This is a genomic window from Candidatus Zixiibacteriota bacterium, from assembly GCA_036480375.1.
Lineage (GTDB): Bacteria > Zixibacteria > MSB-5A5 > GN15 > JAAZOE01 > JAZGGI01.
The window spans coordinates 173,015-221,884 of sequence record JAZGGI010000003.1 but is presented as its reverse complement, the minus strand read 5'-3'; the positions used below and the strand labels follow the sequence as shown (position 1 = coordinate 221,884).

The following is a 48,870-nucleotide window of genomic DNA, read 5'->3' as shown; positions in this document are numbered from 1 at the left end:
TAAAAAGTCAATTGGCGTCAAGGATGCGAGAGTTTTTTCCGTGGTTGTCAAAAGTCTATTGGAATGAAAACATTGTTTGGTCACCGGGCTATTTCGTAAGCAGTGTAGGTTTGGACGAGAAGACAATTCGGAACTATGTAGAACTACAAGGACAACAGGATTCAGGACAACTCCGTCAGGAGTTGTAACAACCGCGAAGCGTTTGGTGTAAGCCAAATAGAACCCCGGCTTTAGGGCTTGTTGAAAAACCACCGCCAAGAGTTGCGGTGGGTCTTGGTTTTGTGAAAACAAAATTGTGATCTGCTGTGTATCAAGAACTTACGATTCGAAATGTTTCCCCATTCTTTAGGCTGAAGATCATTTCAAGACTTTTTCAACATGCCCTTTAGCCGGGGGAATCTATGCATCACATTAATTTATCTAATTTGACCAGGCCGGATTGGAATGCTTCCCAGCGCCGGAAAGCGGTGTCAGATTTTCGCCATTGATATCAATAATATAGATAGTACCATCGGCGGTGGCAAAAGTTATCCATTTTGAATTTGGAGCCCATCCAACCGGATGCGGCATTAACTGTTGTGAAATGGTAGGTGAAAAGACGAGTCTGTTTTCGTTAAGATCGGATTTAAATATATAAATCCCGGGATTGCGCATGTCATTGCTTAAATAGGCCAGCCATTGACCGTCCGGCGACCACTGCGCAGCAAGAGCGTTTTTTAATCCGGGGCTGGGTTTACGGATTTCGTTTTCCGAGAGCATAATATCTTTTGTGTCAATTATCCTGATACCGAAATTTTGAAAATTGTATTTATCCGGATTGAGGCTGTAATTGACAAGGAAGGCTACTTTTTTGCCGTCCCGGGTAAAGGTCGGCTGCATAAAATTGGTGGATAAAGATTGCCAGTCTTTTCGTAAGTAATCGGCGTGGCCGTCGTTGATACTCACTTCGGTCAGTTGTATTGAGGGAACGATATAATCGACGAAACCGGCGTTAATATCATTAACGTAATAAATCATGGTGTCATTGTCAGACCATTGCGGATTAGAACCTCCCAGGCCGAAAGTGGCTCTCGTCCACCAGCCGATATTGGTGGCGGCGGAATCAATATGGGCCAGGAATATATCGTACAGAACGTGAGTGCCGCCTTCGTCTGATGGCAATTTGTTGGCATCCTGACCCTTGCGGGCAAAAGCGATGATTTTGTTATCGGGCGAAAACGACAGGCGTCCGGCGGCGTTGGTTACTTCACAGATAATACGGCGATTTTTACCGTCGCTATCCATGATCCAGATTCCGCCATCTTTGATAAATGCTATTTTCCCTAGGGGACGGGGGCCGGCATCTATTTTCCCGGTGTTGAGTGAGGGAGATTGGGGCGCGGATTTATCGCTATCCGCGGAGATATAAGCGCCGGTTCCGAGCATAAGCACAAGAGCAATAACAAAAGCAAAATAAATTCGTGTCATCTAAATGTCCTTGCCAAAATTCAAAGAAGCTCCAATATATGGACCCGGTCGGGAGGAAACAAGTCCTACCAGCAGAAATATCTTTTCAGTCCAAATTGAGCTCTGGGCCCGGAAAGATTGAGATCTACTCGGTCGCCGCTGAGGTTATAGGTGGCCACGGTTTCTTCGTTATTGCCATTATACCATTTCATTTTGGCAAAGTTCAAATATAGATATTTTAAAGAGCCCTCAAGTATTAGGCCGCCCATTTTAATGGGGTATTCGGCCGATACATGAGCCGAAAATCCGGGGGCCATGCCTGTCAGGTTACCTTCGATTGTCGTTGCCGTTTGTGTGTTAAGGTTAAATCCTGAATAGCCGTCCCACAAATCCCATTTTGCGAAGTATATACCGCTGCCTCCGCCGACTTTTATCGCGGCTTTTTCAAGAATCCCAAACTTGTCCGGTCTGTTAAAAAGATAATAATCGAATGATCCTGACAAACCATATACCTGAATTTGCGAGCTAAGATCAAAGTCTGTCCGAACGTCGGTATCTTCCAGATTCAGGCTTGTCAGATCGTAATTGCCAACTTCCTTGCTTCCCATTTTTAGCCAATAAGTCAGGCCAACCTGGGCCGAGGATTTGGGAGAGGTTAAGATTCCGAATCCGAGATAGAATTCCTTGGACCTATAGATTCCGTCGATACTGACCGGGCCCCCGGTAGCGGTTGCCATCAACGGGGAAACGCGCCCAGTAAAATAATTGTAATCATTATCGCTGTTAAGGCGGCCGTAAGAGCCCTGGATAATTAAATAGCCGACCTTTTTAATTTGGTTTTTTTCTGCCTTTTTAAGAAATTTATTGACCAGTTCCTCTTCAGTTTGCGCAAATGAAGGGATAGCAAGGAGCAGTGAAACGGCAAGAATTGCCAAAAAGAGTAAACGAGAGCGCATTTTATCCTCCAATTAAAAAAAATGACAGTTTTGACTTATTATCGGAAGTAAATGGCGTAATCTTAAGCGAGAAAGTTAGTTTTAAGAGAAATAGCCTGAGATAAAAAACGCCGGCGTCAACCGGCGTTTATGTATTGTGCAATAAAAATCGAGGCTATTCTTTGGGCTCGTCACCAAAACTGAGTTTGGCGAGTTGTTCATAGACGTGGAAGCGGAGAGAGGCGTCTTTCTGGGCCAACACTGCCAATCGCTCCGCTCTCTCAGGGTCGATACCCTTAAGGGCTCTCCAGCGGTTTTCGCCCATCGCGTATTCCGAAAAGGGAATAGAAGGAGTTTTGGAATCCATGGTTAATGGATTCTTACCTTCTTCGATATTTGCCGGATTAAATCTCATCAGAGGCCAGTGGCCGCATTTAACCGCCTTGTTCTGTTCTTCAAATCCATGAGCCATATCAATACCGTGAGCGATACAATGGCTGTAAGCGATTATAATCGATGGGCCGTCATAAGCTTCCGCCTCCAGGAAGGCTTTTACCGTTTGATTCTGGCTGGCACCCATCGCTACGCGGGCGACATAGACATTACCGTAAGCCATGATCATCATACCCAGGTCTTTCTTGGGCAGTGGTTTGCCAGCCGCGGCAAATTGCGCCGTAGCGCCTCGCGGAGTGGCCTTCGACATCTGACCGCCGGTGTTGGAATAGACCTCAGTGTCAAGAACGAGCAAATTGACGTTTTTGCCCGAAGCCAGAACATGGTCAAGACCGCCGTAGCCAATGTCGTAAGCCCAGCCGTCTCCGCCGATGCCCCAAACGGATTTATTGACCAAATAATCGGCAATTTCTAAAAGCCGTATAGCGTCGTCGCTATCGATTGCTTTGATTTTTTCTTTCAGTTTCCTGACGCGGTCGCGTTGTTTCTCGATTGCTATCGGATCGGATTGATCGGCGTTTTTAATTTCATCATAATCGTCGGGACTGATTTTTTGAACTAATTCCAGCGCGTATTCCTGGAGTTTATCGACCGTCAGTCTCATACCATAGGCAAACTCGGCACAATCCTCAAATAAAGAATTGGACCAGGATGGTCCGCGACCATCAGCTCGTTTGGCAAATGGGGTAGTGGGGAGGTTGCCGCCGTAAATCGAGGAGCAACCGGTTGCGTTTCCGATAAGAGCCCGGTCACCGAATAACTGCGTCACCAGTTTGACATAAGGAGTTTCACCACATCCGGAACAGGCGCCTGAGAATTCAAAGAGCGGCCTGATGAATTGACTACCCTTGACCGAGTTGATTTTATACAGGGACGGGTCGGTTTCGGGAATTGTCAGGAAGAAATCAAAATTCTCGGTTTCCTGTTTGCGCAGCGGAGCCTGCAAAGACATGTTAATCGCTTTGCGACCGGTCTTCTGCTTGTTTTCATCTTTCTCGAATGCCGGACAAACATTGACGCAAACCGTACATCCGGTGCAATCTTCGGGGGCAACCTGGAGGGTGTATTTCATGCCCTTGAAAGTCGGACCTTTAGCGTCGTCGGTTTTAAAAGCATCCGGGGCCTTGTCCAATATCGCCGGATCGAATGCCTTTTGCAGAATTGCCGCATGGGGGCAGACCATTACGCATTGACCGCATTGAATGCAAAGCTCTTCGTCCCAAACCGGAATATCAACCGCGATATTACGTTTCTCATATTGCGTCGTCGCAGTCATGTACGTTCCGTCTTCGGGGAATGCGGAAACCGGCAGGTCGTCGCCGCGACCGGCTATGATTTTTGCCGTGACATTTTTAACAAAATCGGGAGCGTTGGCGGGTACTATCGGCGGCATAACAATATCGCTCGTGACTTCATTGGGATAATTCACCTTGAAGATGGCGTCTATGGCGCCGTCAACGGCGGCGTAGTTCATGTTAACGACTTTTTCACCTTTGCGGCCATATGTCTTTTGGATCGCCTTCTTGATTTCCTTGACGCTTTGATCTTTGGGGAGAATTTCGGAGATGATAAAGAAGGCCGTCTGCATAATCATGTTGATTCGGGATCCGAGCCCGAGTTTTTTACCCAGAGCCAATGCGTCGATGACATAGAAATTAAGTTTCTTCTCGACTATTTGCTTTTGGACTTCCCGGGGAATTTTATCCCAGACTTCATCGGCTGAATAAGCGCTGTTGAGGAGGAAGGTTCCTCCGTCAATAACACCGGAAAGCATATCATATTTTTCGAGGAATGAAAAATTATGACAGGCGGCGAGATTTGCCCGCGATATGAGATAGGGGCTAAGAATCGGATTTTTGCTAAAGCGGACATGAGATACGGTAACGGCTCCGGCCTTTTTAGAATCATAAACAAAATAACCCTGAGCGTAGTTATCAGTGTTTTCGCCAATGATCTTAATAGTATTTTTATTGGCTCCGACAGTACCATCAGCTCCGAGCCCGTAGAATAATGCCCGATAGACGTCGTCGGCTTCGGTGCTGAAATTCCTGTCATAATCGAGGCTGGTATTAGTAACATCATCAACGATTGAGACGGTGAAGTGATTTTTCGGATCGCTGGCGCTCAGATTATCGAAAGTTCCCTTAGCGTCGGCGGGAGTGAAGTCTTTTGAACCCAGACCAAATCGTCCGCCGACAACGATTGGTGATGAATCAAGAGGTAAGGCGTTTTTTTGTTCAGTCTCTCTCAAAGCGCCCTGCACATCGATGTAAAGAGGTTCACCTATCGAGCCAGGTTCTTTGGTCCGGTCTAAGACAGCGATAGTCCTGACGGTTTTCGGCAGGGCATTGATGAACGCCTGAGAAGCAAAGGGGCGATAGAGACGGACTTTAATGAGACCGACTTTTTCACCCTGGTTATTCAGATAATTAACGGTTTCATGAACGCATTCGGCGCCGGAGCCCATGATGACAATTACCCGTTCGGCTTCAGGGTGACCGACATAATCGAATAGATTATACTGGCGGCCGGTTAGCTGCGCGAATTGATTCATTTTACTTTGGATGATTTCAGGCGCGGCCAGGTAATATTTATTGACCGTTTCACGCGACTGGAAGAACACATCGGGATTCTGTGAGGTGCCCTTGATAGTCGGCTTATCCGGATTTAAGGCACGATGGCGGTGCGCGAATACCATTTCATCGGTAATCATTTGTTTCATTACTTCCTGATTGACTTCGCATACCTTCTGGACTTCGTGCGAAGTACGGAAGCCGTCGAAAGCATGAACAAACGGTATGCGGCTGTCCAACGACGCGGCCTGTGAGATAAGAGCCATGTCCATAGCTTCCTGTACCGAGCCGGACAGGATGAGGCCAAATCCGGTGGAACGGACAGCCATAATATCGGAATGGTCGCCAAAAATCGATAAGGCGTGAGTCGCGACAGCGCGAGCCGAAACATGGAACATGGCCGGCGTTAATTCCCCGGCAATCTTGAACATGTTGGGTATCATTAAAAGCAGGCCCTGCGAAGCTGTAAAAGTAGTCGCTAATGATCCACTGGTCACGGCTCCATGAACCGCGCCGGCGGCCCCGGCTTCCGATTGCATTTCGGTTACTATCGGAATCGTGTCCCAGATGTTCGTTTTGCCGGCTGCCGAATAGGCATCGGCAACTTCACCCATGACCGATGACGGCGTAATCGGATAAATTGCGATTACCTCATTGATGGCATGAGCGACATCGGCCACGGCGGTATTACCGTCAATCGTGATCATATTGGCAGGAATGGCTCCGACCGGTTTCTTAGTGTCGGTTTTATCTTTTGAAGCGGTTTCGCTTTGCATAATCTCTCCTCTGTTACTCTAAACTTCCCTTCCAGACTATTATATCCTCGTCCGAGGAAGAATTGTAAAAATTTCTCCCACATTCAGACGGACAATATATGAAAAAATCCCCAAAAAGATATAGTGAAAATCCGAATCTTATCTCCTAATTAGGTATCGACGTAAATTTCCCTTTCCTTATATTTTCGCCAGCGTGATTCGTTTCTGAGCCTGATATTTTCCTTTTTTATCGGCGTAAGAAACCTGGCATATTTCATCGGCTTCGAAAAACAAAAGCTGGCCAATCCCTTCATTGGCATAAATCTTAACGGGCAGAGGGGCAGTATTGCAGATTGCCAGGGTTGCGAATCCTTCCCACTCAGGTTCAAAAGGCGTAACATTTATAACTACTCCGCAACGGGCGTAGGTCGATTTTCCCTGGCAGACGGTCAAGATATTCCGGGGAATTTTGAAGTATTCTACTGTTCGCCCCAGAGCAAAAGTATGGGGGGGCAGAAGCAATGTTTTGCTTTTAATCGTGGTAAACGATGAGGCGTCAAACTTCTTGGGATCAATAATTTCGGCGCCGATAGGGTTAAATACTTTAAACTCATTGGCAACCCTGAAATCATACCCGTACGAAGCCAACCCGTAGGATATTCCTTTTCGTATTTGCCGGGGTGAAAATGGCCGTATCATATCATGTTGTCTGGCCATTTTTTTGATCCAGGCATCACATTTTATCGCCATTCGATGCGCTCCGAAATAAAATTATTATACCTCGCATACTTTTAGCAGGGTATGGTAAAAATTACTTCGGCGTTTGTCAAACTTTTTGAGACTCTTCTGCCTGTTTTTGTAATGCTAATAGATCAGACACGGTGTGATTGTCAAAGACATCAACCAACGCGGACTGAGCTTTTTCAAGCAACACTTTCAGCGGGCAATCAACGCGATCACAAATATCAGCGTTATATAAGCATTTCGCTATATAATAAGGGCCATGGACACTTTCGACAATTTGCCTGATAGATATTTCATCGGGTGACCCGGCCAAAGAGAATCCACCTTTGACTCCTCGATGCGAAATGACAACTCCCGATTTGGATAATGACTGAAAAATTTTTGCCAGAAATTTCTCGGGTACGGCTTGAGCTTCAGAAATCTCAGAAAGAGGGACGACTTTGCCCGATGGCAAATTGGCCAAATGGAGCACACCAAATATTCCATATGACTCAGCCTTAGTAAATTGCATTAATCCTCTCCCAGTTAAGGCATCCCGTCAATATATATTTATCCCACGCTTTATTATACAATTCCTGGATAGGATTGTCAATAAAATTTGTGCATTTTTTCACAAAATCGACAAATATATTTTAGGATTAAATTTGTCGTTTAATATATGTAACGACTTCTAACTTATTGAATATCAATGAGGATTATTGTGGAATATATAATCCACATAATCAGAATAACGATTTCATGTTTGCCATAAACTTGACTTTGAGTTTGGTATTGAGATATATTGGCGTATGAGTGTCAGGAAAAGGAAAGATGGGGGATATTTCGGCGGATCGAAAGTTGATTCGAATATATCGCGAGAAGCTTATGGCTCCGACGCGTCAATTTATAGACTGTTACCTCAGGAAGTATATTGTCCTTCTACTTCAACTGAACTGTTAGAGATAGTCTGGAAAACACTAAAAAATAATACTCCAATTACTCCGCGAGGAGGGGGAACGGGATTATCCGGCGGGGCCCTGGGAAATGGCGTGATTATTGATTGTTCGAGATTGACCAAAATAAAGGCGGTTGAAAGAGATGCCAAAACAGTTACCTGCCAAACCGGAGTTATCTATCGTGATTTGAATCTAAGTCTGAAAAAAGATAATCTGTTTTTTCCTCCCGATCCCTCATCCGGTGATAGCTGCCAGATAGGCGGCATGCTGGCCAACAATTCATCCGGCCCCAGCTCAGTGAAATACGGATTGACATCTCATTACGTTGAAGAGCTGAGAATAATTAACTCTCAGGGAGAAGAGGTTGAATTAAAAAAGTTAGCTCTTGACAGCGCTGAGCTCAATGAATTTGTAAAGCGCTTTCCTGAATATGAACAAGTCTTAAAAATATTGTCCGAAAATAAAAATCTGATTCAAGACCGTTGGCCAAAAGTCAAAAAGAATTCGGCCGGATATAATTTAAAACAGATTGTTGATGATTTTGAAAACGGGATTTTTAATTTACCGGCCTTATATATCGGTTCTGAAGGCACCCTGGGTTTATTTGTTTCGGTAAAACTCTGTTTGCGGAATCTGCCGGATGAAAATCTGTCGTATCGATTATTTTTCGGGTCGCTTGAAGACGCAGGGCAGGCGATAGCGCCGCTTCTTTCAACTAAACCATCGGCGCTGGAAATCGTCGATGGCTCGACTCTTGATTTGATAGGTCGGGATGAATTTATGATTCCCGTTGAAGCCGAGGCGATGCTTCTTCTTGAATATAACGCCGATATTGAAGCGTCTAAATCAAAACTTGAAAGTATTATCCCTCAATTGAAACTTTTACACCCACCCGAAGAGGCAGATGATCCTGAAAAAAAATCAAAGCTATGGGCGGCTCGGCGGGCAATCGTTCCGATTTTATATCGTCACGATGCCATAAAACGACCGCTTCCATTTATTGAAGACGCGTCTTTACCGATTGAATGTCTCACCGAATTTATTGCATGGGTCAAGGGCCGTTTGGCAAAGCATGGGCTGGTTTTTGGGCTTTTTGGTCATATAGGTGATGGTAATTTACATATCAGACCATTATTAAACTTGGCTGGTAATAATGATCGCCTGATTTTGAGGGAATTGTATGACGAGGTTTATGCGAAGATAGTATCGTTGGGTGGTTCGAGTACCGCCGAGCACGCCGACGGGCGTCTCCGGGCTCCGGTCGTCAAAGATGTTTATGGCGAAGAGATTTATGAGATATTTCAAAAAGTAAAATCTATCCTCGATCCGGATAACCTGATGAATCCGGGAGTGATTTTATCACAAGTTGAATTTACCGAAAACATAGATCTTAAAAAGCTTGAGCTGGCCTGCGCCGCCTGCGGGAAATGCAATGGTTATTGTCCGGCGTTCGAAGCTTTTCGTCGGGAAGATATGTCTCCGCGGGGATGGCTGCGCATGCTTCATTTTAGTGAAAACGATCATCAGGTTTTGTCGGAGTCATTAAAATTCTGTTTGAACTGCAAAAATTGTACGACGGTATGTCCGGCCGGTATCGATATCGCCGAAGAGATTTTGAAATATAAAGACAATCATCCGAGTTCCAAAGCCGGCCGGATAATATCGGTCTTCGATAATAAGTCAGCGTTTGAAAAGATTATGAATATTTCTTCATTGGCAAATCCATTTATAAGTTCCGTTGTAGGTAAAAACTTAATGTCGATTGTTGGACGGGTGCCCTTTGGGTTTGACGATGAAGTTGAACTGCCATTGCCGGCCCGCAGGAATTTCCGCCAGAGATATAGCCGCTTAATCGATTCCAAATCAAAGGTGGCAATATTTCATGGATGTGCGGATAATTATTTAGAATCGCGAACCGGTGATGCGTTGGTTAATGTTCTGGAGCATCTGGATATACATCCGGTGATTCCCGAACAGGATTGCTGCGGATTGCCAATGGAAGTCTATGGTCATCGCGATAATATGATTTCCAGGGCAAAGAAGAATCTGGATGCATTAGAGGGGTATGATTCGATTGTATTCACCTGCGCTTCATGTCTGCATCGGATTCAGGATTATAAAGCATTATTTGAGGAAAACTCTGAATATTGGCATAAAGCCAAATCGGTTGAAAGTAGATTATATGATATTTGCGGATATTTATTGTACAATCGGGATATGTTGCCGAGATTGAAAACACAAAGACCGATTCGATTAACATATCATCATCCGTGTCATTTGCGGGCGGCGAAAAGAGAAAATGAGCCCCTGAAACTTCTCGGTATGATTGAAGGAATTGAGATTATTCATCCTGATTTGGCAGACAGGTGCTGCGGGCAGGCGGGATCATTCGGATATATTCATTACCAGGAAGGAAAAGCTATCTTCAGACGCAAGCGGGAAGAATATATCGAGATCGGCGCGGATTATATTGTTAGCAGTTGTCCTTCATGCATCTCCAAAATCAAAAAAGAAATGGGACCCGGATTTCATGTTTGTCATCCAATTGAAATCATTTCAGTTGTAATTTCCGGGAAATTATAATATGAGCAAAAACGATTCTTCCATAAAAGAAGAGGGGCTTATAATAGTCTACACCGGAAACGGTAAGGGAAAGACAACAGCGGCTCTGGGATTATGCGTTCGCGCGGCTGGGCATGGGAACAAAATCGGCATAATTCAGTTTATCAAAAGTGATTGGGAGTATGGTGAATTGAAAGGATTGAAGCAATTATCGCCGGAAATTGATGTTCAGACTATGGGAGCCGGATGTATCGGAATAATGGGCGATAACAAGCCCCTGGAAGAGCATAAGAAATCGGCGGGAAAAGCATTAAATGCTGCAATCCGGGCGATTGAGTCGAATAAATATGATATTTTGATATTCGATGAGATTAACGTGGCTATTAGTCTGGGTTTAATTAAAATGGATCAGGTTTTGGAACTTTTGAAGAATAAACAGGCTCATTTGAATATCGTATTTACCGGTCGAAACGCGCCTGATGAATTGATTGAGGCGGCTGATCTGGTGACCGAAATGAAAGAGATAAAGCACCCTTTCCAAAAAGGCATCCCGGCCCGTAAAGGAATTGATTTTTAATAGTTATGCCTAATGATGATATATCTCATAATTCCATAAATAAAGTAGCGGTATTGGGCGGAAGCGGGTTTATAGGCTCGCATCTGGTTTTGCATCTATTACAGCCTGGCTATTCGTTGAATATTCTTTTCAACAAAACCCGCCCCGATTTAATTTCTCTGAGGGGGCGGATAAATATTTTCGAGGGGAATATTGATGATGTTGAGTCATTGGAAAAATGTTTTGAGGGATGCGACGCGGTTTATCACCTGGTCGGGATAATTGCCGAGACGAGAGACAAATCATTCCGGAAAACGGTAGAGATGGGGACGCAAAATGTTGTCGTAGCGGCAAAAAATAGCGGTATATCCAAAATTTTTTATCTTTCCGCATTAGGGACAAGTGAAAACTCCTCGTCGCTATATTTTCAGACAAAATGGGCAGCGGAAGAAGCAGTACGGAATTCCGGACTTGATTATACTATTTTTCGTCCCTCAATCGTTTATGGACCGGAAGATGATTTCATCAATAGAATCGCCAAAATGGTTAGATATTCACCGCTTATTCCGGTAATCGGGGACGGGCTGTATAAGTTCCAACCTGTATATGTCGAGGAATTGTGCGCCGTTATGGCACTATCGAGTCAACGCAATTTTACATCACGCCAGACCTACGAAATCGGCGGACCGGAGCGGTTGACTTATCTGGAAATTCTTGATATAATCAAAAACATTATTGGCATAAAAAAGTACAATATACACTTGCCGATGGGTTTGGTTAAGGCGGCGGTTCGAGTGTTGGAAAAAATATTGAAACCTGTGCCGATAACCGTAGATCAATTGAATATGATGACGGCCGGTTCGACGTGCGATCACGCAATTGTCGAAAAGGAGTTTGGCGCGAAGTTTTCATCAATGGAAATGCAGTTACCGGATTATTTGAGGAAATAAATTATGGGTGAAGAAAAAAACTATGATATCGTAATCGTTGGCGGAGGCCCGGGAGGCATTACCGCCGGACTGTATGGTTCTCGCGCGAATTTGAAGACTGTTATGATTGAAAAATATACACCAGGCGGGCAAATCGTTAACACCGAGGAAGTTGAGGATTATCCGGGTTTTGAGCATATTTCAGGAGTCGAGCTGGCGATGAAAATGACCGAGCACGCCAGGAAATTCGGGCTTGAGGTATTATCCGATGAAATTGTCGAGATACAATCCGAGGGTGATTACCGCAAGGTTGCTGTCGGCGCTGGCGGTGATACTTATATAGGCAAGACAATGGTTGTTTGCACGGGCGGTTCACCGGTACTGCTCAATGTTCCCGGAGAAAAAGAATTGACCGGTCGAGGTGTTTCCTACTGTGCCATCTGTGACGGTGCTTTTTTCAAAGAACAGGTCATTGCGGTTGTCGGCGGGGGAGACGCCGCGGTTGAGGAAGCGATTTTCCTGACTAAGTTCGGATCCAAAGTAATAATTATCCATCGCCGTGATAAGCTTCGGGCGCAGAAAATCATTCAGGAGCGCGCTTTCAGAAATCCCAAGATTGAGTTCATCTGGGATTCGGTAGTGGAGAATATTAACGGCGAAGCTAAAATCGAATCATTATCATTGAAGAATGTTAAATCCGGTGAAACTTCAACGCTTGATGTCGGAGCCTGTTTCGTATTGATTGGATTTAAACCGAATACAAATATTCTCCCTGATGATATCAAAATGAATGATCATGGTTATGTTATTACTGATTTTAAGATGGAAACTTCGGTTCCGGGGATATACGTTTGCGGCGATATTCGGGAACAGTTAGTGCGCCAGATTACTAACGCGGTTGGCGACGGAACAACGGCGGCTATGGCCGCAGTTTATCGAATCGAGGCAATGAAGGAGTAGTTTTTTAGAAATTCGAATGAAGGTAGGTGTCTTTATATATGCGGGTATTTTTTATGTATGTGCAAAATGGTGCGATTTTGATAGATAAATTTGCGCAATCACAATATTAATTCAGGCAATTAGAAAATATCATATTCAAATTTAATATTCTAACCAAATGCATTCAAAGTGAATAAAAACAAATTAACATAGGATGGATTTTTGGATAAACATATCCAGTATTGTTTAATTCCGGCCTGTTATTTGCGTTAATCCCGAATGAGAACATTGAATATACGACTCCTGTGACTTGCTCAAGCTATGGGAGTGGTGCGCATGCAACATATTCAAATATGTTATTGCGGCTTCCCCCCTCCACCACTCCCATTCTTATTAATATCCCTTCAAAAAATTCTGATAATGCCGATACCTCATAGGATTACTGTAAATATCAACTATGAGGATAAGATTGAAGGTTCCGGGGATTTTATATCGCATTTCTTTTTTGGTTTTGATTAATTCTATATTTATCTTTATCGCCGTTGCTTATGTCAGTATAGAAAATAATCAGGCTAAAATCGAGAGACTTGTTTCATATCGATTTGATTTCATCAGCGATTATTTTCGGGCTGAATTAAATGAAGCGAGGCTTGAAGATTATCCCGATTCCGGAATTTCAATAATAGGCAAATCACATCTCGGGGAGATATTTGAACATTCCAGCAAATTCATGCGGGGCTTAGGCGGCTTGACGCTTTTAGAAATGAATTCCAATGATGTCGGATATGAGATTTCGGCTCTTCGCCATCGAGATGAATTGAATGGTCTTGATATCAATCTATCAAAAAAAATACAGGACGAGATTGATAGAAAGTCATTGATAAAATCCGGTATTTATATTGGGCCGCGATATACATCAGAGTCAGGAAGAATACAAACGATATATATTCCCTGGGTGGAAAATAATCCCGATTTGATATTGGCGATTACTTTTATGCCGGAAGAATTTCTCGGGTCAGATTTCGAGTATAATTTGACTCTGGTATTGTTGTTTCTGGTAATAACCCTGATTAGCCTCTTGATTGTCAATTTGCTCTTTAGGGATTTTATAAAACCTTTTCAAAATTTAATCAGGGGAATGGAAAAAACGGCTGAAGGCGAGGTCCTGTATCAGATGGAAAATGTCAGCGATCGCCAAATCGGCAGGGTAACGATCGCCTTTAATACCATGTCATCGTCATTATGGAAACAGCGCAAAAAATTAAAAAAAGCATTAGTGGAACTTACACGGGCCAATAAATCTTTCGAAAAATCGGAAGCGTTTTTATCGAAACTAATTACAAACTCACCCTTTGCGATCATTGCTACGGACGCTGATAAAAAGATAAAATTGTTTAACCAGGCCGCTCAGGAGATGTTTGGTTTTTCCCGGGATAACGCTATCGGTCAGGAATTACTCAGATTTTTCCCCTTTGCTCCGGATAGAGTATTTCCGGCTGATACGAAAGAGACCGGATTAGTCAAACGGGAGATGATTTGCCAGAAAGAGGGGGGGGATAATTTTCCGGTATTGGTCAACCGGGTAACGATACGCGGTGAAAATTCAAAATCCCGCGCGCACCTGTTTATTATTCGCGATATTTCCGAATCTAAGAATTTCCAGGAAATGATGATTTCAATCGACCGGGTTGCGACACGGGGCGTCATGGCCGGCGAAATTGCCCATGAGATCAATAATTATCTGGCGATTATATTGGGCAATGTCGAGCTTTTGCCGCTTCTGTTATCCAAAGGCAAGATGGATAAGGTGGAACAAAAGCTTGGAGTGTTGCGAAATACAGTCGCAAAGATACAGACTTTTTCAGAAGGCCTGATGGGATACGGCAATGATGACGCCGTATTCGCCGTTGAAGACTTAAACCAGTTGATAGAAAACCTGATTGTTTTCTTGAAACCTCAAAATCGGTACGATGATATTTCTTTCGATCTGAATTTATCTCGCGAGTTACCCCTGGTTGAGTTTGACGGTAGCCAGATACAACAGCTAATGGTCAATCTGCTTAACAATGCCGCCGATGCCTTGCGAGAGAAAGAGGGCGAATGGATTATATCAATCTCAACCGATATCGATAGAGAAAATTGTACGGCCAAAATAAAAATATCCGATAACGCCGGGGGATTGCCGGAAGATATAAATGAATATATATTTGAAAAGCGTTATACCGGCAAGAGGCGTGGTCGGGGGTTCGGGTTGGTCATCGTCAAGCGGATTATCGATAAGCATCACGGGCATATAACATATCATTCTCAAGTCGGCGTCGGTACGAGTTTCACAATTACATTGCCTTTGAACAAGCCTGAGACAATCGAAGAAATAGAACCGGCTCGCGAACTAGTTACTTCTTGACAGTCTAATAATAATAATCATACTTTGAAATAATGCGATCAGTCAAATTATCAGCTTTTTTGGCGCCGATTCGACTTCGCTATCTGTTTTTGGTAACGATGGCGTTAGCGCTTATTTTTTTCTCGTTAGCCTACCTGGGGATTAAAAAGGCTCGGCAATCTCTTACTAATATTATGGTGACAGAAGGAAAAGCGCTGATTGAGTCGCTGACATTATCATCCACCAACGCGATTCAATCGGGACTCCTCCTGGAGAGTCTTTCCGAGGAAAAATTGGTTGAGATCGCGGCGACAGCTCAAAATCAACTTACCGGAATTTCGGATTCCGAGGAATTCCGTTTGTTTTGCGAAGAGCAGGATTTGATGACTCTGGAGATTCTGGATACGTCACTGGTCGTGGTCGGTTCCAATCAATGGGCCAAAGGGTATATTCCCGATTATCCGGATAAAGTCAAGGCCGAGATAATAGAAATATTAAGATTCGGCGGAGGATATCGCTCGGTTTTAATTTATGGGGATGATTCACTCTCTTCAGTTTATCAATATTTTGTGTATGAACTAACCTCAACCGATGAAACATCTCCTCCCGGATTGATGGTCCTGACTGTCCAGGCGAATTATATCGAGCAAATTCTCAGGCAGATCGGAATCGGATACCTGATTCAGGAAATTTCGGGTCAGGCCGGGATTGAATATATATTTCTGCAGAGCAACGACGGCATAGTATTTTCATCAAAGTCATTACCTCCGGTATTGAGTATTGAGAATGATCCGTTTCTCGAATCATTAATGCCGGTCGATACCGTTGGCTGGCGCATACACCGGCTTGAAGATTATGATGTTTTGGAAATCGCTCGTCGTTTTGAATCGGTTTCATACCCGCCCGGAATATACCGTATCGGGATGAATCTTGATGAATTTCATTCCATATCCGATGGATATGACCGACAGATTATCATCACCGCGATAGTTTTGTTCCTTATTACGCTTCTGATTGTCGCCGTCGTGTCTATCAATCAAAATTATTTTATCCTCGACAAATCTTTTCGTCAGATGAAATCTCGCACAGAGACTATTTTCGATCAATTAACCAGTGCGGTATTGGCCTATGACACTAACGGCAAAATCATCGCGGTCAATAACGCTTTTTTTGAATTGACTGGAATCGGAACCAAAAATATTGATGATTCCATTGATGAAATCGCCGCCAATATACCCTTTGTTTTGAGTAAGGAATTTCCCCCCGGACAGGCCATTATATCTCAGGAACTGGAGATTAAGACGCCCCAAAATCAACTCCGTACAATCCTGCTGGGAGCGACCGGGCTTCCGGAAAAGGCAGGCGGCGGAGTGGTGATCTTGATTCACGATATAACCCGCCGCAAAAAGCTTGAGGAAGAGAATCGTCGCAGAGAGAGGCTGGTTGAGATGGGGGATATGGCCGCCGGAGTGGCTCATGAAATCAGAAACCCCCTGAACGCCATCGGAATCGCCGCGCAGAGATTGAAAATGGAATTTAATCCCCCGGAAGATCGAGAAGAATATCATACTCTGACAAAAAATATCCTGAGTGAAACAGAGCGATTGAATCAAATTCTGACCCGGTTTTTGGATTTGGCTCGTTCCAAAACCAAAGAGGATACGCCTGTTGATTTGAATGAGGCAATTGAACGGGGAATAAACAGCGTGGTTGACGAAGCCAAACAAAACGGTATTACGATAAATTTCCTGGCGGGAAAATCTATTATGGTGCGCTGCCAGATTGAAAAATTGCAGCAGGTTTTTATCAACCTGATTCGAAACAGTATTCAGTTTATGAAATTCGGAGGACAGGTAATAATAAACGTTCTTGAAACCGATAACGAGGGGGTTTTAATCACCGTTTCCGATACCGGGCCGGGATTTGATGATGAGGTTTTATCCAAGATATTTCAACCGTATTTCACGACTAAGGCGGATGGATCAGGACTCGGTCTTGCTCTTGCTTATAAGACAATATCCGAATGCGGCGGTACCGTCGAGGCGTCAAATCATCCCAACGGCGGAGCCGTAATAAAAATTAATCTTCCTCTTGCCTAAAATATGAAAATAAATAAACCCGCCCGTGATTGAGTCATGGACGGATTTTGAGTTAAGAGAGATTAATTACCTGCCTGTAAATAATCTGATACCTGTTTGAGAATATTCTTATCCAGCGATGCTTTATCCTCATGTTCCCGCATTATTTTCCGCCATTGCTCATCGGTATTGGAATCCGGTTTGGGTCGGCGATGGCATACTCCGCAATTGTTCAAATACGCCGATCGGCCGGACGATTGCTCTCCGGAAATGGGGGGGCGTGCACACCCTAAGATAAATCCGAAAAAAAGGGCGGCGCCCAGAATTATAAGCGTCGTTATTATTGATTTCACTTTGCTGCTCACAAACCGATGCCAATTAAGAATCGGACCCGGGCGTCATTGCTGTCATCGGTAACGCCCCATTCATATCCGACCGTGTAAAAAACGGTTCCCGAAGCGAATGAAACAGTCGGTCCGATATAAAAACTATGCTCGTTTTCTTCGTCTTTGAGGATTTCATATCGAGTCGTTGCTTCCATTCCCAGCGCGAATTTATATGAGACCTCGTAAGATATTCCGGCGTCGGCGCCAAACTCGTGGATGGGATCGCCGGGAGCCCAGAAAAACTCGTAAAGCGGATTTATGGCAAAATTAACGCGGTCAAAATCACGGCTTAAAATAAGTTTGATTTCGGCCTTATTCCGGCTTTTTAGATCAATGTTTCTTCGGTATTCCATATAAAACAAAGGGTCGAGGAAAAACGAGCCCGGTTCAGCCAAACGATAGCGAGTTCTTACCTGAAAAGCATCCCATTTAAACGATTCACCTTCCTCTTGTGTAAAAATCTGGTATATGGACAAATCCCAATTGGGGGAGAGACCATGCTCTATTTCGAAACGATATTCCCAACTGTCAGTTTTATCAACCTTAGTTGTTTGATACAATTCCAATTCGGTAGCGTCAGGAGCGATAGTGCCATATTGATATGTCCAGGCATATTTGCGTCGATCGGCAAAAATGTTTGGCGCCGCCAGAAGTAGTATCAATGTCAGCATTAGTAATTTCTTCATTTGTTGTACTCCTTAACCAGCATTTCAAAACTTCCCGTAACGAAAATGATAATCATTATCAATACCAGGAGCATTAAATACTAATATTGTCTTGTTTTGTCAAGAGAAAAAAGAATTTTTAATTAATGCGGAAATTCAGAAAAATAATTGACAAATAGAACCGATATATGTACATATTGTTATATATTGATGTGGAAAGATTGTATTCCTGATTATAGGATTGAGTAAATGGACAATAAGCAATACAGTAAGTACTTCAAGGCGTTTGGAGATCCTTCGCGGTTGAAAATATTGGGACTGCTATCCTCAAATGAAATGACGGTCAACGATATTGTCAAGAAGATGGATTTATCTCAGCCGACAGTCAGCCGTCATTTGGCTATTTTGAGGGAGGCTGAAATTGTCACTGATCGGAGAGAGGGCCAGAAAGTTTTTTACAGCATAAATAAAAACTCAGTAAGTAAATGCTGTTGCAGTTTTTGCGATTGCCTGGAAGTCCCTGTTATAGTGGAGGATAGCAAGAAAAGAAAGAAAAAGTAAAAAATTTTTGAAACAAATATAGAGAAATACGCATATAAGAATATGTAGATACGTAATTACTCGAGGAGGTAATTGATATGGAAAAAGATTGTTGTCAGGTAAAAGTAACTGAAATCGATAATGGTTTTCGAATTGAAGTGACCGGGGATAATGTCAAGAGCAAATTTGCCGGTTGCTGCGGACCGATGATGGGCGTGATGAAGATGGGAACGTCTGAATGCTGCCCCGGCGAGCAAAAGGAAAAAGCGGGAGAGTGCTGTCCTGAAGAAAATAAGGATAAATAAATACTGTCTTTACCGCCTTATACTTTTACATAAATTAACTCGAACCAAGGAGGATATGATGATCCGATTTAACATTCCGCGTACCGCTCATTGCTGCGAAGGCTCGTTTATATCGTCCCGGGTATGACATAAAACTGCTCGAATGAAATTCTTTCGTAATGATTCCTTAATTATAAGCCCGGCAGTTGGTTCGCTTCTGCCGGGTTTTAATTAGGATACGTATATGTAATGATGCTTCCCGACTAATTGTGTAATTATTCCGGCTTGACTTTAGACATTTCAAAATATAGTTTGGCGCTCATGAAAGAAATTGCCAGATATTCGGGTTGTTTTGTCTGTGGCGAGAGTAATCAGATTGGGTTGCAGGCCAGATTTTATTATGACGGCCAAAAGGCGATCAGCGAAATTACAGCCGATGAGAAATACGCCGGATACAAAAATATCTTTCACGGCGGAATCCTCTCGACCATGCTCGATGAAATTATGATAAAATCGCTTCTGGCCGAGTCATTATACGTCGTCACCGCCGAGATTACAGTCAGATTCAAAAAACCGGTTTATATCGGAGATAGACTACGGTTTGAAGGATACAAAACCGGAATAAAAGGGCCGGTATATCTGACCGAGGGCAAGGCGATCAATCAAAATGACGAAATTGTCGCCGAAGCTTCCGGTAAATATATAACTCCTAAATCGGAGCTGGCCGACCGGCTCCAGGATTCGGTTGAATAACGCCCCGAATCTATTTCATAATTACTAATTTATCCAGCTGTTCGCCATTATTCGAGGATACATGCCATATATAAATCCCGGTTACAACGGCCTGAGTATTGCGACTGATTACGTCCCAAGACTCGTATTGAGAATGCGGCCCGCCTTCGGGATGATAATGTTCGATTTCTTTAATCAAATCACCGTCAATTGAATAAATTCTAATTTTACAGACATTGGGCAGGTTCATGAAATTTATTTTTCGCGTTCGTTCGGCGGATTTGGTCCTTCGGCGGTTCTCATAGCCCTGGCGGGCATAACCGCCGTCAATGCGATAGGGGTTGGGATAAACAATAACGTCCAGGGCTTTTTCTTCAACAAAATCGCCCTGGGGCATGGCGAAATCACTGACCGCGTTTGTCAGGGGGGAGGATTCGAGGGCGCCGACTTCAAGCTGCATTGAACCGTAATCGAATGTAGTCACTGAAAAGTAAAACGGTATCGACGGTTGAATATTATCGATTGTATATTCGTATTCGTAGTACCGCATATATCCTTCGTCGGTGGTATCGTCCGGGTCATCCTTTGAAGCCCGCGGGTATACTTTGTGGATGCGATTAGGATTTGTTAGATCGGAAGTATTCCAATCCTGGGGGGTGAAATAAAGATATTCGCCGCTTGTTTCATCGATCATAGATCTTTCAGGGCTATCATAATCGAGAGGATTAAAATTGGGACCGTATAATTTCCTGAGATAATCCAATGTAAAAGGGATTTCGCTTCGCTTCCATTGAAGCGTTATCGGGTCATAATAATGGCGCTTAAAGTTTTCAATATCATAAGAATCCAACAGGACGAAATCGTTGAATCGCTCAGTAGTAGACATATAAACCCGGTATCCCTCAAAGTCTTTTTTGCCGGAGAAGGGATCGGGAGTATTTTCAGAAATTTGACCGTTCCATCGGATTGTAACCTTTCCTCTTTCAGGGATTGTTCTGATAATCGGCGGCGGCGGCGGACCGGCGGCTTTGAAATCAGGAACACCATCTCCGGTATAAAAATATTTATCGCATAATTCAAGCATATCGTCCGGAGGCGGGTCGGTTTCGGTAAAATACAGAATCGAATCATCAACCCGGCAACTCCACACATACCGTCCTGAATCACCATTTTCATCCGTATCAACTCCGGGGTTGTCGTAGACCCAGTATGCCCAGCGAGAATTATTGGAAAAATCTTTGAAATTTAAGGTATTGTAATACTGGTCAGGGTAATAGGCGTCAAAATTATCAATAAAATCCCGAGGATTGACATGGAAATTCTCGCCCGCGACAAAGGCGATTGTTATGGGTAGAGTATCACCCGGTTCGACATTAAACGGCCCGAACGATAGCAAATAGCGGGTGTCGAAGCCATTAGCGATATCGGTTGCCATACCGGGGCGGGGCGGCGACAGATAGCCCTTATCGGTGTGTGAGAATGCGGTATATAATTGGTCGTAATCGAATTCTTCATGGGACAGGATATAGTATTTAAGGATATCACCGATAGGGGTGCCTAAGTGATCCCCGAATGAGCGAAACGGGTCTTCGTCGGTACCGGCTTTCCGGGGTCCAAAATCCAGGGTCGGATTGCCATTGGACACCCACCAGTTAAAGCTGTATTTTAAATTCGGATTGGGAGTGCGGAGAACTCTTGTACCGGTAACGCCTCGGGCCGATTGAATATACCAGTATTGCGGTTGCATATCGGGAGGACCGGGATCACCGTCATTATCGGCAATCCAGGCGATATTTACAGTATCCTCTCTTGGTCCGAAACGGGGAGGCATATCGGCAGTTCTGAGAAATCCGCAGATATCATCATAGGGTCCCGATTGTCGATTGCTCATATGAAAAACGTCACCGTCAATATAAAGCCCCATGAAAACTTCTTTGAGTGGGAATCGGCCAATATTGGCGATTTGAAAATCAATTAGAATAAAATCATCGGCGTAGCTGTAACTCCAGGAATATGATCTTTGCGCCACTGAAATATTGAGCGGTACATGGGGCCTGTTATCTACGGGATTTTCACCTCCCTGTGCGATCATAGTATCCGTAAAAAATGCGATTATATCCTGTTCGGACTTTGCTTCGGGATGAAATTCCGGGCGCCCTTTAAGAACCGTTCTGAATTCAAAACCACCCGCCGGATAACAATCGGGATTGAATTCCCGGCCGAGCCAGTTTTCCCAGCCGGTGGTGGCACAGGTAACCAGAGTATCGCGCCCGACAATGGCTCCAATCCAGAGAGCGCCGCCGAATAAGTGATTGACATCCGATGCTTTGGGATATTCACAACTGGGAACTACTTCACCCTCATAAACCGTAGATTGATCGCCGGAATATGCTCCCAGAATTCCGCTGTTTAATAAAGCCATTCTGATATAGCCGATATTGTGCATGGATAGTTGATAATTGGGTTCACAATTAGCCGTTGATTTTCTTGCATTATTTTTGGAGGTCTGTAATTCAAATGGCGCCTTGGCCAAAGATTCAACTGAAATACAAAAAATAAGTAGAAGTAAGCATAATATTCTTGCCACTCGGTTATTCAACAAATTCATCGTATCGGCCCTTTATATTTATCGTGGAATCCTGCTGTACCATAAACGAATGATAACATTATTTGTCCCTCTAAGCCAGTTGATAATATCGGGATTTACAGATAAAAGGTATTTGATTGCAGGTTATGCCGGATTACGACGTAAATTTGAAATTATCTGCATAACAGTTGAAATCGCAAAATCCAATTCCTGTAAGTCACTGATTCCCATGGATTATTTCATCATAGTGATCCCATGAATCGGGCATGAGGTTTGCTGATTGCATCCGTATGAGAGATTTTATTAAATGTTATGTTTCCGGACAGTATCAGAACGGGAATGAAAAGGAAGGCATTGTTTCATTCGCGGTACCCGAATATGGGGTATTATTTCGATGTATGGCCAGCGGTACCAAAGCAGAGTTGGAGATTATCGCTTTTTTGAGTTTTTTGAAATTTGCCGAACATAACCTCGATATTTTTAAGACCAGACAATTGCGGATTTTTACCGATTTCTCCCTGCTTGTATATATAATGAATAACGGCGCAGTGGGGATGCCGGGAATGGAAGCGGTAGTAAGCGAGGCCAAAAAATATTCCAAAAAGATGGAATATACAGTCAAATGGATAAGCGAAAAGGAAAATCGCGCGGCCGAATCGGTTGTCAATATTCCTCAAATGCCGGTGAAGAACCGGGTAAAAATTAAAACTTTCGCCAATCTGAATATCACCAAACCCAAACAAGATTTAGCCGGGAATTCCGATACTTCCAGCGGAATAAATTTATAATCGAAGTCTCGACTTTTACGCTCTAAATGTGTAAAACATAAAGGTTGCGCGAGGCGCAGTTTTTTTTTATTCTTGGGCCGATTGTATTTTGGCCTTGAGGTGAGTGAAGGAAATGAATCATCAGATTAAAACATCCGGAATAATTATAGGAACGCTTGCGCTTATTTTTCTCAGTGTCGTTCCTGCGTCGGCCTTGCGTTTGGAAAAATCATATTCGATTCTCCTGGAGGAAAACAGCCGTGTTATGGGCTCCATGCGTGATAATTATTTGGTTTATTCTCGCCCCGACATCAGAATGTATAATATCCGCGGTCGTGAGATTTTTTCGCGCCGCCTGAAAAATAATGTCAAACCGACGATTTCCCCCAATGGCGAGCACCTGGGGTTGATTACTTACGCCGATAATTCCCCGACCAGCCTTCAGACTATCAAATTGGAATTATTTGATCGTAACGGGAAATATCAATGGGCCATAAATAAGCCCGCTCCCAATGATTTTATACTCACAAATTCGGGAAAAATATTTGGAATTGAGGGTGTTTTGGGAATCTCGCCAGTTCGGGTTTATCTATATAGCGAGTATGGCGACCTGGTTAATATTTTGACTTTCGAGGATGATTATAAGGGTATTGAAATCGCTCCCAGCGGAAATAAATTTGTTATTGATCGATCGTATAACGGTTATTTTGTGTATGATTCAACCGGTAACCTGCTGAAAAATATTCCCGAATGCACCAAATTTGTTTTTGATCGGGATGATCGTTATTTTGGAGTGTTTTTTCAAAAGTATTTTCATCTGTATCAAGACGAAAAGGAAATCATAGCTATAGAAACCGAAGAATTTGAAATAAAAGATATGGTAATGAATGTAGAAGCCAATGTTTTGGTATTGTTGTCGAAGAATCTGATAGAAGTATATGAATTAACATCAGGAAAGCAGCTTTGGAAATATCGATTTGCTGAAAAGGATAATCAGTTCACTGTATTGGACTTAAGCGATGATGGAGAATATCTTGTCTGCGGGTTAGACAAGAGCAAAGGGATTGAAGTGCCCAAGGAGGAGCGTCATATAGAGGGAGAAATTTACTTGATTCCCACAAACGGAAAAACTCTATTCAGGCAAAGAGCGCAATATAAGGACTGGAGTCCCGATTTCCCGAAAGGATTTTTCGGCTCGGGAAATAGAAGCGTATATTTGCTGACAAAAGAAGAATTGACAAAATATAGAATCAATTGATCTCTGTACGGCAAGTTTTTGCATAAATTTGAAGGGCCGATGCTGATTTCGGCCGTTTTTTTTTGCTTCAAATCCCGGGTAGATTCGAACGATAGCTTTCTGTTTGTAAATCCTTGATAGGTAACGGTGAAAATCTTTTTATACTGAAGCGCTTTCTGTCTTATTGAGTCAATTTACGGCATTGTGTTTGCTCAAATGGATTCAAATAGTAATTTAAAACAGGATTCAGGCATGATAGACACTTTGAAAATTATTTCGATTGAGCAGATTACGGCGTTCGAGAATTTTTCCGACGAACACGCTAACCGACAAGTACACGAGCTGAAATTACTGGGAAATCTCAGAAATCCTCTTTTGGTATATCCAATGAAAGATAGATTTCTGCTCCTGGATGATTCCTGCGCACTAAAAGTGTTAAATGCGCTGAATGTAGATCATGTGCCGGTTCAAATCGCAAGCAAAGATAAAGTATCGATTTACCCCTGGCAAAAGGTGGTCGAAGGCTGGCATTATGTAGATTTGGTTAAGTTTTGCGAGAGATTTCCGCGGCAGATTAAGATAATCACGGACACAACCGGTAAATTACGTCGCGATGAAGCCGAGTTTCGGTTTCGGGACGATCGAGTTGTCAGGTTAAGATTTGTCTCGGAATCATTCTGGGTTCGAGCCGATGTCTATTGTAAGCTTTGCGAGGACATTGCCTGGAGCAATAAAAGCTATCGGGCGAGGTTGGAGTATAATCATCGCCGGCAATTTAAGGAATTCCCCAAGGCATCAGCGGTAATCTTTCCAATCTGCTTCAGTATAGATGAATTATCCGAATTTGCTCAAAAGGGAGTATTGCTCCCGAGAGGTATTGTACGCGTGGATTCACCGGACAGGATCCTGGGCATTGATTATTCGCTGGCGATACTGAGAGAAAAGGTCGGAGCGGAAGATAAAGAGTCATTTTTGAAGGAACTGATAGAGATGAGGATGAAAGCTGATCGCACGACATATTATTTCGGGAAGGTTTTCGTTTTTAACAATTAATAAAAAAATCTTGTCTTAGTAACCCGGCTATGATAATATTAGCCGGGTTTTTTTATGCTGATTATAGATTCCAGAACATGTCATGAATGCGCCGGATGTATTTCGTTATGTTCTGATTTTGCTCTGTATTTGGGGCTTAACGGATTATGCGTCAGGCAGGATGATTGTTCTTTATGCGAAATTTGCATTGAGTTTTGTCCCGTAGATTCATTAAAAATCCAGTCCCAAAATCCGCGGGCCGGAGAGGGATCGTTTTGAAAAAGAGATACCAACTGCTGATTGTCGGTGCCGGCCCGGCCGGAGCATACGCTGCGACGGAAGCCGCCAGAGCCGGTTTGGATGTATTACTTGCGGATAGAAAAATTGAAATCGGCAGGCCCGTTTGCTGTGCCGAAGCGACTTCATTGGAAGGTTTATCAACATTTGTTGAACCGCGCCGGGAGTTTATTTCAACCGAAATTAATTCCGTGAAGATGACGGTTTCAACAGGAAAAGAACTACTTTATGATTTTGGCAATACCCTGGGCTATGTATTAGACCGACCCGCGTTTGAGAAATTCCTGATTGACCGCGCGATTGAACGAGGCGTGGAGTTTATTGGGGGAGCCTATGTACACGACATTTCTATAAATGGAAACGCCCTTGCGTCAATTCAAACAGATACCGGAGAATATCAAATTGAGTCGGATTATATAATCGGCGCCGACGGCGTCGAATCTCAAATCGGCCGGATGGCGGGATTGGAGACCGGTCTGGACTTAGAGCATTGCGAAACAACGTTACAATATTACGTTACGAATATCGAAATTGAGCCCAATTGTCTGCTTTTCTATGTCGGGGATACGTATTCGCCAAACGGATATTTATGGGTTTTCCCGAAATCTGAAAACTCGGCCAATATTGGAGTCGGATTAAATCCATATGAGTCCGATAGCAAATTTCTCCGCGAAAAATTGGATAAATTTATCAAAGAAAATTTTCCAGGGGGCAGGGTAGAGTTTGAAACCTGCGGGATGGTTCCGAAATTTAAAAATTTTGATACATTAGGCCGGGAGAATATCCTCCTTGCCGGTGATGCCGCCCGGATAATAGATTCGGTTACCGGAGCGGGTATTGCCCGGGCTTTGCATACCGGCCAGCTTGCCGCCCAAGTCATTGCCGAAGCAATCGATACCAATTTACCGCATAATCAAATGCAGGAATTGTATCGATCGCGGGTTGAAAAAGCTATAGGCCGAGATATGAATATACTCTCCAAAGCCTATCCGGTTTTCAGAAAATTCGATAATCGCGATTGGGAGATACTTATGGAATTTCTTGAAGGCTATTTAAAAAACAGGACGGCCGAATCAATTGATCCGGCCGCGATGATAAAAAGCGTATTGACGTCTGCGCCGAGACTCTTGCGCCTGACACGCCATCTGTTTTAGATTATTCAGATTTTAAGCGAGCCATCGCTTTTGTCATTCGTGATTTTAGCCGGGCCGCTTTTCTTTTGTGAATAATCCCTTTACTCCAAACTTTATCTATGCTGGTATAAGCCTTTTTAAGGTCCACTTCTTCACCGGCCGCAAGAGTAGCCTTGGTTTCTTTCATTGTCTTTCTCAGCAGAGTCCTAATCGCGTTATTCCGTACCTTTTCATTTGCCGATTGCCGCAGCCGTTTAACGCATGATTTGTGTTGTGGCAAGAAAAATCTCCTTTCATTTTGCTCAATAAAGCCTCATAATATACATTGTATCGGAATTCTGTCAAGAGACTAAATGGTAAAAAAAACGGGATTTACAATTTCATTTTCAAGGGTGGCTTCGGGGACTTTTTTATCCCGCTTGCTGGGTTTGGTCCGAGAGCAGGTGTTTGCCCATCTTTTTGGCGCCTCATTAGCGGCCGATGCTTTTTTCGCGGCCTATCGCATTCCCAACTTATTGCGTGACTTGTTTGCGGAGGGGGCTCTTTCTTCGGCCTTTGTGCCGGTTTTTAAACAGGAATTTCAGGAAAAAGGAAAAGAACCGGCTTTTGAACTGGCGCAGGTCAGTTTTTCGGTTTTAACGTTAGTGGTTTCGGTCGTATGTATTGCCGGAGCAATATTGTCGCCTTATCTGGTTAAAATTATCGCTCCCGGTTTTTCGGATATTTCCGGTAAGGCTGAATTAACCGGTCAGTTGACCGCCTATATGTTTCCTTTCCTGTTATTGGTAGCCTTGGCGGCTCTGGCGATGTCAATCCTGAATTCCCTTGATAAGTTTGGAATTCCGGCTCTGGCTCCGGCGATGTTTAATATCGGGGTTATTACCGCCGCTTTTATAATCTGCCCTTATCTTGAGCGGCCCATATTCGGTATTGCAGCCGGAGTACTACTCGGGGGTACGGGGCAATTTTTAATTCAGGTTCCGAGTTTGCTGAAATCCGGATTTAGATTTCGGTTTAAGCCTCAATTCAATCATCATGGTTTGAAACGCATCGCCAAATTAATGAGTCCGATGATTGGGGGATTGGCCGCGGGACGAATAAATATTTTTGTTAATACACTTCTGGCGTCACTTTTGGCCGCCGGTTCGGTATCTTATTTGACCTATGCCTATCGGATTATGCATTTGCCGCTCGGGATTATCGCGGTAGCTCTGGGTACCGTTGCTTTGCCCAAAGCTTCGGCGTTGGCGGCGATGAATGATGAAGATGGTTTGATAAGAGTATTTTATCGAGCGGTACATTTGTGTTTTTTTCTGGTCTTTCCCGTTGCCGCCTTTTTCATAGTCGCCGGGGATGAAATTATCGGTCTCTTATTCGAACATGGGCGATTCGTTCAAAACGATACTTATAATACTTATCGAGCTTTGAAATGGTTTAGCGTCGGACTAATTGGTTTTGCCGGAGTAAGAGTTACTGCGCCGATTTACTACGCCCTCAAAGATGCTGTCAATCCGATGAAATTTTCAATTTATGCCGTCCTTATAAATCTGGGAGCGAATTTTATTTTTATCAGACTTTGGGATTTCGCCGGTTTGGCGGCCGCGACGGCTCTCGGCGGAATCGTTAATTTTGGTTTACTGGTATTTTATCTTCCCGCAAAAATAAAAGGAATAAAGATCTCGGCGGTTTCGGTGTTGTTTATAAAATCGGTGATGGCCGCCGCTTTAACCGGGATTCTACTTAGTAATATAAAAGAAATTGGCTGGTTCATCGCGTTGGGAGATAGTCTATTTGGCCGCATTGAGAAAATCTCGATTTTATTAATTATTGCCGCAATAGGTTATTTGCTTGTTTCCTTTGCATTCAGGAATATTCCGAAATTAAAAGATAAAGCTGCTATCGATAAAAGGGAAAATGACGTCGTTTAGTTTTCGATTTCCCGCTGTTTTTGCCCTGACCGGTATCTTTGCCGGGACAATATTGGGTAGGTATGTGGTATTCAGTATGCCGTTAATGGTCGTTATTTTAATCGGAGCAATGTTATTATTGGTAACGTCATATTTTCGATTGGATGCCCGGTATTTTTCCATCTCACTGATTTTGTTTTTATTGTTCGGATCTTATTTAATGGCATCTCAAAAATATCAGTATTTCGCGGCGGATGACATTGGACAATACGTGTCTGGTTCCGGCTCTGTGAGGATTTTTGGGAAAATAGAAAAATGGCCGGTTTTAAAACAGCATAAGACAATTCTTACGTGCCGGGCCGATTCAATCATAGTTCGGGATTCGGTCAGACCGGCATCCGGGTCAATACTGGTAAACGTTCGAAGAGAAACGACTGAGTTTATGCTGGGGGATGCAGTCTCATTTTCGGGAAGACTATACAACCCTTCCGGGGGAAATTATCCGGGGCAATTTGACTATCGGGAATACCTGGCGAATAAGGGCATCAGGGGAATTGTTTATATATCAAATCCGGTTTTAATACTTAAATCTGAGAAAGAAAGCAATGTCTGGGGGAAGGCAATTTCATCACTCAGAAAATGGGTGCTTGATTGTTTCCAATCTAACCTGACCGAAATTCCAAACGCTCTGGCCTCGGGGTTTTTAATAGGAGAAACCCGCGATATCCCTGAGGATATTTATCAGGCTTTCCGGCGGACGGGAACTTTACATCTATTGGCTGTATCGGGGTCGAATGTCGCTTTGGTACTGATCGTAATCTCAGTTTTTCTTAAGGTATTCGCATTTAAAAAAACTACCAGGTTATTGATTCTCATATCAGTTGTTGTCGTCTTTTCACATCTATCAAACAATCAACCTTCGGTCATTCGCGCTTCGGTTATGGCCATCCTAATAATTTTCGTCAGATTTTTATACCGCCGGGCTGATCTAAACAACATTATCGCCGCCGCGGCATGTCTTTTGATATTATATGATCCTGCCAATTTATTTGATATTGGTTTTCAATTATCATTTGCCGTGACATGGGGATTAATTTTGTTTCTGCCAAAGGTTAATTCCCTCCTGGTGGGTTATTCAATCTCTTCAGCTTATCGCTATTTGTTATTAGTAACCGGTTGCTCATTTATCGCTTCTTTGGTTTCGGCTCCGATAACTCTCTTTTATTTTGGGGAGATGTCACTGGTGACGGTGTTTTCCAATTTACTAATCGTACCTCTGGTTTCGGTAGCGGTTATCGGCATAATGATTCTTCTTACGGTGAATTTAATTTTCCCGCCGCTGGCGATAATTGCCGGAGCTTTGCTTGATCGACTACTCATCATAATTAATGAGTTGGTAATTTGGTTCGGGAGCTGGGAGTTTTCAGCTATAAGAATGGCAGAAGTCAAGGGCGAGTATTCTATTTTTGCATTGATAATTTTGACGATGGTATTTTTCGCAATAACTTCAAAATCACTACGGCGCTTATTGGTTTTTTCAATCTTACTGGGGGGAGTATGCTTCTTCGGGGAGGGCATATTTGCCAAGGAAAAACCAATAGCATCGATTGAGATATATAATCGGGGAGCGACCCAGAGCGTAATTATAAATTCCACGAATAGATTGGCCATATTTCATCAGAGCCGGGCTTCTCGTTATGATGATTTCAGCGCCAATCTAATACCATATTTAACCGATCGGGACGAACCGTTTCCGGAAATATTTATATTGTTCGAGCCAAAATATCGGACTTGGCAGAGGATGGCGGAAGGATCCGAATTTGGCCCTGACATCGTTCTCTATCCGGTCAATGAATTTAATTTTTCCAACCCATCAATCTGGTCGATTGCCGAAAAAATACGCATGGTCGAAAACGAGGCGATTTATGAAATTCAAATTGGTCCTAATGTCGCCTTAATTCAAATATCCGATTCATCGGAAATTATAATAGCCGATTCACCGGCGGATCTGAAGCGATTGCCTGAGAGTTTAATTAATCACTGCAAATGGTATATAATTTTTATAAATAGTGATAAGAGTCTTTCGGAATTACTATTACGAAATGACACCGATAAGGCGGTAATTCTCTTTGAAAGACATGAAAGATATTATAAGATATGGCAGGATAATGACTTTGATGAATTATATCCCGGGATGAATGACAGAATCATCTTATCAGGTTCAAATATCACGATATTCCCCTGAAGTGTTGGTCATTTCCAATATTTTGTACCAATCTGCCCAATATAACGGTAAAGATATATGACCTACATCCCGATAAAAAGAAAGAAATATTGGTTTACGTGCATTTTAAATTAGTGCAGTCTAACATATTAACAGCTAAGGCGATATGGGACTAACAGGCAACCTAAAGACGGTATCGTTTTCCGATGTACTGCAATTGCTGTCTACCGGAAAAAAAACAGGTGTACTAACAGTAATGACGGGGTCGCGCAAAAAAGAAATCGCGTTCTCGGAAGGCAATATTATATACGCTTCTTCGGTAAACGCGAATGAAGATCTTCTTGGAAATTTGCTATTAAAGCGTGGCAAAATCAATAAGAAAGATTTAGAACGCGCGATCGCACTCCATAAATCTTCCGGCCGAGCCCTGGGAGCTACTCTTATAGATATGCAGCTGTTTGATAAGGATGAAGTTTCCGAATGCCTGCAAATGCAGATCGAGGAAATTGTCTATAATCTTTTCAGCTGGGTCGAGGGCGATTTTTCATTCGCTGAAGGGGAATCTCCGCAAAACGCCTCATTCCTGGTTAATTTGTCAACTATGAATATCATCATGGAAGGCACGCGGAGGATCGACGAATGGCTCGAAATACAAAAAGTTCTCCCGCCCAATAATATTCTTTTGCGAGTGCGCCTAATTCCTAAAGTTAATTCAGATGAGATTACTTTATCCCTCGATGAGTTTAAAATATTGACGTTGATAAGCGGAGAACGAACGTTACCGGAAATAATCGAGGCTTCTCCGATAGGTGAATTTCCTACCTGCCGGGCATTGTATCGACTCATTTTGAATTCGCTCGTCGAGGGGGCCGGTAAAACCGCCAATGATAATATCGGACCGGATGAGGATGAAGAAGAAATAATTTTGGGAATTATCTTTAGACTCTACAACACTTGTTTTCTGAGGACCCGCAAGGTAATTGAGGAAGTAGTCGGGACGACCAATCCCGGGTATAACAAATTTATATCAAGCTTCAGACAAGGATTATTGGTGTTTTTCCCCGGGTGTGATATAAATACCGAATCGGGGCCGTCGCTGGAGAGATTTTTACAGGAAGTTAAGAAAATCCCGGAAAAGGTACGGATGCACCGACTTCTATCCATGCTGGAAGATATGTTGCATGAACAGCTTGAATATATATTTATGCAATTTGGACACGGAGCCTTTCGCAACGCGGTTGGGAAAGTCAAAAAAGAAATTTCCGAACCATTGGCTATGCGAAGAGAACTTGTAAAGAAATTCCGTCTTGATGATAATTTCTACTATTCCATCAGAAAAGCGGAGAGAACCATAAAAATGATATCGGGTGACTCATGAAGTATAAACCTGGACTTGGGATATTGCCGTTGACGATGATTATGGCCGAATCGGCGTTTGCCGCCGATTTTAATGTTTTGGGAAGCATACCGGCCATCATCAATATCGTGATTCTGATAGGCGCCTTAGCCTGCCTGTCAGTAGCGATAAAACTATTTGGATTGGTCAAGGGGGGAGCTCTGGCTAAAGGCTGTCAAATGTGGATAATTTCATTCATTACGCTGACAGCAGGTCAGGTGTTAATCCTGGCTCAGGAACTCAAGTTGTTCACATTAACTTTCGATATAGCCGGAATACTATATGTCGGAACAGTGATATTATGGCTCATCGGACTTATGCACGCCCGCCGCGTTTTGGGTTAGGGTATTTTTGTTTGACTCGAATGAGGCCATAGGCTATTATCGATTGGATATGCGCTAAACAAAGGTATTAAAATTTTGGATGGATCATAATAATGATTGATCGGTCAAATATTGATGAACGGATCGCCAAATGTACTAAGATATTGGATGAAAATCCCGGCTCACAGATTTTCGCCGCTTTAGCGGAAGCTCATCGCAAAAAGGGTGATCTTGATAAGGCCTTTCGCATTTGCCAGAATGGTTTGAAAATCCACCCCGATTATGGTTCCGCTCATCTGGTAATGGCGAAAATTAACATGGATAAGGGGATGTACGATTGGGCCGAGACTGAAGCGGTGCGGGCAGTGGAACTTGACGGCGAAACCCGAACTACCGAATTGCTTCTTTCCGAAATATTTATTTATAAGAATGAGTTTAATAAGGCCTGCCGCCTTCTGGAAAAGCTTCATGAGGGTGATCCGGAAAATGTGCATATTAAGAAGCTGCTTGAAATTGCCCGGAAAATACCCCTTGAACAACCAAATCAACCGGATGCAAATCATGTTGCGCCTGCTCCACAAGCCCCTACGGTAAGGATTTCACCGACACCTCAAGAGCGCGACCATCCGGCTCCGGTACAGACAATAACTCAAGAGGCTCCTCCGGTTCAGGCCGATATGAACTATAAGCAAATGTTGAGAGCCCTGGTTGAGACGCCCGGGATCGAGGGAGTATTGATAATAAATAGTGACGGTCTGGTCATTGAATCGATTTGGAATGTGTCGGGCGATACGGATTTGGTCGGAGCCCTTGCTGTTGAAACGGCGCGGTTTACGACTATTCAAATACGAGAAGGCGGATTTGGGCAATTACAATCAATGATGATAGAAACACCCAAATCCTTGTATTATATGGCCGGCATAAAGGGTAAATTACTTGCAATAGTATGTACCGAATCGATTAATCTCGGTTCTCTTAAGATGAAACTGACTAATTTGTTGCCACGGCTGACGCAGTAATCAAAAGGATCTGTTATGGAAAAGAATATTAAAAGTCTTATACTGCTCGCATCGCTGATTTTGGTAGTGATACCGATGGTTATTTTCCCCAATAAATTGGGATTGCCGTTATTATCGGCTTCGGCCTTATATATGCTCTATGAGATGGCGTTCTACGGTTTCGTTTTATATTCCTTCCGCAGAGAGATTCCGCTGATAACTATTCTGATTGGTTCGGCGCTAACAATGGTGTTTCGGATGGGATTGGGGGCAGCGTTTGGCCTGGCTATTATAATAATGTATGGACTCGATAGCTCGGTTGCTTTTTCTCTCGGAATGGGCAAATATTTACCGGCCATAATACTTCATGTAGTTTCAGCTCCTTTTGTTTTACGCCCGGCGTATTTGCATTTAGCATCCAGTTTGAATCCTGAAAGGCCGAAAAAATTCGTTTTTGAACCTCATATTGAAGAGAAAGAGACTGTTTCCTCTGAAATCACCGAGCCTATTGCCCCTTTACAGTCGCAAAGTTTCAGTGAAATGGAGACCGATAAGCAGATATTTGAAGTTACATCGACCCCACAAGCGGATGGCGATAATCAACTGGAGAGGGCTGTGCAGTATATCGGAGAATCAGCCGCGGTTAAGATGTCGCTCCTTATAGATGAAGAAGGTCTTACTCTGGCTAATTTTAGTCGCTGTGATGAAGATATAGAATTGTGGGCTCCGGCCGCGATCATTATTGAAAATGAAAATCGAAGATTATTGAATCACTTTAGTCCGGTAGGAAATCCCAGTAAGCTGGATATCACGACAAATAATAAGCGTATTATTATGCGTCGGATAGAGAGATTTATCTTGATGGTTATGACTGAAGAAAATATAGATGAGACCATTCATATTCGAATGGCTCAGGCTGCGGATATGATCAGAAAATATATCAATGAACGATACAGCCCGGCTTTGTTTGTCAGGGTGGAGGATCAATATGTATCAAATTCTTGAGGGACTAAACAAGACGAGCGGAATAATCGGCAGTATGGTTGTTGGTAACGATGGAATTGTTATCGCGGCCGACCTCAACACTCAAATTGAAGAGGATGCGATCGGCGCCCTGGCTGCGTCGGTTATTTCCAATGTGCAAAAATCGCTTGATCGGCTCCAGTCGCCGCCCTTGAAGCAGGTTACGGTTGAAGCTGACAACGCCAAGTTATTTTTCAGTGAAGTGGAAATGGGTGTTTTGGTAGTTATTACTGAGCCGGAAGTCAATATTGGATTAGTCCGGCTGGAAATCAAAAACGCGATAAGTAAATTAAATAATCAGGAAGCAGTTTACTAAGAGAAGATACATGGTATCAATAAATTACGCATCGAGAGAAGTTAGCTGTAAAATCGTCTATTACGGTCCCGGTTTATCGGGTAAAACGACAAATTTGCAATATGTGCATGCCAAGGTGCCGTCTGATACGAAGGGTAAGTTGATTTCGCTGGCAACGGACTCTGACCGGACTTTGTATTTTGATTTCCTACCAATTAATATTGGAAAGATAAACGGTTTTGACGCCAAATTTCAGCTCTATACGGTACCTGGACAGGTTTATTACAATGCCACCAGAAAGCTCGTCTTACGCGGTGCTGACGGAGTTGTTTTTGTGGCCGATTCGCAACCGGATAAACTGGATGAAAATATCGAATCACTGAATAATCTTAAGGAAAACCTGGCCGAATACGATTTCAAGATCGATGAAATGCCGTTTGTCATTCAATATAATAAACAGGACTTACCCGGAGTGTTAAGCGCAGAAGAGCTTCATGCCGCTCTAAATGCCTGCAACTGGCCTGAATTTTGTGCTTCGGCGACAGAAGGTTTTGGCGTCTTTGACACCCTGAAGTGTATTTTGAAGTTGGTATTGGATAAGGCCAAATCAGCTGGAGCAGGCACCCAGCCCAGCCAACCTGCCGCAGCCCCGGCTCAACCTAAGGCAAACGCCGCATCGGCTCTTCAGCCTCAAGCTATTCCTCAATCACCGCCTCCGCCGATTCCTCAGCCTCAGGCACAGCCGGCCCCGTTACCTCAATCCGGGCCTGTTCAACCGCCTCCGGAACCGATTGCTCAACCAGCACCAGCGCCGGCCTCCATCGTTCCTGAAAAACCTGTCCACCCGATACCCCAGCCGGTCGCTCCGGCCGCGTCTATGACTCATAATACGTCGGTTCCATTGGAGCAGGTCACGCAGCAGACGGTTGTGCCGCCCGTGCCCGAATCCCCGGAACAGCCCGTTGAATTTCAGCGCGAGCCGGTGGAGCAAAATATAGAAAAAGCTCCGCCTCCCAAGCCCGCTTACAGGCCGTTCCCGGGCAATACGACGGAAGATGAAGAACGAATGAAAGTAACGCGTCAAACGAAAAGTGATAAATTAGAAATAACCAAAGCCGAAACTAATAATCCGAGCATCGGGGATGAAGAAAAGGTTCAGTCTTCACATCCTCAAATGGCGCCTTCGCTGCGAGCCGAATCGACCGAAAAACCCCAAAAGTGGTCATTCTTCAAGCGATTGTTTGGATTAAAATAAAGGGGAGGAAATTCCCGTGAGTGATGATAGTCTGATATTATATGAGGAAGAGATCGAGCGGATTGATTCTTTATTGACCAAACTTTTGAAGGGCGCGGAAGCGAAATGCGCCCTATTGGTTGATAAGGACGGCCACCTCATCACGCGCCAGGGATTTACGCACTCCCTGGATACGACCGCCCTGGCGGCGCTACTGGCCGGTTCGTTTGCTTCAACCAAAGAGATCGCTCGACTGGTTGGAGAATCTGAATTTTCGGTCTTGTTTCATCAGGGCAAGAAAGACCATATCCACATGTCAATCGTGGGCGAGCGTTCGATAATGGTTGTGATTTTTGACGATCGCACAACAATAGGTATGGTCCGCCTGTACTCCAAGGAAGCATCGGAAGAGTTGGCCAAAGTGTTTACACAAATTTCGGATCGTTCCCACCAGGAGCATCCGGAAGTGTCAGCCGATTTTGCTGCCTCGGCGGGCGATAAGCTGGATGATATATTTAAGGATTGAACCTGAGCAGAAAGCAAATCGCGGCCGCCGCGGCAGGGAAGGCGCGGCGTTGATATATTAGTTTAGCGCATCGCCCCCTGATCCCGCCCGCGTTCCGCGGATTTATATACAGGGCACATTTACAGGAAAGTATACATGCATCACCGGAGAGACATTAATGTCCGCTGAATTAGGAGCCATGCTGGTAAAGGCCGGCAAAATTTCCGAAGATCAATTGGAAAAAGCGCTGGCCATGAAAGAGCAAAATAAGGAACATTTTGGCGAAGCTCTCGTCAAAGTGGGAGCTATTGGCAGCGAGGAAGAGCTTTCCGATTTTATCAGCAAGCAATTGAATATGGGGTCATTACGTCTCGCTGACGTAGAGTTAAACCCTGAAATTGTTGCCCTGATTCCCAGTGATATTGCCCGGAAATTTAATGTTATCGCCGTTTCAAAGCTCAAGAAAACTCTCATCGTCGCCATTGCCGACCCTAATAATGTTTATGTCCTTGACGCCATTAAATTTATCACCGGATGCAATGTACAGCCGGTTATTTCTCCCGAAAATTCCATCAACAAGGCAATTGAAAAATATTATCGTTCGGATAGCGGGGTTAGCGAAATCCTCAAAGGTCTTGAAGATGAAGAAGAACTCGAAGTCGTTTCCGTTTCCGAGGACGAGCTCAGCGAAAGCGATTTGCAGTCGGCGGTTCAGGACAAGCCGTTGGTTCGCCTGGTTGATTCAATTATCAAAGAAGCGGTCCGTACCGGGGCATCCGATATTCATATCGAAATGTACGAAAGACGGATTCGCGTTCGCTATCGAATCGATGGTAACCTTAAGGAGATGGATCCGCTGCCGTTCAAATACCGGGCGGCGATTATATCTCGTATAAAAATCATGTCGGAGCTGGATATTTCCGAACGGCGTTTGCCCCAGGACGGACGCATCAAAATTAAACTCGATAATCGCACCGTTGACCTGCGTGTTTCGGTGTTGCCGACCATTTTTGGCGAGAAGGTGGTTATGCGAATTTTGGATCCGCAGGCTTTGATGGTCGATATGACCAGGCTCGGATTTACCGAATATTCGCTGAAACGATTCGATAACGCTATTCATCTACCGTTCGGGATTATTCTGGTAACCGGGCCGACCGGTTCCGGTAAGACGACGACGCTATATTCGGCTTTGAAACAGATCAATACTGAAGATATTAATATCATGACCGCCGAAGACCCGGTGGAGTTTAACTTCGACGGAATTAATCAGATAGCCGTCAAATCGGATATTGGTCTGACGTTCGCCAGAGCGCTACGGTCTTTCCTGCGACAGGACCCCGACGTAATCATGGTCGGTGAGATTCGAGATGGTGAGACGGCCGAGATCGCCATCCGCGCGGCGCTAACCGGACACCTTGTATTTTCGACCCTGCATACCAACGACGCGCCCTCATCGATAAATCGACTTATCGATATGGGCATACCCAACTATCTGGTATCTTCGGCAACGCGGTTGATTATGGCTCAGCGTATGACGAGAAAATTATGTCTCAATTGCAAGAGAGAATATACTCTCACCGATGAAGATATTCAGAACCTCGACGTTCCCGAGAGCTGCATCACAACCCGGGATGTTTTTGAATCGCCCGGCTGCAATGATTGTAACGGCACCGGTCAATCGGGTCGAGCCGGTATTTTCGAAGTTATGCCGGTTTCGGCGGCAATTGAAGATTTAATACTGAAAAATGCCACCGATGTTCAAATTCGAAACGAGGCTATTGAAGAGGGCATGCTGACATTGCGTATGGCCGCGCTTGATAAGATGATGAACGGCTTGATCAGTCTCAAAGAAGTCTTCGCCGTGACGGGTACGTAAAAGACCGAAATTCCTTTTAACAATCCATCAATAATTATTGAGAATAAGAATTAAGCCTCTTAAAAATGTCATGCCGGAAACTTTACCCAACTTGTTTAAGCACAACAGCTTATTATTATTGTTTTAAATCGGTGTCACTTAAGATTTTCTATTGATTTACCGATAAAATTAATGATACGATAGAGGCGCAATTCCGCTATTTATTTAGTTGCTTTATTTTAGGAGATAACATGGTAACCTTGAGAGATCTTCTCCAGGAAATGGTTAAGAAGGGGGCCTCCGATTTGCATCTTACGGTTGGGATTCCGCCTATGACCAGAATTGATGGAAATTTGGTTCGGACCGAGCATGAAGTTTTGACTGCTGAAATGACTTTGAAGCTGGCTTATAGCATCATGAATGAGAAACAGCGGAAAAAATTCGAAGAAAACAATGAGCTGGATTTGTCGTTTGGCCTTGAGAGTTTGAGTCGATTTCGTTGCAATGTTTTTCGTCAACGGGGAAACATTGCCGTGGCCATAAGGCAAATTCCATTTAAGATAAAAACTTTTGAAGAACTGGGATTGCCGAAAGTAGTTTCCGAAATGGCGAATTTACCGCGCGGTTTGGTTCTCGTAACCGGTCCGACCGGTTCGGGCAAATCGACTACATTGGCTGCTATTATTGACAAGATTAATCGTGAGCGGCATGAACATATTTTGACTGTTGAAGATCCGATTGAATATTTGCATCGGCATAATAACTGTCTTGTAAATCAAAGAGAGGTATTCAGCGATACGCCATCGTTCGCGTCGGCGTTAAAATACGCTTTGCGTGAAGATCCCGATGTTGTTCTTGTCGGTGAAATGAGAGATCTGGAAACAATCGAGGCGGCTTTGAATATTTCAGAAACCGGCCATCTCGCATTCGCGACTCTGCATACCAACTCGGCCGCCGAATCAATAAACCGCATTATCGATGTATTCCCGACCAATCAACAGGAACAGATTCGGGTTACCTTATCGTTCACACTGCAGGCGGTTGTTGCCCAGCAATTAATCCCCCGCATGGGCGGCGGGCGAGCGCTGGCATTGGAAGTGATGGTATGTACGCCCGCCATCCGGGCCATTATTCGCGACGATAAGATTCATCAAATATATAGTATGATTCAGTCAGGGCAGAAGTATGGGATGCGCACGATGAATATGTCTCTGGCCGAATTATATCGTACGGGGAAAATAACCATGAATGACGCGACGGGACGCAGTTCCAATCCGCAGGAATTGAATGAGCTTTTATCCAGACAACCGTCGCCCGCGTTTGCGTAAGGAGTAAATTGTATGCCGGAATTTGAATATAAAGGTAAGACATTGGCCGGAGCCCAGGTCAGCGGTACGCTAAAGGCTAAGAATCAGCAGGATATGGAAAGAGTTCTCAGGCAGAATAGAATACTTGTTTCCAGTATTCGCAAAAAACCGGCGGATATAGCGATCAAATTCGGTACCGGAATAAAAAAGCAGGATATTTCCCGCTTTACTCGTCAATTCGCGACCATGATCGGTGCCGGCTTGCCGATGATTCAATGTCTGGAGATTCTTGCTTCTCAGGTCGATTCGGTTGAACTGCGCAAAGTGTTAAATAAAGTAAAGGAATCGGTGCAGGGCGGCACAACTTTGTCTGACGCTTTGGCCCGTCATCCCAAAGTATTCGATCAGCTATATACCAATATGGTTGAAGCGGGCGAGATGGGCGGCGCTCTTGATGTGATTCTCGTCAGGCTGGCGGTTTATCGTGAAAAAGCCGATGCCTTGATACGCAAGGTTCGCGGGGCGATGATGTATCCGATCGTTATCAGCGTCGTGGCGACCGGTGTTACGATCGCTATGCTGACTTTCGTCGTACCCGTGTTTGCCAAAATGTTTGAAGGTCTCGGGTCGGAATTGCCGGGACCGACTCAAGTCATTTTGGGAATATCGAATTTTCTGGAAACAAGGTTTATGCATATTATAGGCGCCATAATCGCTCTTATTGTCGGCTATAAGCTTTACGTCAAAACGCCCAAAGGCAGGTATAATACCGATAAGGTTTTTCTGGCGTTTCCCATTTTGGGTACACTTCTCAAGAAATCAGCGATTTCAAGGTTTTCGAGAACCCTGGGAACCTTGCTCTCATCCGGTGTTTCGATCCTGGAAGCGCTTGATATTACCGCCAAAACGGCCGGAAATAGAGTAATTCATGACGCTATCAAAAAATCAGTCTTATCCATTGCCGAAGGTGATACAATTACCGCTCCTTTGAAGGAAACCGGCGTATTTCCTCCGATGGTAACGCAGATGATTTCAGTCGGTGAAAAAACGGGCGGATTGGATGAGATGTTAAACAAGATTGCCGATTTTTATGACGAGGAAGTGGACGCCGCGGTGACGGCTCTGACATCGATTATTGAACCAGTGGTAATTGTATTTATGGGTATTATTATTGGCGGTATTTTGATTGCGATGTATTTACCGATGTTCGACATCATAGGAAAAATCTAAGCGGATTGGGCGGGCCGGTCGGCCCGCCTTTTTCTTATGAGTCTATCACAGACATATCCCGGGATTAATGTTGGCTGGTTTGCGCCGTTGCGGCTGATGAATTTTTGCCTTATATTCTGGGCTATCGTTGGATGGCTTGGGTTTCCTTCATATACTCAGACTTCATTTTATTTGTATTGCTTCGTTACCCTGGCGGCTTTGATTTCCCAGGTATTCCTGCGCCGTACCGACTATCGACTGCTGTTTCGGGTTCTAATCGCGCTGACGTTTGTGGCTGAAATCGTCAATGAGGCGGGCATTGTATATTCGACGGGGAGTCTCTATTCGCCGTTTTCAATACTGTTTTTACTTACGATCGTTTCGTCGGCCATGGTCTATCGCCTGGTCGGAACGTTGTTAATCGCTACTTGCGCAAGTCTTACTTTTGCTTTTGTCACCGGGATAAATATAAATCTTCCGGTTCAGGAAAACCTGTTTTCGCAACCGTTGGGCGGGAGTTTTTTTAATGCCGATGACGCGCATTTTTATTCCACCTTTTTGCATATTTTGATATTCTACCTGGTTGCCTTTATTGCCGGGTATCTCGCCGAAAAGCTGCAATCCAAGGGTATTGAGCTCGACTCGGCTTCGGCTGCCCTCAAAAAGGCAAGACTGGAAACCGGGGATATTCTCTGGCATTTGAATTGTGGTTTGGTAACGATTGATCAGGATGGTGAAATCGTCTATTTTAATCGAACCGCCGAATCAATTTTGGGATTGAGTGAAGCGGAAGTTTCCGGAAAGCATTGTCGTGGAATTTTCGTAAATCAATTGACACCTCTCAGCGAAAATCTAATGGCTGTCCTGAATTCCCAGCAACGATTGTCGCGTTCTGAATTTGTTATAAAACGCGGCGACAGCACAGAGGTCCCGATCGGTTTATCGACCTCGACTCTTTATGATGAGAAATTTGATACGCGCGGAGTGATTGCCATCTTTCAGGATTTAACCGAAGCGAAAATGTTTGAGCAAAGAATAAGGCAGGCCGATAAAATGGCCGCCATCGGTGAATTGTCGGCCTGCATTGCTCATGAGATTAGAAATCCCCTGGCATCAATCTCCGGATCGGTGGAGGTTCTCAAGAATTCTTTATATCTTGAGGGCGATAATGATAAACTGCTTTCATTAATTATCAAGGAATCAACCCGGCTGAACAAAATCCTTTCCGACTTTCTTCTCTACGCATGTATCAATCGCCTTGAATTGCGAAAGGTAGAGATTCTCGGGCTTATTTCGGAAGTGATTGAAGTAGCTCGTCGTCACCCGTCTTATAGAAATAATATTCGCATCCGGCCCATTTCGCATGAAAATGTAGTTTACATTTCCGGGGATGAAGACTACTTAAAGCAGATGCTGATAAATCTTCTAGTAAATGCATTCGAAGCCATAGGTGATTCCGGGGGCAGCGTTCAAATTGAAACGGATGCCGAATTGGATAACGGAGAAATAAAATTATCCGTTCGAGATACCGGGCCGGGCATTCCTTTTGAGCAACTGGGGAAGGTCTTTATGCCTTTTCATTCTACAAAAAAATCCGGCTCCGGACTCGGGTTATCAATAGTCTCACGCCTGGCCGACGCGATGGAAGGGCGTGTTGAGGCATCATCCGAGCTCGGATTGGGTACCGAGTTTTGTCTATATCTCAAAAAATACGATAAGGCGAATCTCAATGCCGAAATGGATAATCAAGGACATGAATCAATTACACAATTATCATAAACACATCTGCAACCTCTTAAAGTAATGAACATAAATCTCAAGGAACTTTTGCTTGATTTTTGGGTGTAATGTCTTAATTTGTGGCCAAATTCAACAGAGGTAACATATATGAACAAAGCGGCGTTGATCTTTATTTTATATAGTCTGGCGATTATTATGTCAGGCTGTCAGGGCGGGAGTAAAATAGATGTTTCAGGCGAAGAATCTCCGGTCGATACAACACGCCCTATTATTTTCGCCGATAATAATTTCCTTCCCATCGATATAGACATGATGGCTCAGAGGTTTAATGAAGATCAAATGCCCATGTCGAAAACAGTCATTGATTCTGTGACGGCTATTGAGACCGTCTATAATTTACTGCTCGATTCACTCCTCGCGGTGGACGCGGCTAATTTTGATTTGTCCACTCAGCCATTGTTGGAAAAACAATATAAAGACATGTACGACGATTTTCTGATACGGTTCTTTTATGATAATCATATTGTCGCGAATGTAGTAGTTGACGATTCGATGGTTTATGTTACATACGAGCAGATGAAAGAAAGATTTATCAGTCCGGAGAAATATCGCGCCCGCCATATTGTCATATCAGGATATAATCTTAAATCAGGAGAGGATTCGCTAAAATATAAAGGTAAATCGGACGCCGAACTGGATGCTCTCGCCAGGGATATGGTAATGGAGTTGAGGCAAAGAGCGATTAATGGAGAAGGATTCGATACCCTGGCGATCATGTATTCGTATGACGAACGGAGCGCCGGTATCGGGGGAGATCTGGGTTATTTTGAACTTTCCAAGATGGTCGCGCCCTTTGATTCCGCGATCCAGCACACACCGGTGGATTCAATATCGGGAGTCATAAAAACCAAATATGGATGGCACGTGATAAAGGTCGAGGATCATACTGAAGAGCATTATACCCCGGTCGATTCATTATATGATGGAATATTAGAGTATTTGAAAAAACAGCAAGCCACTATTAACGGGCAAGCATTTTTGGATACTCTAAGGGCTGATGCGAATATTTATTTTGATACCGCGGCAATAGCAATTAATGATACATTGCATGAATATTCAGATATTTTGGCGATTGTAAACGCGGATGACCCGGGTAATCGGGTTGATACGATAACATTTAATGAATATCGCGCCCAAATAGGTCTCTATATGAAAAGAAATGGCCTGGCATATCCCCTCGGTATCTCCGATAAGATTGAGGCTATTCGTGAATTTGTGTTGAAATACGTGATTATTGCCTATGCCACGGAACATGGCTACGCCGATCATCCTGATTTTCGAAAATGGTCTGATGGGACTATTTTAAAGTATGGAGTGGCTACTCTCAAAAAAGATTTACTGGAGGATGGTTACGAGCTGACTGAAGATGAGCTTTTAAGATATTATAACGACAATATTGAAAAATACAGGGCCGATAGGCCCTTAAAAGTACAACATGTAATATTTTCTGATTCAAGTTTGGCTATCCATGTTCGCGATGTTGCCAATTCTGGCGCCGATTTTATGGAACTGGTCGATCAATACTATCCGGGTGACCCGGATATCAAACGGGCCGCGGCGAATCTTGGATATATTGGGGAAAGGGATATGCCCGGCGCATTCTGGAGGAGAGCGTTGGCAACGAAGGTTGGAGAAGTTTCGCGTCCCGTTAAAACGGAATATGGATATCATATTATCAAAGTTTTGGAAAAGACCCCGGATAAGGAATTTGCGGCGGTAAAATCGGGGATTAGAAAAATGATGCTGGATAATCACAAACATGATCTAATTTGGGAATTTGTTGAAGGCCGGCTGAGCGAACCGCCGAAAATTTATTGGGATAGACTGGGTGATTTATATCGCAAACCGATAAATCCTTAATGATTTCGAGTTATTGTATTAACTTATATGAATGAAGCAGAAGAAATTACGCTGGCGGCAGAATTTATCCGCAAGGGCATTCATCTCTTTGCGCTCGTAATTCCCATTGGTTACGCTTTGGTTGCTTTTCAGACGGCGGTCTTCGGGGTGGCCCTGGCCGCGGTAGTTGCGATACTCATAGACATCTCAAGATTCAGGCAATGGAAAATCTGGAAATATCTTTCGATCATCTTAACACCTATTATCCGGGATCATGAAGTCAAAGGCGGATTTACCGGCGCCAGTTATATTTTAACAACTGCGGCCTTGTGCATCATATTTTTTCCTAAACCGATCGCTATTGCGGCTCTGGTTTTTATAATAATCGGCGATACCGCCGCGGCTCTGATAGGACGCAGGTTTGGAAAACATAAACTTTACAAAAAAAAATCAATTGAAGGCTCGCTGGCGTGTTTGATTTCGTTGGTAGCGGTTTCATTTGTGATTCCGGGATTACCGACGGCAGTTGGCCTGATCGGCGCCTTAACCGCCACTTTAGCCGAAGCTTTTTGCGGCAAATTAGATGATAATTTATTTGTACCGATCAGTTCCGGATTGGTAATGCTGGGGATTATGAATTTAATGAACTATCCGGGAGCGATTTTTTTTGCGGCGTTTTGATTATATTATGAAATATGGAAAAGCGTTGAATAAATTGTATAACGGGGTATTATTATGGGTAAGAATGAATTTATTGATTTAAGATCCGATACCGTCACCAAGCCGAGTGAGGGAATGCGGACGATAATGTCTCAAGCGGTTGTGGGCGACGATGTTTTTGGTGATGATCCAACCGTTAAAGAACTTGAGCGAAAGGTCGCGGAATTATTGAATAAAGAGGCGGCCGTTTATGTTCCTTCGGGGACAATGTCCAATCAAATCGCGTTATATACCACCAGTGACAGGGGCGATGAAATTTTATGTGAGACCGGATGTCATATCGTTAATTATGAAGCCGCGGCGCCCGCGGCGATTTCCGGACTTCTGGTACATTTATTGCCCGGAGATAAAGGCATCCTGTCGGCGGAAACGATAGAGCAAAATATCAGACCGATAAATATTCATTGCCCACGAACGAAAATAGTCGCGCTGGAAAATACTCATAATCGCGCTGGCGGGACAATCTATCCCAAAGAAACAATTGCGGAGATCGAAAAGGTCGCCCGGAAAAACGATCTCTGGATGCATCTTGATGGTGCCCGACTCTGGAACGCTCATGTGGCGACCGGGATTTCGCTGGCGGAATATGCTTCATATTTTGATTCAGTTTCGGTGTGCCTGTCAAAGGGACTTGGTGCCCCTATCGGTTCGGTTCTTTCGGGCTCGGAGGAATTTATTGAGCGGGCGAGACGGACGCGGAAAATGTTCGGCGGTGGGATGAGGCAAGTCGGGATTATCGCCGCGGCCGGGATTTACGCTCTCGAAAATAATATCTCCCGTCTGGCTTATGACCACATGAACGCAAATACTCTCGCGGCGGGCATGTCTCGTGTCGACGGATTGACGATTGATATGGAAACAGTGCAGACGAATATTGTTATCGTTGATATTGATCCGGAGATATATACGGCTGAGACATTTATTGAGGCGCTCAGGAAAGAGGGAGTTTTATGCGTGCCGTTCGGCTCCGCTCGAGTTCGATTTGTCACTCATCTTGATGTTAATGAAGAAGATTGCAAAAAAGCGGTCGAAGCCGTCGCCAAAGTTATGTCGGCCGCCGGATAAATTCGAAAAAAATAATAAAGCCCGAATCCAAAAGGATTCGGGCCGGAAGAAGTCATGAAAAAGGATGGTGTTGTATGCGCAACTATCCTTTGTCAAACCCTCAATATAGAGGGCAATGTTTTTTACGATTGAACCTTAAGGATGTTCCCAAACAGGGAAGTGATTTTCGAATAGATTAATAATTGTTGACAAAACCTAAGGATAAACGGAAATGGATAAAATAAAATTTACAATTCTGGGATCGTCAGCGGGGATGCCGCAGGCTGACCGGGTTAATTCGGGTTATGTTTTGGATGTTGATGATGGACTTAATCAATTTGACTGTGGAGGAGGAGTGTCTTCGGCGTTTCGACGGCAGGGCTTTGATCCTATTGATGTAAAATCAATAGTTATTTCGCATACTCATCCTGACCATATATCCGATTTGCCGCTTTTTGTTCAGATGCAGTATCTGGCGGGGAGGCGGGATTCGATTGATATTTATCTCCCTTCTGAAATCATCCGGCCGATTAGGGATTATTTTCATGCCCTATATCTTTTTCCGGAAAAGTTGCCGTTTGAAATAAATTTCCTGCCGGTGAACAAAGGGGACACTATCAATCTTGATGGTATTTCTATTCACCCCATTCTCAATACGCATCTTATCGGTCATGCTGATTTGATTAAAGATTTTGGATTTAAAAATCAGATGCAGTGTTTTTCGTATTTGATTCACGCCAGCGACAAATCAATAGTTTATTCGGCTGATTTGGGCTCAGAGAAGGATTTGGGAGCTTATCTGACTGATGTCGATTTGCTCGTAGTCGAATCAACCCATATTGAAATTGCGAGTATGATAGATATGGCTCTGGATTACAATGTTGGAAAAGTCGTTTTGACTCATCTCGCCGAAGATTTTGATACCAATGGTGCAATCGCGCAGGCCCAAAAAGCCGGATATAAGAATCTTATTATTGCTCAGGATGGAATGCGAATTAAACTTTAAGATTAGAATTCAATATTTCCAGATATAATAAATTATTACGAATAACCAGAAAATTGTCGCGGTATAGATGCCGAGCATGAAATTACCGCAGTAAAACGGCCTCTTTTTCATCGCTTTGGGGGTCTTAAGATCGGCGTGACAATGCGGACAGCGAACGGCGCTTTTGTCAATAAATTCCCTGCAGAAAGGGCAGGTTTTGGTATTGCGGGCATTGTCGGAGTCGAATAGCATCAGTTATCCTGATAAATTGTCAATATTTTTTGCCGTCAGGTCACACCCGCCTTCGGCGTCCAAGACCTGACGGAACATATTTAGATTGCCGCGTCGTCCCGCTTTCACGGGACTCCTCGCAATGACCCTCCGATACTTTTTCAACATGCTCTGAAGAATCTGGCAAGTTTACTCATCCTTTTTTGCGTCATCGCTTGAGCCTGAAGCCGCAAAGCCGATATTTGATTGCTGCTCTTTGCCGTGTATTTTGATTTCGCCGAACTGGTTTTCGAATTTTTTAATATTGTCCTCCAACGCTCCCAGAAGCATTTTGGCGTGCGATGGAGTCATAATAATTCGCGAATAGACCTTGCCTTTACGAGTCCCCGGCATAAGGCGGGCGAAATCGAAAATAATCTCCGAAGGCGAATGTGAGATCAGAGCCAGGTTGGAGTAAATTCCTTCAGCTTCCTTGTCGCCCAATTCAATATTAATCTGCGGTTTCTGCGGTTTCATAAAACCTCCGTTCCAAAGCGGTCATCGTGTGAAAAATGTAATTAAAGCCAAGCGCCAATTCGCTTGCGATTTGAATAAAAGCTAATATATTATCGGATTAAGTCAACCAAAATCAAGGTTCGGACTCAATGACGATTGATAAGATGAAAGCCAAATCGATAATAGATAATATTGGCGGAAATGAAATCGCCGTCATCGGCGATGTTATGCTCGATGAATACCTCTGGGGAGAAGTCGAACGGATTTCGCCTGAGGCGCCGGTTCCGGTCGTTCAGATTAATCGCGAATCATCGTCGCCCGGGGGCGCGGCCAACGTGGCAGCCAATATCATCGGATTGGAGGATAAACCGCTTTTAATCGGAATAGTCGGCAACGATAGCCCGGCGTCGATTCTCGATTGGCTGCTCCGCGAACAGGGCATTGATACGGCCGGGTTAGTAACCAATCCTCAACGACCAACGACGATAAAAACAAGGATTATCGCTCATAATCAGCAGGTTGTCAGGGC

Annotated in this window: 42 protein-coding genes and 1 pseudogene (1 of these 43 running past the window's edge); 32 read left to right on the top strand and 11 right to left on the bottom strand. The window is 43.9% G+C overall.

Features of this window, described 5'->3' with window-relative positions; all coding sequences use genetic code 11:
- On the top strand, positions 1-188 hold a 188-nt coding region (locus V3V99_01010; protein MEE9441234.1), incomplete at its 5' end, for a transposase.
- Positions 189-420: 232 nt separating this feature from the next.
- On the opposite strand, the gene V3V99_01005 is transcribed toward V3V99_01010, so the two are convergent.
- From V3V99_01005 to V3V99_00985, 5 genes are all read right to left on the bottom strand, one after another.
- On the bottom strand, positions 421-1,467 hold the full coding sequence (locus tag V3V99_01005) for a hypothetical protein (protein ID MEE9441233.1): 1,047 nt from the start codon (positions 1,465-1,467) through the stop codon (positions 421-423).
- Between the two features lie 65 nt (positions 1,468-1,532).
- Positions 1,533-2,402, bottom strand: a complete 870-nt coding sequence (locus V3V99_01000) for a hypothetical protein (protein ID MEE9441232.1) — start codon at positions 2,400-2,402, stop codon at positions 1,533-1,535.
- A gap of 154 nt (positions 2,403-2,556) precedes the next feature.
- Positions 2,557-6,126 (bottom strand): pyruvate:ferredoxin (flavodoxin) oxidoreductase, encoded by a 3,570-nt coding sequence (gene nifJ / locus V3V99_00995; protein MEE9441231.1) that lies wholly within the window; start codon positions 6,124-6,126, stop codon positions 2,557-2,559.
- Positions 6,127-6,360: 234 nt separating this feature from the next.
- Positions 6,361-6,912, bottom strand: coding sequence for a dCTP deaminase (gene dcd, locus V3V99_00990; GenBank protein ID MEE9441230.1), 552 nt, complete (start codon positions 6,910-6,912; stop codon positions 6,361-6,363).
- Between the two features lie 76 nt (positions 6,913-6,988).
- Complete coding sequence (locus V3V99_00985; GenBank protein ID MEE9441229.1) at positions 6,989-7,417, bottom strand: Rrf2 family transcriptional regulator; 429 nt, start codon at positions 7,415-7,417, stop codon at positions 6,989-6,991.
- A gap of 277 nt (positions 7,418-7,694) precedes the next feature.
- Here V3V99_00985 and V3V99_00980 point away from each other — a divergent pair, with 277 nt between their 5' ends.
- The 6 genes from V3V99_00980 to V3V99_00955 all read left to right on the top strand — a co-directional run bounded on the left by V3V99_00980 (position 7,695) and on the right by V3V99_00955 (position 17,312).
- Entirely contained in the window at positions 7,695-10,424 is a 2,730-nt protein-coding gene (locus V3V99_00980) for an FAD-linked oxidase C-terminal domain-containing protein (GenBank protein MEE9441228.1), read from the top strand.
- A 1-nt stretch (position 10,425) separates the two neighbouring features.
- A complete protein-coding gene (gene cobO / locus V3V99_00975; GenBank protein ID MEE9441227.1) occupies positions 10,426-10,980 on the top strand; it encodes a cob(I)yrinic acid a,c-diamide adenosyltransferase in 555 nt (184 codons plus the stop codon).
- A 5-nt stretch (positions 10,981-10,985) separates the two neighbouring features.
- A complete protein-coding gene (locus tag V3V99_00970) occupies positions 10,986-11,909 on the top strand; it encodes a complex I NDUFA9 subunit family protein (protein ID MEE9441226.1) in 924 nt (307 codons plus the stop codon).
- Between the two features lie 3 nt (positions 11,910-11,912).
- Positions 11,913-12,848, top strand: coding sequence for a thioredoxin-disulfide reductase (trxB, locus tag V3V99_00965; GenBank protein MEE9441225.1), 936 nt, complete (start codon positions 11,913-11,915; stop codon positions 12,846-12,848).
- Positions 12,849-13,296: 448 nt separating this feature from the next.
- On the top strand, positions 13,297-15,234 hold the full coding sequence (locus V3V99_00960) for an ATP-binding protein (protein ID MEE9441224.1): 1,938 nt from the start codon (positions 13,297-13,299) through the stop codon (positions 15,232-15,234).
- A 32-nt stretch (positions 15,235-15,266) separates the two neighbouring features.
- On the top strand, positions 15,267-17,312 hold the full coding sequence (locus V3V99_00955; GenBank protein ID MEE9441223.1) for an ATP-binding protein: 2,046 nt from the start codon (positions 15,267-15,269) through the stop codon (positions 17,310-17,312).
- 62 nt (positions 17,313-17,374) lie between these two features.
- Here V3V99_00955 and V3V99_00950 read toward each other — a convergent pair whose 3' ends face one another.
- Both V3V99_00950 and V3V99_00945 read right to left on the bottom strand, forming a co-directional pair.
- Positions 17,375-17,644 (bottom strand): hypothetical protein, encoded by a 270-nt coding sequence (locus V3V99_00950; protein ID MEE9441222.1) that lies wholly within the window; start codon positions 17,642-17,644, stop codon positions 17,375-17,377.
- Between the two features lie 8 nt (positions 17,645-17,652).
- On the bottom strand, positions 17,653-18,363 hold the full coding sequence (locus V3V99_00945; GenBank protein MEE9441221.1) for a hypothetical protein: 711 nt from the start codon (positions 18,361-18,363) through the stop codon (positions 17,653-17,655).
- A 228-nt stretch (positions 18,364-18,591) separates the two neighbouring features.
- On the opposite strand from V3V99_00945, the gene V3V99_00940 reads away from it, so the two are divergent.
- The 3 genes from V3V99_00940 to V3V99_00930 all read left to right on the top strand — a co-directional run bounded on the left by V3V99_00940 (position 18,592) and on the right by V3V99_00930 (position 19,919).
- On the top strand, positions 18,592-18,903 hold the full coding sequence (locus tag V3V99_00940) for a metalloregulator ArsR/SmtB family transcription factor (GenBank protein ID MEE9441220.1): 312 nt from the start codon (positions 18,592-18,594) through the stop codon (positions 18,901-18,903).
- A gap of 77 nt (positions 18,904-18,980) precedes the next feature.
- Complete coding sequence (locus V3V99_00935; GenBank protein ID MEE9441219.1) at positions 18,981-19,187, top strand: hypothetical protein; 207 nt, start codon at positions 18,981-18,983, stop codon at positions 19,185-19,187.
- A gap of 300 nt (positions 19,188-19,487) precedes the next feature.
- Complete coding sequence (locus tag V3V99_00930; protein MEE9441218.1) at positions 19,488-19,919, top strand: hotdog fold domain-containing protein; 432 nt, start codon at positions 19,488-19,490, stop codon at positions 19,917-19,919.
- A gap of 10 nt (positions 19,920-19,929) precedes the next feature.
- Here the strand turns inward: V3V99_00930 and V3V99_00925 are convergent, their stop codons facing one another.
- Complete coding sequence (locus tag V3V99_00925; protein ID MEE9441217.1) at positions 19,930-22,320, bottom strand: hypothetical protein; 2,391 nt, start codon at positions 22,318-22,320, stop codon at positions 19,930-19,932.
- Between the two features lie 455 nt (positions 22,321-22,775).
- On the opposite strand from V3V99_00925, the gene V3V99_00920 reads away from it, so the two are divergent.
- From V3V99_00920 to V3V99_00905, 4 genes are all read left to right on the top strand, one after another.
- Positions 22,776-23,273 carry a hypothetical protein gene (locus V3V99_00920; protein ID MEE9441216.1) on the top strand — a complete coding sequence of 166 codons (498 nt, stop codon included), beginning with the start codon at positions 22,776-22,778 and terminating at the stop codon, positions 23,271-23,273.
- A gap of 112 nt (positions 23,274-23,385) precedes the next feature.
- Positions 23,386-24,510 (top strand): hypothetical protein, encoded by a 1,125-nt coding sequence (locus tag V3V99_00915; GenBank protein ID MEE9441215.1) that lies wholly within the window; start codon positions 23,386-23,388, stop codon positions 24,508-24,510.
- Positions 24,511-24,741: 231 nt separating this feature from the next.
- Positions 24,742-25,542, top strand: a complete 801-nt coding sequence (locus V3V99_00910) for a hypothetical protein (protein ID MEE9441214.1) — start codon at positions 24,742-24,744, stop codon at positions 25,540-25,542.
- Positions 25,543-25,796: 254 nt separating this feature from the next.
- Positions 25,797-26,972, top strand: coding sequence for an NAD(P)/FAD-dependent oxidoreductase (locus V3V99_00905; GenBank protein ID MEE9441213.1), 1,176 nt, complete (start codon positions 25,797-25,799; stop codon positions 26,970-26,972).
- Position 26,973: 1 nt separating this feature from the next.
- Here V3V99_00905 and rpsT read toward each other — a convergent pair whose 3' ends face one another.
- The gene (gene rpsT, locus V3V99_00900; GenBank protein ID MEE9441212.1) at positions 26,974-27,231 is read right to left on the bottom strand and encodes a 30S ribosomal protein S20; all 258 of its coding nucleotides are present in this window, start codon (positions 27,229-27,231) and stop codon (positions 26,974-26,976) included.
- Positions 27,232-27,304: 73 nt separating this feature from the next.
- On the opposite strand from rpsT, the gene murJ reads away from it, so the two are divergent.
- The 17 genes and pseudogenes from murJ to V3V99_00815 all read left to right on the top strand — a co-directional run bounded on the left by murJ (position 27,305) and on the right by V3V99_00815 (position 47,636).
- Positions 27,305-28,879, top strand: coding sequence for a murein biosynthesis integral membrane protein MurJ (gene murJ / locus V3V99_00895; protein ID MEE9441211.1), 1,575 nt, complete (start codon positions 27,305-27,307; stop codon positions 28,877-28,879).
- Entirely contained in the window at positions 28,866-31,103 is a 2,238-nt protein-coding gene (locus V3V99_00890) for a ComEC/Rec2 family competence protein (protein ID MEE9441210.1), read from the top strand. The genes murJ and V3V99_00890 overlap by 14 nt, the downstream gene beginning before the upstream one ends.
- Positions 31,104-31,248: 145 nt before the next feature.
- Complete coding sequence (locus tag V3V99_00885) at positions 31,249-32,460, top strand: DUF4388 domain-containing protein (GenBank protein MEE9441209.1); 1,212 nt, start codon at positions 31,249-31,251, stop codon at positions 32,458-32,460.
- Positions 32,457-32,822: a hypothetical protein gene (locus V3V99_00880; GenBank protein MEE9441208.1), complete on the top strand. Its 366-nt coding sequence runs from the start codon at positions 32,457-32,459 to the stop codon at positions 32,820-32,822. The genes V3V99_00885 and V3V99_00880 overlap by 4 nt, the downstream gene beginning before the upstream one ends.
- Before the next feature lie 92 nt (positions 32,823-32,914).
- Positions 32,915-33,820 (top strand): roadblock/LC7 domain-containing protein, encoded by a 906-nt coding sequence (locus tag V3V99_00875; protein MEE9441207.1) that lies wholly within the window; start codon positions 32,915-32,917, stop codon positions 33,818-33,820.
- A 15-nt stretch (positions 33,821-33,835) separates the two neighbouring features.
- Positions 33,836-34,804 carry a hypothetical protein gene (locus V3V99_00870; protein ID MEE9441206.1) on the top strand — a complete coding sequence of 323 codons (969 nt, stop codon included), beginning with the start codon at positions 33,836-33,838 and terminating at the stop codon, positions 34,802-34,804.
- Entirely contained in the window at positions 34,788-35,138 is a 351-nt protein-coding gene (locus tag V3V99_00865) for a roadblock/LC7 domain-containing protein (GenBank protein MEE9441205.1), read from the top strand. Before V3V99_00870 ends, V3V99_00865 begins: the two co-directional genes overlap by 17 nt.
- A gap of 10 nt (positions 35,139-35,148) precedes the next feature.
- Positions 35,149-35,724: pseudogene (locus V3V99_00860) on the top strand (ADP-ribosylation factor-like protein).
- Between the two features lie 664 nt (positions 35,725-36,388).
- On the top strand, positions 36,389-36,877 hold the full coding sequence (locus V3V99_00855) for a roadblock/LC7 domain-containing protein (GenBank protein ID MEE9441204.1): 489 nt from the start codon (positions 36,389-36,391) through the stop codon (positions 36,875-36,877).
- 157 nt (positions 36,878-37,034) lie between these two features.
- The gene (gene pilB, locus V3V99_00850) at positions 37,035-38,732 is read left to right on the top strand and encodes a type IV-A pilus assembly ATPase PilB (protein ID MEE9441203.1); all 1,698 of its coding nucleotides are present in this window, start codon (positions 37,035-37,037) and stop codon (positions 38,730-38,732) included.
- A gap of 230 nt (positions 38,733-38,962) precedes the next feature.
- Positions 38,963-40,039, top strand: a complete 1,077-nt coding sequence (locus V3V99_00845) for a type IV pilus twitching motility protein PilT (GenBank protein ID MEE9441202.1) — start codon at positions 38,963-38,965, stop codon at positions 40,037-40,039.
- A gap of 12 nt (positions 40,040-40,051) precedes the next feature.
- Entirely contained in the window at positions 40,052-41,248 is a 1,197-nt protein-coding gene (locus V3V99_00840; GenBank protein MEE9441201.1) for a type II secretion system F family protein, read from the top strand.
- 36 nt (positions 41,249-41,284) lie between these two features.
- Entirely contained in the window at positions 41,285-43,006 is a 1,722-nt protein-coding gene (locus V3V99_00835) for an ATP-binding protein (GenBank protein MEE9441200.1), read from the top strand.
- A 108-nt stretch (positions 43,007-43,114) separates the two neighbouring features.
- On the top strand, positions 43,115-44,887 hold the full coding sequence (locus V3V99_00830; GenBank protein MEE9441199.1) for a peptidylprolyl isomerase: 1,773 nt from the start codon (positions 43,115-43,117) through the stop codon (positions 44,885-44,887).
- 27 nt (positions 44,888-44,914) lie between these two features.
- Positions 44,915-45,547, top strand: a complete 633-nt coding sequence (locus tag V3V99_00825; protein ID MEE9441198.1) for a diacylglycerol/polyprenol kinase family protein — start codon at positions 44,915-44,917, stop codon at positions 45,545-45,547.
- A 54-nt stretch (positions 45,548-45,601) separates the two neighbouring features.
- Positions 45,602-46,651, top strand: coding sequence for a low-specificity L-threonine aldolase (gene ltaE, locus V3V99_00820; GenBank protein MEE9441197.1), 1,050 nt, complete (start codon positions 45,602-45,604; stop codon positions 46,649-46,651).
- Between the two features lie 211 nt (positions 46,652-46,862).
- Positions 46,863-47,636 carry an MBL fold metallo-hydrolase gene (locus tag V3V99_00815; protein ID MEE9441196.1) on the top strand — a complete coding sequence of 258 codons (774 nt, stop codon included), beginning with the start codon at positions 46,863-46,865 and terminating at the stop codon, positions 47,634-47,636.
- Between the two features lie 9 nt (positions 47,637-47,645).
- On the opposite strand, the gene V3V99_00810 is transcribed toward V3V99_00815, so the two are convergent.
- Positions 47,646-47,867, bottom strand: coding sequence for a hypothetical protein (locus V3V99_00810; GenBank protein ID MEE9441195.1), 222 nt, complete (start codon positions 47,865-47,867; stop codon positions 47,646-47,648).
- A gap of 168 nt (positions 47,868-48,035) precedes the next feature.
- Positions 48,036-48,362 carry a DUF3467 domain-containing protein gene (locus V3V99_00805; GenBank protein MEE9441194.1) on the bottom strand — a complete coding sequence of 109 codons (327 nt, stop codon included), beginning with the start codon at positions 48,360-48,362 and terminating at the stop codon, positions 48,036-48,038.
- A gap of 128 nt (positions 48,363-48,490) precedes the next feature.
- On the opposite strand from V3V99_00805, the gene rfaE1 reads away from it, so the two are divergent.
- Positions 48,491-48,870: the beginning of a D-glycero-beta-D-manno-heptose-7-phosphate kinase gene (gene rfaE1 / locus V3V99_00800; protein ID MEE9441193.1), read on the top strand. 610 nt of this gene lie beyond the right edge of the window; only the first 380 of its 990 coding nucleotides appear in the window; the start codon lies at positions 48,491-48,493; its stop codon lies off the right edge, out of view.

Bases quoted from the DNA above. Each gene is read 5' to 3' on its own strand.
- V3V99_01005 (MEE9441233.1), bottom strand. From the start codon at position 1,467: ATGACACGAATTTATTTTGCTTTTGTTATTGCTCTTGTGCTTATGCTC.
- V3V99_01000 (MEE9441232.1), bottom strand. From the start codon at position 2,402: ATGCGCTCTCGTTTACTCTTTTTGGCAATTCTTGCCGTTTCACTGCTC.
- dcd (MEE9441230.1), bottom strand. From the start codon at position 6,912: ATGGCGATAAAATGTGATGCCTGGATCAAAAAAATGGCCAGACAACAT.
- V3V99_00985 (MEE9441229.1), bottom strand. From the start codon at position 7,417: ATGCAATTTACTAAGGCTGAGTCATATGGAATATTTGGTGTGCTCCAT.
- V3V99_00980 (MEE9441228.1), top strand. From the start codon at position 7,695: ATGAGTGTCAGGAAAAGGAAAGATGGGGGATATTTCGGCGGATCGAAA.
- cobO (MEE9441227.1), top strand. From the start codon at position 10,426: ATGAGCAAAAACGATTCTTCCATAAAAGAAGAGGGGCTTATAATAGTC.
- V3V99_00970 (MEE9441226.1), top strand. From the start codon at position 10,986: ATGCCTAATGATGATATATCTCATAATTCCATAAATAAAGTAGCGGTA.
- trxB (MEE9441225.1), top strand. From the start codon at position 11,913: ATGGGTGAAGAAAAAAACTATGATATCGTAATCGTTGGCGGAGGCCCG.
- V3V99_00955 (MEE9441223.1), top strand. From the start codon at position 15,267: ATGCGATCAGTCAAATTATCAGCTTTTTTGGCGCCGATTCGACTTCGC.
- V3V99_00945 (MEE9441221.1), bottom strand. From the start codon at position 18,363: ATGAAGAAATTACTAATGCTGACATTGATACTACTTCTGGCGGCGCCA.
- V3V99_00940 (MEE9441220.1), top strand. From the start codon at position 18,592: ATGGACAATAAGCAATACAGTAAGTACTTCAAGGCGTTTGGAGATCCT.
- V3V99_00935 (MEE9441219.1), top strand. From the start codon at position 18,981: ATGGAAAAAGATTGTTGTCAGGTAAAAGTAACTGAAATCGATAATGGT.
- V3V99_00930 (MEE9441218.1), top strand. From the start codon at position 19,488: ATGAAAGAAATTGCCAGATATTCGGGTTGTTTTGTCTGTGGCGAGAGT.
- V3V99_00925 (MEE9441217.1), bottom strand. From the start codon at position 22,320: ATGGCTTTATTAAACAGCGGAATTCTGGGAGCATATTCCGGCGATCAA.
- V3V99_00920 (MEE9441216.1), top strand. From the start codon at position 22,776: ATGAGAGATTTTATTAAATGTTATGTTTCCGGACAGTATCAGAACGGG.
- V3V99_00915 (MEE9441215.1), top strand. From the start codon at position 23,386: ATGAATCATCAGATTAAAACATCCGGAATAATTATAGGAACGCTTGCG.
- V3V99_00910 (MEE9441214.1), top strand. From the start codon at position 24,742: ATGATAGACACTTTGAAAATTATTTCGATTGAGCAGATTACGGCGTTC.
- murJ (MEE9441211.1), top strand. From the start codon at position 27,305: ATGGTAAAAAAAACGGGATTTACAATTTCATTTTCAAGGGTGGCTTCG.
- V3V99_00890 (MEE9441210.1), top strand. From the start codon at position 28,866: ATGACGTCGTTTAGTTTTCGATTTCCCGCTGTTTTTGCCCTGACCGGT.
- V3V99_00885 (MEE9441209.1), top strand. From the start codon at position 31,249: ATGGGACTAACAGGCAACCTAAAGACGGTATCGTTTTCCGATGTACTG.
- V3V99_00880 (MEE9441208.1), top strand. From the start codon at position 32,457: ATGAAGTATAAACCTGGACTTGGGATATTGCCGTTGACGATGATTATG.
- V3V99_00875 (MEE9441207.1), top strand. From the start codon at position 32,915: ATGATTGATCGGTCAAATATTGATGAACGGATCGCCAAATGTACTAAG.
- V3V99_00870 (MEE9441206.1), top strand. From the start codon at position 33,836: ATGGAAAAGAATATTAAAAGTCTTATACTGCTCGCATCGCTGATTTTG.
- V3V99_00865 (MEE9441205.1), top strand. From the start codon at position 34,788: ATGTATCAAATTCTTGAGGGACTAAACAAGACGAGCGGAATAATCGGC.
- pilB (MEE9441203.1), top strand. From the start codon at position 37,035: ATGTCCGCTGAATTAGGAGCCATGCTGGTAAAGGCCGGCAAAATTTCC.
- V3V99_00845 (MEE9441202.1), top strand. From the start codon at position 38,963: ATGGTAACCTTGAGAGATCTTCTCCAGGAAATGGTTAAGAAGGGGGCC.
- V3V99_00840 (MEE9441201.1), top strand. From the start codon at position 40,052: ATGCCGGAATTTGAATATAAAGGTAAGACATTGGCCGGAGCCCAGGTC.
- V3V99_00835 (MEE9441200.1), top strand. From the start codon at position 41,285: ATGAGTCTATCACAGACATATCCCGGGATTAATGTTGGCTGGTTTGCG.
- V3V99_00830 (MEE9441199.1), top strand. From the start codon at position 43,115: ATGAACAAAGCGGCGTTGATCTTTATTTTATATAGTCTGGCGATTATT.
- V3V99_00825 (MEE9441198.1), top strand. From the start codon at position 44,915: ATGAATGAAGCAGAAGAAATTACGCTGGCGGCAGAATTTATCCGCAAG.
- ltaE (MEE9441197.1), top strand. From the start codon at position 45,602: ATGGGTAAGAATGAATTTATTGATTTAAGATCCGATACCGTCACCAAG.
- V3V99_00815 (MEE9441196.1), top strand. From the start codon at position 46,863: ATGGATAAAATAAAATTTACAATTCTGGGATCGTCAGCGGGGATGCCG.
- V3V99_00810 (MEE9441195.1), bottom strand. From the start codon at position 47,867: ATGCTATTCGACTCCGACAATGCCCGCAATACCAAAACCTGCCCTTTC.
- V3V99_00805 (MEE9441194.1), bottom strand. From the start codon at position 48,362: ATGAAACCGCAGAAACCGCAGATTAATATTGAATTGGGCGACAAGGAA.